The sequence below is a fragment of the Saccharomonospora glauca K62 genome (assembly GCF_000243395.2).
Taxonomy (GTDB): domain Bacteria; phylum Actinomycetota; class Actinomycetes; order Mycobacteriales; family Pseudonocardiaceae; genus Saccharomonospora; species Saccharomonospora glauca.
On sequence record NZ_CM001484.1, the window covers coordinates 996,964 to 1,052,980 of the forward strand.

Here is a 56,017-nt window from a genome sequence, read left to right on the forward strand (position 1 = left end):
CACCTCGTTCAGCTCGCGGTTGATCGTGCGGAGCTGGGCGATGCCACCGCCGTTGAGCAGCAGGGACAGCGCGCCGAAGACCTCCTCCACCTCCACGTGCCGGTTGGTGCGGGACACGGGGATGAGCGCGCCGTCGGTGAGCGGGGCCCACGGTTCGTCCTCGGGATGCCGGGGAGCCTCCAGTTCCACGAACTTCTCGCCGAGCAGGCTGGACTGACGGAGGTTGGCCAGCGTGTCGGCGGGCAGCTCCACGTCACCGTTGATGAGCAGGACGACTTCCGCCTGCCAGTCGTCGGTGTCGGCCAGTTCGATGGACTCGACCCTGCCGACGGCCACGTCGTTGACCTTCACGGCGGCGTGCGGCACGAGGTCCAGCACGTCGTCGAAGTGCGCCGTGACCCGGTAGGGGTGGTCGCCGACGTCGGCGCCACCGGGCAGGGGAAGGTCGTGGGCCCCGTCGAAGTCCGCTACTGCGCAACCGGTGGCCAGCAGGCACGCCGTGACGGCCACGGCGGTGAACGTGGTTCGTCTCGTCACCGCGAACCTCCGGGCTCTTCCAGGTATTCCAGCGGGGTGACCCGGCCTTGCAGCGTTCCGCTTCGCGGGTCGAAGGCGTTGTAGGCGTTCTCGGCGGCGGCCGGGGCGATGTCGAGCGCCTCGGCCAGCGAGGCACGGCGCTCGACCACGAGCTGGGTGATGTCGGCGAGGTCGTCCACACTCGACTTGAACGCGGCGCGGTTGTCGGCCACGAACTCCTGGAGGTCCGCGAGCGCGTCGCCGAGCAGGTTCAGCGCCGCGGAGAGCTCCTCCTTGTCGGCGGCCAGGGTCTCGGTCACGCTCGCGAGCTGTTCGGTGGCCTCGCGCACCCGCGTGTCGTTGCCCGCGAGCATCGCGGTGAACACCGACAGCGAGTCGATGGTGGCGAAGAGGTCGTCGTCGGACTCGGCGAGCGTGCGGGCCAGCTCACCGAAGTCGCGCACGGTCCGGGAGAACGACTCCCCGTTGCCGTCGAGTACCCCGGCGCCCGTGTCGAGGAGGTCGGACAGGGCTCCGTCGGCGTTGGCCCCGTCGGGGCCGAGCGCGGTGGCGAGGTCGTCGAGGCTGGTGTACAGCTCGTCGAGTTCCACGGGGACGGCGGTGCGGGAGCTGGGGATCACGGCGCCGTCGGCGATCCGGGGCCCGCCGTGGGCGAGATCGGAGAGCTGCACGTACCGGTCGGCGACGACGCTCGGCGAGACGATGAGCGCGCGCGTGTCCTTCGCGACCGGCGCGTCGGCGTCCACGGTCATCGTCAGCCGCACGCGTGTCGGTTCGGGGGTCACCGACACGACCTCGCCGACGCGCACGCCGAGCACCTTCACGTCCGAGCCGGGATACACGCCCACGGCGCGGTCGAAGTACGCCGTCACGGTCTTGTCGCCGTGGTCGCCGAACACCCACCACAGCGCTCCGGCCGTCGCGACGGCGGCCACGAGGAGAACCGTGGCGATCCGTGTGGTGCGGGTCCACCTCGGCACGTCGGTCACCTCCGATCCGGGGGTTCGCAGGGATGGCGGTTCTCCGGCACGAGCCCGCACAGGTAGACGTCGAGCCAGCGGCCGCTGCCCGCGGCGTTGTTGACGACCCGGAAGTACGGTCCGGCGAGTTCGAGCGCGCGGTCGAGGTCGTCGCGGTGCCGCTGGAGGATCTCGGTCACCTCGGTCAGCGCGTCCAACGTGGGGGCGAGCTGCTCGGTGTTGTCGGCGACGAGCCCGGAGACCTGCTCGGCGAGGTCGCGCGCGCCGGTGAGGAGCTGGTGGATGGCGTCACGTCGGCGGTCGAGTTCGGTGAGCAGCAGGTTGCCGTCGTCGATGAGCCGGTCGAACTCGTCGCTGGAGTCGGCGAGCGTGTCCGCCACGGTGTGCGCGTTGGAGAGGAGCTCGGCGAGCTCCTCGTCGCGTGAGGCGATCGTCCGCGACAACGCGGAGAGGCCGTCGAGCGCGTTGCGGACGTGTTCCTCGGCGCCGTCGAAGGTCTCCCCGAGGGTGCGGAAGCTCTCGGCGAGCTGTTCGGTGTCGATGGCGCCCGCCGTCGCCGCGAGTTGCTCGAAGGCGGCCGTGACGTCGTATGGCGTGGTGGTGCGACTCAACGGGATGGGCTCGTCGGGGTCCAGCACGGTGTCGCCCGTCGGGTGCAGGGCGAGATACTTCTGCCCCAACAACGTCTTGATCTTGATTTCCGCCGTCGTGCGGTTGCCGATCCAGGCGTCGGAGACGCGGAAGGAGACGAGGACGCGGTCCTCGGCGAGTTCCACGTCGGTGACTTCGCCGACCTTGATCCCGGCCACGCGGACCTCGTTGGACGGCACGAGCCCGGCGGCCTCGGCGAACTCGGCCTGATAGGTGGTCCCGCCGCCGATCAGTGGCAGGTTCTCGTAGTTGACCGCCGCCACGGTGGCTCCCACCAGCACCGCCGTGCCCACGATGCCGAGAGTCAACGGGTTGCGTTCGCGGAAGGACTTCATCGGTGGCACCTCGCGGGGAGGACTCCGTCGTTGATCTGCGTCGGAGGGTCGGTGAGCAACACCGCGTCGCAGAGATAGAAGTTGAGGAACGAGCCGTAGGAGGCGATGCGGCCGATCTCGGTGAACTTCTCCGGTGTCGTGACCAGGAAGCGTTCCACATCGTCGGAGGAGGACACGAGCGTCTCCGACACCTCGCGCAACCCCGCGATGCTTTCCTTGAGCGGCTGCCGTGCCGTCTCGAACAGCCCCGCCGTGGCCGTGGTGAGTGCCGCCATGCCCTCGACGGACTCGCCGATGGCCTCGCGGTCGTCCGCCAGTCCGGTCACCAGCTCCTGAAGTGTCGACACCAGGGTGGTCAGGGCGTCGCCCTCGTTGTTGATCGTGTCGAGCACCGAGTTCAGGTTCGTGATCACCTCACCGATCACCCGGTCGCGCTCGGCGAGCGTGGCGGTGAGCGATCCCGTGTGGGCGAGCAGGCTCTCCACGGTGCCGCTCTCGCCCTGCAGCACCTGGATGATCTCGCCGGAGAGCTGGTTGACCTCCTCGGGGTCCAGGGCGGAGAACAGTGGTTGGAAACCGTGGAACAGCTCGGTGAGGTCCAGCGCGGGGCGGGTGCGCTCCAGCGGGATCTCCGCTCCCGGCTCCAGGTAGTCGGTGCTCGGCTGCTCACCCCGCTCCAACGCGATGTAGCGTTGCCCGATCATGTTGCGGTAGCGGATGATCGCCATGGTGTCGGCGGGCAGCCTGCGTGAGGAGTCCACGGAGAAGTGCACGCGGGCGAGGTGCTGATCGATGATCTCCAGCTCGTCCACCTGACCGACCCGGACGCCGGCGATCCGTACGTCATCTCCGGGGTTGAGCGAGGTGACGTCGGTGAACCTCGCGCTGTAGGAGGTGCGTTCGGACACCCCGACGTTCGAGATGGACAGGGCGAGCAGCGCCGTGGCCACCGTGGTGACGAGCACGAACGCGAGGCCCTTGAGCAGCGGCGCGAGGAGTTTTCTCACTTCAGCGTCACCTCCGTGCCCCGGTAGACGGGGCCGACGAGGACACTGCTCCAGTCGGGCACCTCGTCGGCCCCGACGCCGAGTTCCCCGGCGAGCAGGGTGGACAGCAGTTGGCGTTCCTGCGGCGAGTTCGGCAGTCCCAGGTCGGTCCCGTTCTCGTGGTCGGGCACCAGCGCGCCCGTTCCGGCCCGCGGCGGGGCCGGGGACATGCCTTCGCGGGGCGTGACACCGCTGGGATAGCACCGAGGTCCCGAGTCGGCGGTGTAGACCGGGTCGTCGGCACCCGGCCGGTAGGCGCCTCGCGATTCGGTGACCAGACGACCCTCCATCCGCAGTCCCGGCTCGTTCGTGCCCGCGCCGAGGACCGCGTCCATGGCCGGCTTCAACTCGTCGAGCGCGCGCAGCGTGCACGCGAAACTTGGGGAGTAGCGCGCGGCCACTTCCAGCGGGGCCCGGCTCTCCGCCGAGAGCCGAATGAGGTTGTCGGCGTTGGAGCGCAGGAACGTGGTGACATCGCCCGACGTCGTGGTCACCTGCGCGTAGAGCTGCCGAAGCTGGGGACCCTGCTCCTCCACGGTGCCGAGCGTCACGGCGGTGTCGGTGAGTGCGTCGAGCAGATCGGGCGAGATGTCGCCGTAGAGCTGGGCCACCTCGCCGAGGTCGCGGATGTTGTCGTGCAACTCCGGCAGGTTCGGGTTGAACTCCTCAAGGTAGTTCGCCGCCCGCACCAGTGTGTCGCCGACGAGTTCGCCGCGGCCGTCCAACGCCGTGGCCACCGCGCTGAGCGTGCTGGCGAGCTTCTGCGGCTGCACGGCCTTCAGAACGGGCAACAACTCGTCGAACGCCCGCTCCAGCTCGATCGCGTTCTCCGACCGGTCCTGGTCGATCACGTCGCCGTCGGATAGCGGAGCAGCCGTCGAGTTGTCGGGAATGGAGAGTTGCACGTATCGCTCGCCGAACAGGGTCTTCGGCACGAGCAGCGCGGTCACGTCCTTGGGGAGTCGGGAGACGGTGTCGGGGTCGAGTGCCAGTTCGACCTCGGCCCCACCGGGTACGGCCTTGATCGAGCGCACCTCGCCGACGAGGACGCCCCGCGCCTTGACGTCGGAGTTCTCGCGCAGTTGGTTCCCCACCCGGTCGGTGCGCAAGGTCACCGTCACCGAGTCGGTGAACTGCTTGTCGTAGATGCGCACCGACAGGTCCACCAACAACACGAGAACGAGGCAGAAGGCCAGTCCGGTCAGGCGGACACCGAGCTTGCGCAGTCGTGTGTTCCTCATCCCGCCACCCGTACGGTCGTCGTCGCGCCCCAGATCGCGAGGCTGGCGAAGAAGTCGATCAGAGCCACCGCGACGATCGCGGTGCGGACCGCGCGTCCGACGGCGACGCCCACGCCGGCGGGGCCGCCTCGCGCGTGGAAGCCGTAGTAGCAGTGGGTGAGCACCACCACCACGCTGAACAACAACACCTTCCCGAACGACCAGAGCACGTCCTCCGGCGGCAGGAACAGGCCGAAGTAGTGGTCGTAGGTGCCTTCGGACTGGCCGTAGAACCACACGGTGATCTGGCGGGAGGCGACGTAGGAGGTCAGCAGTCCTATCGCGTACAGCGGGATGATGGCGCAGAACCCGGCGATGATGCGTGTCGTCACGAGGTAGGGCACGCTCGGCACGCCCATGACCTCCAGCGCGTCGACCTCCTCGGAGATCCGCATGGCGCCGAGTTGGGCCGTGAATCCGCACCCCACCGTGGCCGACAGCGCGAGCCCCGCCACGAGCGGGGCGATCTCACGGGTGTTGAAGTACGCGGAGATGAAGCCCGCGAACGCCGCCGTGCCCACTTGATTCAGCGCCGTGTAGCCCTGCAGTCCGACGACCACGCCGGTGAACATCGTCATCCCGACCATCACGCCGACCGTGCCGCCGATCACCGCGAGCGCGCCGCTGCCGAAGCTCACCTCCGCGAGCAGGCGCACGATCTCCCGTGGATAACGCCGTAGCGCGCGCGGAACCCATGCCAGGGCGCGCAGGCTGAACAGCACCGACTCACCGAGGGTGTCCAGGAACGACAGTCGGCGGTCGAGGCTCGCCGCCGCGCGTTGTCCGACAGGTGTGGTGGTCACGGCCTCACATCCCCTTCGGAGGCACGAGCTGGAGGTACACGGTGGTCAGGACGAAGTTCACGCAGAACAGCAGCAGGAACGTGATGACCACGGACTGGTTCACCGCGTCCCCGACTCCCTTCGGGCCCGGCGCGGGGTTGAGGCCCCGGTACGCGGCCACGACACCGGCGACGAAGCCGAAGACGAGCGCCTTGATCTCACTGATCCAGAGGTCGGGGAGCTGGGCGAGCGCCGAGAAGCTCGCGAGGTAGGCGCCGGGAGTGCCGTCCTGCATGACGACGTTGAAGAAGTAACCGCCGCACACCCCGACGACGCTCACCATGCCGTTGAGGAACACGGCCACGGCCATCGCGGCGAGTACCCGCGGTACCACGAGCCGCTGCACGGGGGAGACCCCCAGCACCTCCATGGCGTCGATCTCCTCGCGGATGGTGCGCGAACCGAGGTCCGCGCACATCGCGGAGCCGCCCGCTCCCGCGATGAGCAGTGCCGTGACGATGGGGCTGGCCTGCTGGATGATGGCGAGCACGCTGGCCGCGCCGGTGAACGACTGCGCCCCGATCTGGGTGGTCAGTGAGCCGACGTGCAGTGCGATCACTCCGCCGAACGGGATGGCCACGAGCGCCGTCGGCAGGATCGACACGCTGGCGATGAACCAGAACTGCTGCACGAACTCCCGGAACTGGAACGGTCGGCGGGGGAGGCAGCGGAGAACGTCGAGCGCCAAGGCGTACATCCTGCCGGTCTGCCGCAGCGCGGCCGCGCCGGGAAACGAACGCTCGACTTCGTTGTCGACGGCCACTCGCGCTCCTTCGTTCGGCGAAAACCCGGTTCCATTTTCTCGGTGGAACCTCTGTTTCAATTTTCTTTCCCCGTCCTCGTTGGGGGTTCGCTGACAATAACGCCGCCCGGTTCGGCTGGTTACGCGCCAGTTTTTGAGCGTTGATGACAATTTTTCGAACAGTTTTCGTCCGATGGTGCGCGCTCGCGTATCCGTCGGTCGGGTCGATCCGTTGATTGGCCTGCTCGAACAAAGGAGAGGAGGGATTTTCTGTAGGTCGTGACAACCGTTGCGCCGAAAGAGCGAGGAGTGTTCGGGAAACGTTGATGTTTCTTGTTCGTTTCCTGGTCAGCGGTTACCGTACTGGCTGGTAGGTTCGCCTTCCGGCTCCTACCGGCAAGCATCGTCGGCCGATGTTCGCGGGTCAGGATCGATTGTTCCCGCGTCGCTTGCTTCCACCCGTTCGTCTGTCCACCTGGGAAAGGAATCGCTATGCGTAGGCGCGTCATGAGCATCGTCGCTACCAGCGCCGCGGCGACGTTCGCCCTCGGTCTCACAGCCATGTCCGCATCGGCTCAGCAGCAGGAGTGGATCGTGGACCCGGGTGGTGACTACACCGCTGAGTCCGCGACGACGGTGTTGACCAACACGGCTAACGGCGTGACGCTCGACTGCACGGACTCCGACGCCACCGGCTTCCTTGACGGCAGCGCGAGCGGTTCGCCCGCGCAGTTGGGGACGATCGACGACATCTCCTGGGGGAGCTGTTCCGGCCCGCTCGGACTCACGTTCGAGGTCATTCCGCAGAACCTGCCGTGGTCGATCAACGGTGAGTCCTACGCGGACGGTGTCACCACCGGCTACATCGGTGGTGTCGTGGCGAGCCTGAGCGGCCCCGGTTGCGAAGCGACGGTCGAGGGCGAGGCGCCCGGTACGTACGACAACGCCACCGACACGCTCGCCCCGCACCCGATCGAGGGCTCCCCGCACACGTTGACGGTGACGTCCGTCGACTCGCTCGCGAACTGCTTCGGCCTGATCAGCACGGGTGACGTGGTCACGTTCGAGGGCGCGTACGTGGTCACGCCGGGCCAGGACGTCACGCTCCAGTGACGCCCGTTCCCCCCAACCGGGGCTGAGCGTCCGGTTCGGTCGGACCCGATCCGGCCGGACCGGCGCGCCGTGCCGTCCGTCACGAGCGGACCGGACAGAAGTGAGAAGAGAGGACATGGGACGGAAAGGGAGCAGGGGAGGACGCCTCGCCGCATTCGGCGCGGCGGTGTTGGTGGGAGCACTCGGGGCACCGGCCGCCTCGGGGGGACAATCCACCGGCGACACCCCGTCGCAGCGAGAGTCGGCGGAGTTGCTGTACCACTGCGAGACCGAGTCGGGACAGCGCGACGTGCGGGCCCGGATGGCGCTTTCGCTTCCCGAGACGGCCTCGGGGGAGATCGGCGTGACCCTCCGGGCGACCTTGGGGGAGCAGGTGGTCTCCGAACTCGCCGCCGACGGCGTCGTCGAGGTGACCGGTGTCATGTCGGCGACCGTGCTCGTGCGGAAGACCGACGCCACCGACGCCACGGACGAGCCCGTCCTGCTGTCCGACCTCGCCGTCCCGACGACCCCGCTGCCGACCGACGGCCCGTTGCCTCTCACCGGAACCGGAGCGGTACGGCAGCTCACCACGGACGGCCCCGGCGAGTACCGGGTGTCGGCCGATCGTTTCAACCTCCTGCTCGGCTGGCGTCCTTCCGAGCCCGATCCCGGCGACGGCTCGGACAACGGTACGCGCCCCGATCCGGGGGAGTCCGACCCCGACGAGGAGACCCCGTCGGACACCGCTCCACCGCCCACCACGGACGCCGGCGGAGGCGCGGCACCCGCGGGTCGGCAGCAGTCGCCGCCCGCCCGTGCGTTCGACTGCGTCCCCGCCGAGGGACAGGACACGACGATCACCACGCTCGTCAGGACCGACGACGGCACCACCGAGCCGGTCCCCGACGCGGACGGGCCCCGGCGCCCCGCCGGTGACCGCGCCGGTGAGCGGGTCGGCACGAACGCCGAGCAGGCGGACATCCCGGAGGACTGTGTCGACTTCGCGGACCTGAACAACGCGTGGTGTGCCTACCTGGGCGGTTACACGAACGTCAACCGCATGGACGCCGCCATGCGGATCGACCCCGGAATCGTCAATCTCGCACTGCCGATCATCGGCCCGTGCAACGACGGTTCGGAGTGGTACTGGTACTGCCAGACGGCGAGGGCCGAACTGAGGCACAACGGCAAGAAACAGTTCCCGCCGACCCGGAACTCCTTCCACGCCTTCGACTTCATGCCCAACGAGGCCACGATCGAACTGACCCAGATCGGCGACATGGAGATCGACGTGAGGTCGCAGGTCGTCTCGCCCTACGACGGGTCGGTGGTCGCGCACGCGACGTTGTCCGTGCGGGTCTACGACGTCACCGTGAACGGCGTCGAGCTGGACGTCGGACCGAACTGCCGCACGGAGGAACCGATCACGGTGGAGTTGAAGGCCGACTACCCCGGCGACTACTCCCCCGCTACGGGGGGATTCCTGGACGGTTACTCGAAGATTCCGCCCTTCTCCGGCTGTGGTGTCGACTCCAACCTCGACCCGCTGATCACCGGACTGATCTCGGGCGAGGGCAACTACGTGAAGATGACGCAGGGACAGATCTGCGACATCCGGACCGGACAGTACTGCCCGCCGGTTCCTCCCGAACTACAACGCTGACCCGGCATTACCCCGACCAATTGCGAAGGAGGAACGTGTGATGAGACGTGCGAGAACGAGCGGTGGCAGACGTCGCAGATTGCTGACCGGCGCCCTCGCCACCGTCACCGCGGTGGTGACCGCGGGCGCCGTCGCGTCGGCCGCTCCGGCAGTGGCCGACGAGGTCGAGTCCACACTGGCCGGGAACTGGGCGCCGTTCGATCGGTGTCCGGTCGACGACCCGTCGATGCTCGCCGCCGACGGGGCCGAGCTGGCCGCGTTGTGCCTGGCGTCGTCGTCGGCGTCCGGGACGATGACCATCGGCGAGAAGACCGTGCCGACGTCCGTGACGGACTTGCAGCTCGGGCTGCTCGGTGACGGCGTGAGCTACACCTCCGTGGCGCCGGAGGGAGCGGGCATCCTGGCCGAGCCCGTGACCGTCCCCGGTGGACTGTTGAACCTCATGTGTCCCAGCGACATTCCCGTCCTCACGTCGTTGTGCGAGAAGGCGGCCGACAGCAAGCTCAACCGGGTGGTCGCCACGGTCGAACCCGCCGGGGTCCCCACGGACTTCAACCTCACCGCCGGGCTCGGTGTGGGGCAACCCATCCTGACCCTGCCCGTGAAGATCCGGCTCGACAACCCGCTCCTCGGCAACCACTGCTACATCGGCTCGGAGGAGGAGCCGATTCTGCTGCGTCCCAGGAACGCCTCACAGCCGTCGCTCACCCTCACTCGCTACGCCCCCGACGGCACCACCCAGGCGGGCGGGCCGATGAGCAACATCGAACTGTCCGGCGCCGACCAGATCGACGACTCCTTCACGGTTCCCAAGGCCAACGGGTGCGGCCTGTTCGGCATCCTCGACTGGGCCGTCAACGCCCAGCTCGGCCTGCCCTCCCCCGAGGGAGCCAACAGTCTGGTGCTCCACGACGCCGTGACCACGACCGGCGGTTTCTACAACCCCGCCTCGTTCGCTCCCGACCAGGGCCGCCTGCTGTCCGAGTACTGGCACGCAGCCAACCAGTGAGCCTCGTCCACCGGCCGCTCCGCCTCTCGATCGAGCTCAGGCGGGGTGGCCGGTGGCGAACAGCATCGTCGGGATCTCGTTCTCGGCAAGCCCCAGCAGCGTGCCGACGGCGGCGTCGTCGAACCCGGCCACCGCGCACCCGGCGAGCCCCAGCGCCGTGGCCACCAGGTACAGGTTCTGCACGGCCACACCCGAGTCGACGTGCAGGGTCCGGTAGTGCCGCAGCGGGTACTTGTCGAACGCGACGTCGAGCCGCGCGGTGATCGCCACGCTGGCGGCGGGCTGCCACACGAACTCCTCCTGGAGGTACGCGCGTTCGAGCCCCGGACCCGGATCGGTGTCGGTGAGCTGCACGAGCGCGTGCGACGTGGGCTCGTAGCGGTACACGCCGTGGTCGAGCCCCTCGACCCGGCGAACCACCGCGTACGCGCGCAGGATGTCGAGCCCGCCCGCGCTCGGCGCCATGCTCAGCGGGTACTGCTCCACGCCGTAGGCGGGCACGAACCGCTGCACGCCCATCGAGAACCGCAGCAGCGCGCTCAGCACCGAGAGCGCGAGAGGATCGTCGGAGAAGCTGTACGACGAGTGCCGTCTCGCGAGCGTCGCCACCAGCCCGGCCTTGGGCGGATGCACATCCGGCAGCGGGATGTGCCGTGCCATCGGCAGCGGTTCCGCCGGCACGGGCAACTGTGCGTTCAGCAGGCGATGCACCGCCAGCGCACGTTCGGTGGTTTCCCGACCACTCACGACGGCTCCCGTCGCTTCCCTTCGTCACCGACCACGGCGGCATCGTAACCCGTTCGAGGGTATTGGCGTGGCACCTTGGTCACACTCGGCTGGTGATCCGGACCAATTCGCCACCGTGTCCGCGACGACATGGCGTTCGTCACTCCGAAGGAGCGAGCCAGTCGTCGTCGGAGGCCAGCACCGTGAGCTTCTGGGTGGCTCGCGTCAACGCCACGTACAGCACGCGCCTCCCCGTCAGCGACTCCGTGATCAGCTCGGTGGGCTCCACCAGCACGACGGCGTCGTACTCGAGTCCCTTCGAGTCGAGACTGCCCACCACCTTGAGCCGCTCGTCACCGTGACCCGCGACCCAGCGCCGCACCTCGGGCACCCGGTCCATGGCGCAGATTACGCCGACCGTGCCCTCCACGGCCTCCAGAAGCTCCTTGGCCGCCACCTGCGTGGCCGTCTCCCGACTGTCGGGGTCCACCCGGCGGATCTCCGGCGTGACACCCGTGGCACGCACCGCGCGCGGCAACTCGTCGGGCTTCGCGTGACCCGACACCACCCGCGCGGCGAGCTCGAAGATCTCGGACGAGTTCCGGTAGTTCGTGCGCAGCGTGTAGCGCCTCCGGGGCGCACGCGGGCCGAACGCCTGGTCGCGTGCGTTCGCCGCCTCCTCCGGGTCCGGCCAGGAGCTCTGCACGGGGTCGCCCACCACCGTCCAGCTCGCGTACTTCCCGCGCCGACCGACCATGCGCCACTGCATGGGGGAGAGGTCCTGCGCCTCGTCCACGACGATGTGGGCGTACTCGTCGTAGTGGTCCGGCCTCCGCTGCCCCTCGTGGGGTTGCTCCGGTTCGGGCTCCCGCTTGCGCCTGCGCTTCGGAGGCGGGCCGAGGAGGACCCGCAGCTCGTCGAGCAGGGGGATGTCCTCCACCGTCCACTCGCGATCACGGTCGCGCAGCGACTCGGCCAGCAGTGTGATCTCCTCGGGGCTGAGCACGTTGCGGGCGACGCGTGCGAGCCGGCGTTCGTCGCCCAGCCAGCGCAGCACCTGCGCCGGGTACAGCACCGGCCACCACACCACGAGGAAGCGGTGGAAGTCGATCCGTTCGCCGAGATCGGTGATCAGTCGGGCGCGATCGAACTCCCGGCCGTCGGCGCGGGCGTAGGACTCGGCCTTGTCCGCCAACGCCTCCAGCAACGTCTCGGCGGCCCGGACCCGCGAGCGGTTCGGCGGCGCCCCGTTGGCGTGCACCTTGCGCCGGACCCGGTTGAGCTCCTTCGAGTCCAGCTTGATGACCTCGCCGCGGTAGACGATCTTCATCTCCGTGGGGGCATCGGGCGGGGTCTCGCGCAGGGCCTTCGAGAGCACCTTCCGCATCCGCAGCGAGCCCTTGATGGCCGCCAGCGGCGCGGGGTCGTGCTCGGTGGCGTCGAGCCCGTCCAACACCTGTCCGAGCGACCGCAGCTCGACGTTGGTCTCGCCCATCGACGGCAGCACGCGGGAGATGTAGTTGGTGAAGATCCCGGACGGCCCGACCACGAGCACGCCCGAGCCGCCGAGCCTGCGCCGGTACCGGTACAGCAGGTACGCGGCCCGGTGCAGTGCCACCGCCGTCTTGCCGGTGCCGGGGCCGCCGATGATTTCGGTCACGCCGCGCCACGGGGCACGGATGACCTCGTCCTGTTCCTTCTGGATGGTGGCGACGATGTCGCGCATCATCTCGCCCCGTGCCCGGCCGAGCGCCGCCATCAGCGCGCCCTGCCCGACCACGTTCATGTCGTCGGGCACCGCCTCGGGCATCAGGACGTCGTCGTCGATGTCGAGCACCGACTGGCCCGAGCACCGGATCACCCTGCGGCGCACCACGTTCATCGGTTCCTCGGCCGTCGCCTGGTAGAACGCGGCGGCCGCCGGAGCCCGCCAGTCGGTGACGAGGTTGTTGAACTCCGCGTCGCGGATTCCGAGCCTGCCCACGTGGACGGTCTCCGAGTCGACGTGGTCCAGGCGTCCGAACACGAGACCCTCGTACTCCGCGTCCAACGTCTGGAGCGTCTGATTGGCATGGAAGACCATCATGTCGCGCTCGTACAGCATCGATGCCTGCTCGAAGACGGCCTCACGCTGCGCTCCACGACCCAACTCGTAGCCACGAGCGCGCATGGCCTCGGCCTGCGCGCGCAACTCCGCGAGCCGGGCGTACACCCGGTCCACGTGAGTCTGTTCGATGGCGATCTCGGCCCGTCTGACCCGGGACTCCGACACTCGCGCTCCTCGCACCTGTCGCCTCGGAAAGGGGGAAGAACGACTTTACGCGATCGCCTTCCCGGCATGACCGCGTCCCGTCTCCTTGGACGGGTGCGAGCATGGGGCGGTGACGAGGATTGTGGCCGGACGAGCGAGAGGGCGCATCCTGCGGGTGCCGCCGAAGGGAACGAGGCCCACGACGGAGCTGGTACGCGAGGCGTTGTTCAGCGCTTTGGAGGCCGCGGACGAACTCACCGACGTGCGGGTGCTGGACCTGTACTCGGGGTCGGGAGCGCTGGGGCTGGAGGCGCTGTCCCGCGGCGCGCGGGAAGCCGTGTTCGTGGAGGCCGACCGCACCGCCGCCGACATCCTGCGCGGCAACATCGCGAAGGTCGGTCTCGGCGGCGTGGTGCGGCAGGGCAAGGTCGAGACCGTGGTGTCCCAGCCCGCCGGGCAACCGTTCGACCTGGTGCTCGCCGATCCCCCGTACGCGGTGGACGCGGAGACGCTCGGGGTGGTGCTGACCCAGTTGGTCGACAACGGCTGGCTGGCCGAAGGCGCGCTCGTGGTGGTGGAGCGCCGGGTGAAGGACGGGCCGCCGAAGTGGCCGGCGGCGTTGCGGGTGCTGCGGACCCGCACCTACGGCGACAACGGACTCTTCCGCGCCGAGTACGCGTCGGAGTGAACGGGCGAGCCGTTCGTCACATCTTGCGCAACGGGCCGTCGCAGTTGGTAGCGTCCGCGCCATGCGGCGAGCGGTCTGTCCCGGTTCCTACGACCCAGCGACCAACGGGCACCTCGACATCATCGAACGCGCCGCCGCGCTGTTCGACGAGGTCGTCGTGGCCGTGCTCATCAATCCGAAGAAGCAGGGTCTGTTCACCATCGAGGAGCGCCTGGAAATGTTGCGCGAGACCACGCGCGACCTGCCCAACGTGCGGGTGGACTCGTGGCGCGGTCTGCTGGTCGACTACTGCCGCGAGCACGACATCGTCGCCGTCGCCAAGGGGCTGCGCTCGGTGAGTGACTTCGACTACGAGCTGCAGATGGCGCAGATGAACCGTGAGCTGTCCGGGGTGGAGACGCTGTTGATGTCCAACAACCCGGCGTACAGCTTCCTGTCGAGTTCGTTGGTCAAGGAGGTCGCCACCTACGGCGGCGACGTCAGCGACATGGTGCCCGCGGTGGTCCACGAACGCCTCAAGGAAAAGCTCGCCCAACGGAGCTGACCCCGGCGTGTCCGCAGCCTGTGCACGCGTGTCCGCAGGCTGCGCGCGGGTGTTCGCACTTCCCGTACGCCCGCGGGGTCCGGAGCTGCGAACACACGTGCACAACTTGCGGACACGCGTGCACAACTTGCGGACACGGTAACGGGTGGGACACGCCTGGTGCTGTGGTTACCACCGATCCGGCGTCGGACGCGGCAGACTGATGACGTCGCGTGGAACCGATGCCGCGAGGGAGTTGCCGTGTACCGGGTTTTCGAGGCGCTCGACGAGCTCGTCACGATCGTGGAGGAGGCCCGTGGGGTCCCGATGACGTCGAGTTGCGTCGTTCCGCGTGGTGACGTGCTCGAACTCCTCGACGACATCCGGGACGCGCTGCCCGCCGAGGTCGACGACGCGCAGGACGTGCTCGACCGCCGCGACGAGATCATCCGCACGGCGCAGGAGCAGGCGGAGGAGACGGTGAGCTCGGCCAGTGCCGAGGCCGACCGCCTGATGACCGAGGCGCGGGAAGAGGCCGAACGCATCATCACCGAGGCGCGGGAGGAGGCCGAGCGCACCATCGCCGCCGGTGAGGCGGAGTACGCCGAGGTCACCGAGCGGGCCCGTGCCGAGGCCGACCGCATGGTGCAGGCCGGCCGCGACGCCTACGAACGCGCGGTCGACGACGGCAAGCGCGAGCAGGCCAGGCTGGTGTCGCAGACCGAGGTCGTGCAGGCCGCCCACAACGAGGCGGCCCGGATCGTGGACGAGGCGCACGAGGAGGCCGACCGGCAACGGGCCGATTGCGACGCGTACGTCGACAACAAGCTCGCCGAGTTCTCCGAGCTGCTCGCCACCACGCTGCGGACGGTGGACTCGGGGCGCAACCACCTGCGCGGGTCGCTGCACTCCGTGACGCGCGCGCCCAGTTACGACTACCAAGCCCAGTAGGAGGCCCGCTCGCGTACGCTGGTGGGCAAGGCCGTCCGACCGAGTGCGAGCCGGACCCGCTCGGGACGCGGTGTGCGTCCCGGCTCGGCCTTCCCAGTCCAACGACCGCGATCGCGCGAGAAAGCTTCGATGTCTGAAGAGAGCTCCAGCCCCGAGCGCGCCAACGCGCGCAATCCGTGGCTGTTCGACACCCATGAGCTGAGCCGTCGGCCCGGTTCGAGCCTGCCGCTGCGGCGTGAGCTGCCGGTCGAGACGGCGCTGGGCGTCCCCGACGTCGTCGAGGTGCCCTCGGGTTCGACGGTGACCGTGGACCTGTTGGCGGAGTCCGTGGTCGAAGGCGTACTCGTGAGCGGCACCGCGTCCGCGCGGACCGAGGGCCAGTGCTCGCGTTGCCTGGACCCGGTCTCCGGCGACGTCGAGGTGAACGTCACCGAGCTGTTCGCCTACCCGGAGTCCACCACCGACGAGACCACCGAGGAAGACGAGGTCAGCCGGATCGTCGACGACTGGATCGACCTGGAGCCGATGGTCCGTGACGCCGTCGTCCTCGCCCTGCCGCTCGCGCCGTTGTGCAGCGAGGACTGCGCGGGACTGTGCTCGGGCTGCGGTGTGAAGTGGGCCGATCTCGAGCCCGGTCACGGGCATGAGACCATAGACCCTCGGTGGGCCGCGCTGGTGCAGCGCCTGGAGGAGACTCCGGGTGGCGGCACGGCTGACGGCTCCAACCGGTAAGCGTGCCGGGCACCAGTCCGGCGTAATTTGCGAAGACCGCTCGCACACCGCGAGCAGACCTGTGTGAGGAGACCCAGCCGTGGCTGTCCCCAAGCGGAAGATGTCGCGTTCCAACACTCGCTCGCGCCGCTCGCAGTGGAAGGCGAGCCCGGTGCAGCTGGTGGCTTGCCAGAACCGCGCCTGCCGGCAGTTGAAGCCGCAGCACGTCGCTTGCCCGCACTGTGGCCAGTACGCCGGTCGTCAGGTTGTCGAGCCGGCGTAAGGTCGTTCGGAATGGGGGGTAAGTCGCCAAGCGGACCGGCAGCCGATCCCGCATCCCTTCTCGAAGCGCTCGGTGTCGAGCTCGACAGCGAGTTGCTGACTCTTGCTCTGACCCACCGTTCGTACGCCTACGAGAACGGGGGGCTCCCGCCGAACGAGCGGCTGGAGTTCCTCGGTGACGCGGTGCTCAGTCTGGTGGTCACCGACCACCTGTACCGCCAGCACCCGGATCTGCCCGAGGGGCAGTTGGCGAAGTTGCGGGCCAGTGTCGTGAACATGCACGCGCTGGCCGGGGTGGCGAGGAGCCTCGGTGAGGGCGGGCTCGGCGCTCACCTGCTGCTCGGTAAGGGGGAGGAACTCACCGGCGGCAGGGACAAGGCCAGCATCCTCGCGGACGGCCTGGAGGCCGTGATCGGTGCCGTCTATCTCGCACACGGCGTCGAGACCGCGCGGGAGTTGGTGCATCGGCTGTTCGGCACCCTGCTCGACGAGGCGCCGCGTCGGGGAGCGGGCCTGGACTGGAAGACCAGCCTCCAGGAACTCACCGCGTCAGCCGGCCTCGGGGTGCCCGAGTACAAGGTCGCGGACACCGGCCCCGACCACCGCAAGGAGTTCAGCGCGGTGGTCCTCGTGGGCGGTCGCGACCTGGGGCACGGCGAGGGCACCACCAAGAAGGAGGCCGAGCAGAAGGCCGCAGAGGCGGCCTGGCGGGCTCTCGACGCGGAGCTTTCGTCCGACGACGAGGACCAAGCCGAGGAGCGGGCGGAGTAGCGGCAGGTGCCCGAGTTACCCGAGGTCGAGGTCGTCAGATCCGGCCTCGAAACCCATGTGGTCGGGCGCACGGTGGCCTCGGTCGAGGTCCTGCACCCGAGGGCGATCCGGCGTCATGTGCCCGGTGAGGCCGACTTCGTCGGTCGGCTCACCGGTGCCAAGATCACGGCCACGCGGCGCCGGGGCAAGTACCTGTGGTTCGACCTGGCCGACGGTACCGCCGTGCTCGCCCACCTGGGGATGAGCGGGCAGATGCTCGTGCAGCCGCGGGACGCGGTGGACGAGAAACACCTGCGGGTCCGGTTCCGGTTCGCCGACGACGGGCCGGAGCTGAGGTTCGTGGACCAGCGCACGTTCGGCGGCCTGTCGCTGTCGGACCTGGTGGAGATCGACGGCACGGTGGTGCCCTCGGCCGTGGCTCACATCGCGCGCGACCCGATGGACCCGCTGTTCGACGTCGTCGCCGTCTCCCGCGCCCTGCGAGCCCGGCGTACCGAGGTCAAGCGCGCGTTGCTCGACCAGACCCTGGTCTCCGGGATCGGCAACATCTACGCCGACGAGGCGTTGTGGCGGGTGGGGCTGCACTGGTCGCGTCCCACGGATCGTCTCACCGCGGCGCAGGCACGTGACGTGCTCACCGCGGCGGCCGACGTGATGGCCGAGGCGTTGCGGGTGGGGGGCACGTCCTTCGATTCGCTCTACGTCAACGTCAACGGCGAGTCGGGTTACTTCTCCCGGTCGCTCGACGCCTACGGGCGGGAGGGCGAACCCTGCCGTCGGTGTGGTTCGCCGATCGTGCGCGAGGCGTTCGCCAATCGCTCGTCGTTCAGTTGTCCGCGTTGCCAGCCGAGGCCGCGAATCCGCCGTCGTTAGGTCGACCGGGCGGGTGATCCCGGTCCCGACGTTTGTCGAAGTGCCGTCGTAGTCGGCGGCGGTCCATCTCGATCGATTTTCTCGTGCACGGCCTGGAGCATTTTTGCGCACACTACTGCGCCATGCGTGGTAGTGTTCACCGCGCAAGGAGGGAGGGCCGGTGGAGACGAGTCAACTGCTGAAGGGCGTGCTCGACCTCGCGGTTCTGGCGGTGCTTCGACGCGGTGACGGCTACGGCTACGACGTGCTGAGACGTCTGCGTCGGGTGGGACTGGAGGACGTCGGCGACGCCTCGGTGTACGGAACGTTGCGACGGCTGTACAAGGCAGGGCTGCTCACCACGTACGTGGTGGCCAGTGAGGAAGGCCCTCACCGCAAGTACTACGGGCTCAACGAGTCGGGACGCGCGCGGCTTGTGGAGTCGGAGAAGACCTGGCGCGGTTTCGCGGCCACGATGGAGCGCCTGTTGGGAGAGGATCTATGAGCGCACACACTCACCCCGTCGTACGCGCCTACCTGGCTCGGGTGCGGACGGCGCTGTCGGACCTGCCCGCTGCGGAGGTCGAGGAGATCGTCGAGGACGTCAGGCCGCATCTGACGGAGATCGTGGAGAGACTGGGGGAGCGGGCCAGCGTCGATGCCGTGGCCGAGGAGCTCGGCGCTCCGGAAAGCTACGCCGCCGAGCTTCGCACGGCGGGGGAGTATCCGCCCGCGCCGAGCACGAAGGGGTTCGTCGAGAAGTCACGTCCGATGCTCGCCCGTGCGGCGTTGGCGGGGCTGCTCGCGGCCACGATCTGTGCTGCCGCGTCGGGGCTGAGGATGGGGGTCAACTGGGCCGACGACAAGGCGCTGCCGTTGCTGTTGTTCACCGTCGTGCTGGCGGCGGGTTCGGCCGGTTACCTGATTCTCCAGGGCTCGCACGACGTGTGGGCCCTGCCCGAGGTCCGCAAGTTCGTGGAACGGACCGGGCTGCGAGGCGCGGGGTCGCGGGGGAAGAACCCGCTCCAGGTGATCAGTCCGGTGTGGTGGGTGGTCGCGGCGGTGTTGCTGGGGATGTTCGCCTTCGCTGCGGCCTCGAGCCCCCTCGTGGTGGTGACGTTCCTGGTGCTGGCCGGGCTCATGCTGTGGGCCGGACCCATGTCCGCGCGGGAGCGGCGCTGGGGAGCCCTGGTGCTGCCGCTGTCGGCGCTGGTGGTGGGAGGAGTCGTCGGTACGGGAGGCTCCATCGTGCAGCGGATCAACCAACCGGACTGGGCTTACGACGACCCCTACGCCTACACGTCCTGGAATCTCGACGAAGGAGCGGAGTCCGAGCTGTACTACGGTTCGCGAACGTTGGAGAACCTGTACGTGTTCGACGCCGAGGGCCAGCCTCTCACCGACGTCTACGTCTATGCCGAGGACGGAAGCCCGGTGCTGCTGCCGCGGTACGGGTGTGACCCGAACACGGGGGAGAAGATCCACACCGGGCGGGACAACCAGTTCCCGCGTCCGCGCATCGAGCAGGGTGGCTGGGACGAGCACGGCACCGTCAACGGCTACAACGTCGACCGGCCGTTCTGCGAGGAGGTCGAGGGAGTGCCGTTCACGGTGGCCGTTCCCAGCGGCAAGTGACCTCGCCTTTTAAAACCCTCGTCCACTCGACATCGCGAGTTGGGCCAGCAGGTCGCGTCCGGCCTCGGCGTTGCGCGGCTGGCACAGGACGTCGTAGCGGGTGGCCACCAGTTGGCTGTGGGAGATGAAGTCACGGCGCCCACGTGTGGCGGCGTAGCCCGCGGCGGCGAACGCCATGCCGAAGGCGACACCGGAGAGCAGACCGATCAGGATGGGGGTGAGTCCGGCGCCGGGGGTGAAGAGGCTGAGCAGCAGGCCGACGAAAAGACCGAACCAGGCGCCGGACATCGCTCCGCTACCCAGGACCTTTCCCCAGGTCAGGCGCGCGGCGACGCGTTCGACCAGCAACGGGTCGACGCCCACGATGGTGACGTCCTGCACCGGGAAGTTCTTGTCGGCGAGGTGGTCGACGGCACGCTGCGCCTCCGCGTAGGTGGCGTACGAGCCGATCGGCCAGCCCGTGGGCATGGTCGGCAGCTGCGACGCCTGGGGCGTCGGGGAGAACGCCGTCTGGGAGAACGCCTGGGTCATTGCTTGCTCACCTCTGGGGAGACACTGCTGTGCTCTACACCTGACTCAACGCTACGGGATGGGGAATGAGTGCCCGAAGGGTCCCAATTCACAGCTCGTTCTCAGGTGAGCGCGGTCACGCGGAGGCCAGTCCCGGCTGGACGCCGGTGGTGCCGTGCATGCCGGTGATGCCGCTCGGTGACCCCGCATGCAGCCACTTGCCGAAGTGGCGTACGGAAAACAGCTCGTCGAGCACCATGTAGGCGGCGCCGACCAGACCGCCTTCCTCGCCGAGCCGGGCCTTCTCGATGCGCAGCTCCCGAGTGGACAGTGGGAGCGAGCGACGGTAGATCGTCTCGCGGATCGTGGCGAGGAACAGGTCCCCGGCGCCCGCGATCTTGCCGCCGAGCAGGATCGTGGACGGGTTGTAGAAGTTCACCATCGTGGCGAGCATGGCCCCGATGCGCCTGCCCGCGTTGACCAGCAGCTGCACGGCGTGGTGATCGCCGGCGCCCGCCGCCGCGGTGACGTCGGTGGCCGTGATCGTTCCCTTGGCTCCGAGGACGGCGGCGAGTGCCGGGCTCTCTCCGGAGCGGGCCAGTCGTTCGCCGTCCCTGGCCAGTGCGGCGCCTCCGGCGACGGCTTCGAGACAGCCGGTCTTGCCGCAGCGGCACACCACGGAACTGTCGTCGGAGACGGCGGCGTGACCGATGTCGCCCGCGCAGCCCTGAGCCCCGCGGTGGAGGCGACCCCCGTGGCTGATGCCCGCGCCGATGCCCGTGCCGATCTTGACGTAGAGCAGGTCGCCGAGGTCGTTGAGCTGGCCGGGGGCCCGGAGCTCGCCGAGGCACAACAGGTTGACCTCGTTGTCCACCCACACCGGGGCGTTGTAACGAGCGGAGAGGCGTTCCCGCACCGGATAGTTGTTCCAGCCCGGCATGATGGGCGGCTCCGAGGGGCGGGCGGTGGCGAACTCCACCGGGCCGGGCAGGCCGAGACCGACACCCCACACGTCCGACGGGACTCCGCCGGCGTCGACCAGCAGCGCGTCGAGGGTGGCCTCGACCTCCGCCAGCACGGGCTCGGGTCCCTGCGCGATGTCGCAGTCCCGGCGCTTCATGACGAGCACCGTGCCCATGAGATCGGTGACGCCCGCGATGAATCCGGTGGCACCGAGTTCGGCGGTGAGGATGCGACCCGCGTCCTTGCGGAACCGCAACGTTCGTGCCTGGCGGCCGCCCGTGGAGGGGTTGAGATCGCCTTCTTCCAGCAGGCCCGCCTCCAGCAGCGTGGTGGTGCGTTGGGTGATGGCGGTCCGCCCGAGCCCGGTCTTCTGGCTCAGCGCGGGTCGCGTGTCGGCCACCCCGCTGCGTACGAGGTCGAGCAGGCGTGTGTAGCTCTCCAGCAGCTCGGGACTGGGCTCATCCACCGCGGACCCCCTTATGTCTAAGTCCTCTCATCATATATCTGAAACCGATCAACTTCTGTTTGTTTCAGACATTAGAGGGTAGATCGAAAGCTTAAGGGGGACGCGCGTTCTCCTCACGGGAGTAGTAGGGGACGGTGCGACGAGCCCGATTACGTCTTCCGGGTTATGCGTTCTGCTGCGCTGAGTGATCAGGAAGTGGGCGTGGCCGTTTCCGACACGGTGGGAGACGTGCTGCCCGGAGCCGTGTCCGTCCGGCTCGAACTGTAGGCCGAGGAAGGCCCGGCCGACACCGACGAGCCGCCGGTCGACGGGGAGGGCGAGCTGCTCGGTGGCTGTGGGCTCTCGCTGCCGTCGTCGTCACCGTCGTCGTTGCCGCCGTCGCCCCCGTCGTCACCGCCGTTATCGCTGCCGCCGTCGTCACCGTCGTCGTTGTCGTCGCCGTTCCCACCGTCGCCGTTGCCCGGCGACTCCGGAGGCTGGGGGCCGGGCTGAGTGTCGGTCGGCTGTGTAGACGGCTGCTGGCCGCTGCCGTCGTCGCCGTCGCCGGGTGCGCCGTGTGTCGGCTCCTGCCGCGGTGGGGTGTGGACGGTCGTACGTCGGTTGCCGTCCTCGTCGGTGGTGATGATCGTGGTCGGCGAGCTGGAGGAGGAGGGCATCTCGCCGGTGATCGCCACGCCGTTGATCACGACGGTGGCCTCGGCGGGCACGGCCTGGCCCGGCACGAGCTCCCTCTGCACGTCGCTTCCCGTGGAGCGGCCCGTCTGCGTGGTTCGCGTGTCTTCGGTGAGCTCGGGCTGCATGATCTGCGCGACCGCCGCGAACGCCGTGCACAGCGCGAGGCCGCTGGCGGCGAGCGCGAGGTAGCCGCCGCGGTGCAACCGTCCCGCGGACTCGCGGGGCGGCGCGGCCTGGTCGCGTGGTGGCTGCCCTGGCGAGGTGGTCATGCGACTCCTTCGGAGATGCTTCAAGCCCCCGAGAACGTTCGCGCGGCACAGTATCACCGGGTCAGCGCGGGTCGCGAACGCACTCACCCGTGCGAGGCGGCCGATCGTCGCCGGTCGCGCTGCGCGACGATAGCGGTGTGACTGACGAGACTGAGACGACACGTCTGACGGCGTGGGTGCACGGCATGGTGCAGGGAGTCGGTTTTCGCTGGTGGACCAGGAGTCGGGCGCTGGAGTTCGGCCTCGTGGGCCGCGCCACCAATCTCCCGGACGGGCGGGTGGAGGTCGTGGCCGAGGGGCCACGGGACGCGTGCGAGCGCCTGCTGGGGGCGCTTCGCTCCGGAGAAACACCCGGTCGGGTGGACCACGTGGCGGAGCTGTGGTCCGAGCCGCGAGGCGGTCTGGTCGGTTTCGTCGAACGCTGATTTCCGAGGTCACCGGCGCCGTGATCGGTCGGTCGTCGGCGTGCCACGCCGGTGACCGCCTACCACGGCCGCGCGTCGGACGCCGGTAGCATCATCCGATCGGACAGTGTCGGCACTGCCCGTGGACGCCGGACGAGAACAGTCGGTACGGGAAAGGTCTACGCCGCGTGCATTTGAAAAGCTTGACGCTCAAGGGCTTCAAGTCCTTCGCGTCGGCGACCACTCTGCGGTTCGAACCCGGTATCACGTGTGTCGTCGGCCCCAATGGTTCGGGCAAGTCGAACGTGCTGGACGCGCTGCGGTGGGTCATGGGCACGCAGGGCGCCAAGGACCTGCGCGGCGGCAAGATGGAGGACGTCATCTTCGCCGGTACCGCGGGGCGACCTCCGCTCGGCCGTGCCGAGGTGACGCTCACCATCGACAACAGCGACGGTGCGCTGCCCATCGAGTACACCGAGGTGTCGATCACGCGCCGCATGTTCCGTGACGGCGCGAGCGAGTACGAGATCAACGGCAGCACGTGCCGGCTGCTCGACATCCAGGAGCTGCTGTCCGACTCCGGCATCGGCCGTGAGATGCACGTGATCGTGGGGCAGGGACAGCTCTCGGAGATCCTCCAGGCCAAGCCCGAGGAGCGCCGGGCCTTCATCGAGGAGGCCGCGGGTGTGCTCAAACACCGCAAGCGCAAGGAGAAGGCGCTTCGCAAGCTCACCGCGATGCAGGCGAACCTTGACCGCCTCAACGACCTCACCGCGGAGCTGCGCCGCCAGCTCAAACCGCTCGGCAAGCAGGCCGAGATCGCCCGCAGGGCCCAGGTGATCCAGGCGGAGTTGCGGGACGCGAAGCTGCGGCTCTACGCCGACGACCTGGTGACGCAGCGCCGCGAGATCGCCAAGGACGAGGCCGACGAGAGGGCCGCGCGGGCCCGCCGCGCCGAGGTGGAGCGGACGCTGGAGTTCGTCACATCGGAGCAGACCGAGCTGGAGGAGACGCTCGCCGAGGACGCGCCGAAGCTGACCGCCGCGCAGGACACCTGGTACAAGCTGTCGGCCTTGGCCGAGCGGCTTCGCGGCACCGTGCGCCTGGCGGCCGAGCGCAAGCGACATCTGTCGGCCGACGTGGACACCGGTGGCACGGGACGCGATCCGGAGGAGCTGCTGGCCGAGGCCGAGCGCGTCGCCGAGCGGGAGGCCGAACTCACGGAGGCGGTGTCGGAGGCCCGCGCCGTGCTCGACGAGGTGGTGGAGCGCCGCGAGCACCTCGAACAGGTGGTGCAGGCGGCCGAACACGCGCATCTGGCCGCCGTGCGGGCCATCGCCGACCGTCGTGAGGGGATCGCCAAGCTGTCGGGGCAGGTGGAGGCCCTGCGCAGCAAGAGCAACGCCACCGCCGAGGAGATCGAACGTCTCAGCAGCGGTATCTCCGACGCCGTGGCCCGTGCCGAGGCCGCCGCGGAGAGCGTGGAGGAGGCCCGCGCCGAGGGCGGTGTCGAGGACTCCGACGACGAGGTGCTCCGAGACCGCCACGAACGCGCCGTCGAGGCCCATAAGGCCGCGAAGGCCAGGGTCGAGGAACTCGTCAAGGCGGAACGCGCCGCCGAGCGCGACATCGCGTCGGAGAAGGCGCGGGTCGACGCGCTGTCGATGGGATTGAGACGCAAGGACGGCGCGGGAGCGCTGCTCGGGGCCGCCGACGACCTTCCGGGCCTGCTGGGCTCGGTGGCCGCGTTGCTCACGGTGGAGCCCGGTTACGAGGTGGCTCTCGCCGCCGCGCTCGGGCCCGTGGCCGATGCCGTGGCCGTGGCGGAGGGCGACAACGCGGTCGCCGCGCTGCGTTATCTCAAGGACAACGACGCCGGGCGCGCCGGCCTGTTGGTGGGCGCGGCGACGACGGACGAGGACCGGGCGGACCTGCCCCCGCTGCCCGCCGGGGCGCGGTGGGCGCGTGAGGTGGTCTCCGCTCCGGAGGCACTGCGCCCGGCCGTCGACCACGCGTTGCGCCGGGTCGCCGTGGTGTCGTCGCTCGACGACGCCCGCGCGCTCGTGGCCGAGCACCCGGACGTCACGGCCGTGACCGGGGACGGTGACGTGCTCGGCGCGCACTGGGCGATGGGTGGTTCGGCCCGCGACGAGAGCGTCATCGAGGTGCAGGCGGCGGTTGACGAGGCACGGGAGCGTCTCGCCGCGGCCGAACGCGCGCTGGAGCGCACGGCCGCGGAACTCGAAGGAGCCCGTGCCGAGCAGCAGGACCGCCGTGCCGAACTCGAACGTGCCAAGGAGGCGTTGAACGAGGCCAAGGTGCGCCGGGCTCGGTCGGCGGAGCGGCTGTCGAGCCTGGAGAAGGCCGCCCGTTCCGCGCGGGCGGAGGTCGAACGCCTCACCGCCCAGCGCGAGAAGGTGGAGCGCACGCGCGAGGACGTCCTTTCGCAACTGGCGGAGCTGGAGGAACGCCTCGCGGTGGTCGCCGAGCAGCCGGTGGACACCGACATCGACACGAGCGAACGCGACGAGGCCGCCGAGGCCCTGGCCGAGGTGCGGCAGGAGGAGATGGAGGCCCGGCTCGCCCTCCGCACGGCCGAGGAACGCGCCAGGAGCATCGCGGGAAAGGCCGATTCGCTGAGGCGCGCGGCCGAGGCCGAACGCCAGGCGCGGGAGCGGGCCGAGAAGGCCCGTCGCGCGCGGGAACGGGGCGCGGCGATCGCGGCCGCCGTCGTGGAGGGCGGCGAGACCGCGCTCGCCCGCATCGAGACGTCGTTGCAGCGTGCCGCCGCCGAACGCGACGCCATCCAGGCCCGCCGGGAACACACCGAGCAGGCGTTGAACCAGGTGCGTAACCGGGTGCGGGAACTGACGGTGGAGCTGGAGAAGCTCACCGACGCGGTGCACCGGGACGAGGTGGCGCGGGCCGAGCAACGCCTGCGGCTGGAGCAGCTCGAAGCCCGGATCGCGGAGGAGTTCGGCATCGGCCTCGACGACCTCGTGGCCGAGTACGGGCCGGACGTGCCCGTGCCGCCCGGCCCCGCCGAGGTGGCCGAGTACGAGGCCGCGAAGGAACGCGGTGAGACGGTGATGGAGCCCCAGCCCATCCCGTACGACCGGGATACGCAGGCGCGCCGGGCCAAGCGCGCCGAGCGCGACCTCGCCCAGCTCGGCAAGGTCAACCCGCTGGCCCTGGAGGAGTTCGCCGCGCTGGAGGAACGCTACAAGTTCCTGTCCACCCAGCTCGAAGACCTCAAGGAGACCCGCAAGGACCTGCTCACCGTCGTCAAGGAGGTCGACGACAAGATCCTGGAGGTCTTCACCGAGGCGTTCCACGACGTGGCCCGCGAGTTCGAGACCGTGTTCTCCGTGTTGTTCCCCGGCGGTGAGGGACGCATGGTGCTCACCGAGCCGGGTGACATGCTCACCACGGGCGTCGACGTGGAGGCGCGTCCGCCGGGCAAGAAGGTCAAGCGACTGTCGCTGCTCTCCGGTGGGGAGAAGTCGCTGGTGGCGGTGGCGATGCTGGTGGCGATCTTCCGGGCGCGGCCCTCGCCGTTCTACGTCATGGACGAGGTCGAGGCGGCGCTCGACGACACCAACATGCGCAGGCTCATCGGGCTGCTGGAGGAGCTGCGGGAGAGTTCGCAGCTCATCATCATCACCCACCAGAAGCCCACGATGGAGATCGCCGACGCGCTGTACGGCGTGAGCATGCAGGGCGACGGCATCACCAAGGTGATCTCGCAGCGGTTGCGCTCGCCCGACGCCGTGGAGCAGTCGGCGTAGCGGGTTCCCGCCGACAAGTCCCGCCTTTTCACTCGAACGGGTTCGGTACGGCGGCTCGATCTGCGACGATGCCCCGCATGATCGAACAGACGGAGCACGGTTGGCCGACGGGCGACCCGCGCCGCTTCTTCGACGCCCCGATCGATCCGGAGCACTTGAGAGCCAGCAGTCCGAACGTCTACCGGCGGGCATGGTGGCTCGCGATCGGCGTCGTGGTCGGTGGTGGCCTGGTCGCGCTCGGAATCTGGGCGATCGCCACCGGTATGGACTCCTCCGAGACGTCGTGGCCCTCGATGGTGGCGGGCGTGGTGGCCGTGCTGGCGGGACTCGGGCTGTTCCTGCGCGGCCTCCTGGTGGGCAACGCCGCCAAGCCGTACCGGGGAGGGCAGCTCGTGCCCGGCATGGTGGTGGAGCATGCCGACGCCGACGTGCAGCTCCTCGTTCTTGCCGACACCTCGCGTGATCCCGCGGCGCCGCCCGCGTTCGCTTACCGGCTGGTGAGCTTCACCGCGCGGGAGGGCACGCGGTTCGTGCCGGGGCAGCCGGTGCCGTGCGTGGCACACGGCTTCGTGGCACCGCCGTGGAGCAGGCGTTGGTGGAGTTTCGACGCCTCGCCCGTCGAGTGGGCTTCGCCGAACGCCGAGGTCGTCGACGCGGCGGGGAAGGCGATCCCCCGCGAGGAATGGGACCTGTTGCTGGCCGGAGCACGGCGAGTGGCCGACATCCGCCGGCGAATCTCCCGGATCGGCCGGGTCGCCGACGAGGACCTCACGGAGTCGTTGCGGCATCCGCCCACGCGGCTGGGGGTGCCCGTGGAGTGGCAGCCGGACGGCCGGGCGCGGTTCGTGGGGTCGGTCGGCCACACGACGTCGACGACATGAGAACGGCCGGGCGCCCGTTCCTCGGCGCCCGGCCGTCGCTCAAGCGACCGGGGTGATCAGGCCGCTTCCTTCACCTGATCCGGCTCGTCGGTCTCCGGGGCCGGGTGGCGCAGCGAGAGCAGACCGCCGACCACGAGCGTCACCACGACGCCGAGCGGCACGTACCACGGGAACGCCAGCCCGGCTTCCGTGCCGTCGACGGTGAAGGTGATACCGAGGACGAACACGGCCGCCACGACGATCGTGGCCACGAACGCGATGATCGCGTCGGTCTGGCGCGCCCGCTTGACGAGAATGCCGAGGGCGAACGCACCGAGCAGCGCGCCGTAGGTGTAGCTGGCGATGCTCAGGCCGACCTCGACCACCGGCTGGTCGGTGCTCGTGAACATCGACGCGAACACCACGAACACGACCGCCCAGATCAGCGTCCACAGCTTGGCCTGCTTCAGCACGACGGAGTCGGGCAGCTCCTTCTTCGTCACCCGCTGGTAGATGTCGCTGACGGTGGAGGTCGACAGCGAGTTCAGCGACGAGGAGATCGTGCTCATGGCCGCGGCCAGGATGCCCGCGATCAGCAGACCGGACAGCCCGCTGGGCAGCTGCTCGACGATGAACTTCGGGAACAGCTCGTCGTTGTTCGACAACCCGAGCGAGTCCGGGGCGGCGCCGTCGTAGAACGACCAGAGCATCGCGCCCACCAGCAGGAACAGCGCGAACTGGAAGAACACCACCACACCGCTGGCGATCACGGCCTTTTGACTGTCGCGCACGTTCTTGCAGGCCAGCAGACGCTGCACCATGAGTTGGTCGGAGCCGTGCGAGGCCATCGCGAACAGCGCGCCGCCCACGACGGCGGTGACGAACGCGTACTGGTTGGTGATGATGTTCGACGAGAAGTCGAAGAACTGGAACTTGCCCTCGTCGGCCAGCGAGCCGAACCAGCCGTCGGGGAGCTTGCCCGCGAGGAAGAACACGGCGGCCACCGCGCCGAGGACGTAGATGCCCATCTGGATGGCGTCCACCCAGATGACCGCCTTGATCCCGCCCAGGTAGGTGTAGACGACGGCGACCAGGGCGATGGCGGCGATGATCACCCAGTAGGACACGTCGAGGCCGAGCGCGGAGAGCACCATCTTGACCGGGATCGCGGTCGCGAACAGCCGCACGCCGTCGGCGAGCAGGCGGGTGACCAGGAAGGTGATCGACGCGGTGCCCTGCATCCTCTTGCCGAACCGTGTGCCGAGGAGACCGTAGGCGCTGACGAGGTCACCGGCGTAGTACCGCGGCAGCAGCACGAAGGCCACCAGGATGCGACCGATGAGGTAACCGATCGCGAGCTGGAGGTACGTGATGTTCCCCAGATAGGCCACGGTCGGCACGCTGATCACCGTCAGCGTGGACGTCTCGGTGGCGACGACGGAGAACGTCACCGCCCACCACGGCACCTGTCGGCTGCCGACGAAGTAGTCGGTCGAGGATTTCTGCTTACCGCCGAGCAGAATGCCCAGCAGCGGCGACCCGACCAGGAATATCGCGATGATCGCGAGGTCCAGTGCGCGCATGGCTGTCTCCTACGGTGTGTCGGGGGTGGCGACCCGCAGGCGGGTCGGGGGATGCGGGTGTGGCGCGGGGAGCGTCAACGGACCTGCCCCCGGCGTGATCGCGCCGAGGAGGCGCGGTCCCGCCGAGCCCGTCGCGCTCGGCACGTTGGCGGGAATTCCGTTCCAGGTCAGCCAGCCGAGCAGCGCGGTGAGGTAGGCCTCCTTGGCGTCGGAGGGCAGACCGTCGTCGTCGCTGGGCACCACGGTGATCCGGGTCCGCAGCGCGGTCACGAGAGCGGGATTGCGCAGACCGCCGCCGGAAGCCACGACGGTGCCGATGCCGTGGCGTTCGCACTCCGCGGCCACCGTCGCCGCCGTCAGTTCGGTCAGCGTGGCGAGTAGGTCGGGGCCGTCGATCGGGCCCAGCCCCTCGGTGGCCTGCCGGAGGTAGGCGGCGTGGAAGTACTCCTTGCCGGTCGACTTCGGGGGTTCGCTCGAATAGTACGGATCGGCCAGCAATCGCGACAGCAGGTCCTGCCTCACAGTTCCGCGGAGGGCGAGCGCGCCGTCGACGTCGCTGTGCTGGGCGCCTCCGGTCACCTCGGCGGCGGCGATGTCCAGCAGCGCGTTGCCCGGCCCGGTGTCGTAGGCGAGCACCGATCCGTCCGGGCGCACCACGGTGAGGTTCGCGATGCCGCCGATGTTGAGGGCGCCCACGGGCCTGCCCTCACGTTCCGCGGTCGCGCGCAACCACAGCGCGTCGAGCATGCTCGCCAGCGGCGCGCCGTGTCCGCCCGCGGCGACGTCGCGCACCCGCAGGTCCGCCACGACGGGGAGTCCGGTGCGTTCGGCGATCCAGGCGGGCTGGCCGAGTTGCAGCGTGCCTCGTGCCTTGCCTTGTTCGACCCAGTGGAACACGGTCTGGCCGAGTGAGGCGACGAGATCGGCGCGGCCGTCCGCGATCTCGGTGACGGCCGTCGCGGCGGCGTCGGCGAACGCCCGGCCCACGAGCGTGTCCAACTTGGTGAGTTGTTCGGCGCTGCACTCGGCGGGGGGCAACGCGGCGAGGATGTCACGTCGCAGTTGCTCCGGGTAACGCAATTCGCGATGACCGAGCGGGGTCAGGGTGAGTTCGTCACCGTCGCGTCGGAAGGAGGCGACCGCAACGTCGATCCCGTCCACCGACGTTCCGGAGAGGAGCCCTACGACGCGGAGCTCGGGCTTGCTTTCTACCACGCTGGTGGTCTAGTCCAGGGCGGCCTCGGGCGCAAGACGTTTGGTGAAGGATTGTCCAAAAAGATGTCACGACGGTTGTGTTTTGACTAACGCACGGTCCACCGTCCGTGACGGTTCGCAGGCTAGGTGACCGTTGCGCGATCGGGCGATGACAGCGAGTGGTCCCCGGGATCGCGGCACCTCGGTGCGATCGGTTCTCGTGTGGGAGGAAGCGCTGGTGCGCGAGGTTCACCGGTTCCGGGGGCGCACTGCTGGCGAGGCGGTCGAATGGGAGGATGGCAAGCGTGTCGAACACCTGGTTGTGGATCATCGTCATCGCGGCCGTCGTGCTCCTGGTCGCACTGGTGGCCGGGCTGACGATCGCACGCAAGCGCCGCATCAGTCTCGAACGCCGCGAGGAAGTGGAACGTCCCAAGGGCGGCGGTTATCAGGCCGGTGGTGGCATCGCGCTGGCGCCGGGTGGTGAAGGGAAACCGGCCTCGCCCGAGCCACCTCCGCATCCGGTGTCCGAACGCACCGAGACCGACGGCGAACCGGGGGTGGGTGAGGACGCCGCCGTGCCCAGGGACGCACCGCGGCGTGACATCGTCGACGTGACCCTGCCCGAGGAACGGACCCGCGAGGCCGTTCCCGAGCCGCGCCGGGAGCCCGAGGGCTCCACGGTGGAAGCGCCCACGGCCGAACCCGAGGCGCCCGCGGCCGAGTCCGAGACGGACACCGTGGCCGAGCCCGAGACGGAGGCGCCGGCGCGGGAGCCCGAGACCGTCGAGCCCGAGACCGCGCCCGCCCCACCGGAACCCGAGCCCGCTCCGGAGCCGGTCACCGAGGCTCCGCCCGAGCCAAAGGAGGAGGTCGCGCCCGCGACCGGACGGATCGAGCGGCTGCGCGGCAGACTGGCCAAGTCGCGGTCCGCACTCGGCCAGAGTCTGCTGGGCCTGCTCGGCGCCGGTGACCTCGACGAGGACTCGTGGCAGGACGTCGAGGACACGTTGCTGATCGCCGACCTCGGCGCGGCCACCACCACCGAGATCGTGGAGACCCTGCGCACCGAGCTGTCCGCCAGGGGAGTGCGCACCTCGGAGCAGGCTCGTGCGCTGCTGAGGGAGGTTCTCGTGAACGCCCTCGGCCCGGATTCCGACCGTGCGGTGCGTGCGCTCCCGCACACCGTCGACGGCACGAAGCAGCCCGCCGTCGTCCTGGTCGCGGGCGTCAACGGCACCGGCAAGACCACCACCACGGGCAAGCTCGCCCGTGTGCTCGTCGCCCAGAACCACAAGGTGCTGCTGGGCGCGGCCGACACGTTCCGCGCCGCCGCCGCCGACCAGCTTCAGACGTGGTCGGAGCGGGTCGGGGCCGAGGTGGTCCGTGGCAAGGAGGGGGCCGACCCCGCGTCGGTGGCTTTCGACGCCGTCAAGCGCGGGATCGACAGCGGCGTGGACGCCGTGCTCATCGACACCGCCGGACGGTTGCACACCAAGACCGGCCTGATGGACGAGTTGGGCAAGGTCAAGCGCGTGGTGGAGAAGCAGGCCAAGGTGGACGAGGTCCTCCTCGTCCTCGACGCCACGACGGGACAGAACGGTCTCGCGCAGGCACGGGTGTTCTCCGAGGTCGTGGACGTCACCGGCATCGTGCTCACCAAGCTGGACGGCACCGCCAAGGGCGGCATCGTGTTCCAGGTGCAGCGGGAGCTGGGTGTTCCGGTGAAGCTGGTCGGCCTCGGCGAAGGGCCCGACGACCTCGCCCCCTTCGAACCGGAGGCGTTCGTCGACGCGTTGCTGGCGTAGTCGACCAACGACGAAGGCCCAACAAGGAAGGCCCAACAAGGAAGGCCACCGTCCACGTCACGCGGGCGGTGGCCTTCGTGGTGTTCTCGTCAGTTCACGCAGCGTGGTTCGCCGGGGCCGTGCTCACCGGAGTCTCCGCCGTCGCTGTGACCGTCGAGGAAGGAGCCGACGAACTCCCGGACCTCCGCCTCGTCGACACCGATCACGGCGCCCAGCTCCGGCACCATCGCGGTGGGGTCGTCGATGGGGATTGTCGCGGTCGCGAACGTGGGGCGCTTCCACGTGGAGAACTGCTCGGCCAGAGCGAGCACGTCCAGCTTCGGGTCGGTGAGGACGTGTCCGTCGAGTGTCTCGGCGATCTCGGGAAGGCTCACGCGAGCGTCGCCGACCGAGGCGAACAGCGACTCGGCGAAGGCCTGCAACCGGACCACGCGGTCGAGGTCCCCTTCGGGAAGACCGCGCCGTTGCCGCAGGAACGCCAGGGCCTGGTCGCCGGAGAGGGTCTGCTTGCCCGCTTCCAGGTCCGCGCCCGAGAACGGGTCGTGCTGGGTCTCGTTCACGCACACCTCGACGCCGCCGACCGCCGTGGTCACCGGGCCGACGACGGAGGTGTCCACCAGCAGGTAGTGGTCGGCGGTCGTGCCGGTGAGTTCCTCGATCGTGTCCACCAGCGTCGTCGCGCCCCGGTGGTCGGCCTCCTCGTCGCCGCGTCCCTCGTCGAGCGCGGCCTCGCGACCGAGCTGGTAGGCCTCGCTCAGACGAGCCTGCCCGTGGCCGGGGACCTCGACCAGCGTGTCCCTCGGCAGGGAGACCACGGACGCGCCGTCGGAGCGCACGCGCGCCAGCAGGACCGCGTCGGCCCACCCGTCGTCGTCCATGCCCGCGATCACCAGGGTGCTGTTGTCGATCGACTGGGCGGCCGCCGGAGCGGCGGGTTGCTCGACCGGGTCACCGCCCAGCAGCTGGGGCGTGACAACCACGGCGGCGATCGCGACGGCGGCCACGGCGGCCGCCGTGAGCGCGGCGGGGACGCGTTTGAAGGCGGGTCGACCGGCTCGCCGGAGCAGCTGGGCTCTTAGCGGAGCGGAGTCGACGGCCCGGTTCGCCTCGTGGGCGAGGGCCTCTCGGATCAAGGACTCGGTGCGGTCGTCGGTCATGCCAGAACCTCCTTCACGGCCCCGGTGGGAGCGGTCGCGCGCAGGACGGACAGGGCGCGCGAGATGTGGCTGCGGACGGTGCCCTCGCTGCAGCCGAGGGCACCGGCGATTTCGGCGTGGGTGAGGTTTTCGTAGTAGCGCAGGACGAGCGCGGCGCGTTGCTTGCGCGGAAGCGTCGCGATCCGGGCACGCATGGCGTCCCGCTCGGCGTAGTACGTGGCGTGGTCCGCCACCGGAGCCGACAGTGCCTCCAGCGCTTCGTGGGTGGTCGAGACGTGCCGGGCGGCGCGCCGACGTCGCCACGACAGGTACTCGTTGGTCACCATGCGCCGCACGTAGGCGTCCGGTGCGTCGAGGGAGGAGATGCGATCCCAGCGTCTCTGCGCGCGCAGCAGGACGTCCTGGACGACGTCCTCCGCCAGGTGCGGATCACAGGTCAACGCCGTGGCGTAGCGCAACAGGCGTTCGAGCCGCTGCTGTACGAAATCCTCGAAGCGACGGGGTATCGCTTCGTTCCGGGTCGGATCAGTCACGCCTTAGCAACGTCACGGTGCCCCCACCGCGTTGAGTCGCCGGAGAAATTCGTCTTCGTCACTCGACGGGTTGCCGGGTGGCGAGCTGTTCCGACAGCCGTTGGGCCGTGCGCTGCACGGCGGGAGCGATGCCGCGGACCGCTTCGTCGGTCAGCCGTCCCTCGGGGCCCGACACCGACACGGCCGTGGGGGTGGGGGCGTCGGGGACGGCCACGGCAATGCAACGCACCCCCAGCTCCTGTTCGCTGGAGTCGAGTGCGTAGCCCTGCTCGGTGATGTCGGCGAGGTGACGGAGGAAGGCGTCGACGTCGGTGTGCGTGTGCTCGGTGTAGGCGGGCATGCCGGTGCGCTCCAGCAGGGCCCGCGCGTCGGCGGGGTCGAGGGTCGCCAGCATCGCCTTGCCGACTCCGGTGCCGTGGGGCAGCAGTCTGCGTCCGACCTCGGTGAACATCCGCATGGAATGCCGCTGGGTGGCGACCTGCGCGACGTAGACGACCTCGTCGCGTTCGAGGACGGCCAGGTTGGCGGTCTCGCCGACCTCGTCGACGAGTTCGGCCAGCAGCGGTCTCGCCCAGGTCCCGAACTGCAGGCTCGCGTTCTCGCCGAGTCGGATGAGCCGCGCGCCCAGGGCGTAGCGACGGTTGGTGTTCTGCCGTACGTATCCGAGCGTGACGAGGGTGCGGATCAGTCGGTGGATCGTGGGCATGGGTAGTCCCGACGAGGCCGCCAGCTCCGACAGGCTCGCCTCTCCACCGGTGTCCGCGAGCCGCTCCAGCAGTTCGAACGCGCGCTGGAGCGACTGCACGCCGCCGTTACCCGATCTGGCGGTCGCCACCGGATGTCTCCTCTCGCATTGAGGTTCCGCAATGTAGAAACTATAGTCCGAGATACAGAAAATCTTGACCGTGGTGACTGTTCTGCAGTTCGCGTGTCCTCACGTTTGGGGTGTTCGATGTCTGATGTGCGCGTGCTCGGCGCCGCTGTCGAGCGTGGCGATGAAATCCTGACGGACGAGGCGTTGGAGTTCCTCGCCGGGCTTCACTCCTCCTTCGCTGCCACGCGGGACGAGTTGCTCGCCGCCAGGGTGCGACGTCGCGAGGAGGCCAAGCGGACGGGCAGGCTCGACTTCCTGCCGGAGACCCGTCATATCCGTGAGTCGGAGTGGAAGGTCGCGGAGGCGCCGCCCGCGTTGCGCGACCGCCGGGTGGAGATCACCGGTCCCACCGACCGCAAGATGACCATCAACGCGCTGAACTCCGGTGCCAAGGTGTGGCTGGCCGACCTGGAGGACGCCAACACGCCGCACTGGAACAACGTCATCTCGGGTCAGGTCAACCTGTACGACGCCGTCCGTAAGACGATCGAGTTCAAGACCGAGAAGAAGCACTACAAACTGCGCGACGACGTCGAGCACGCCACGATCGTCGTCCGTCCCCGAGGCTGGCACCTCGACGAGCGCAACCTGGAGTTCGACGGACGCAAGGCCGTCGGCGCGCTCGTGGACTTCGGTCTGTACTTCTTCCACAACGCCAAGGAACTACTGAACCGCGGCGTGGGGCCCTACTTCTACCTGCCCAAGATGGAAAGCCACCTCGAGGCGCGGTTGTGGAACGACGTGTTCACCTACGCCGAGAAGACCCTCGGCATCGAGCACGGCACCATCCGGGCCACCGTGCTGATCGAGACCATCCCGGCCGCCTTCGAGATGGAAGAGATCCTCTACGAGCTGCGCGAGCACGCCTCGGGGCTCAACGCGGGCCGCTGGGACTACCTGTTCAGCGTCATCAAGTACTTCCGGGACGCCGGCGAGAAGTTCATCCTCCCCGACCGCAACAGCGTGACCATGACCGCGCCGTTCATGCGCGCCTACACCGAGCTGTTGGTGCGGACCTGCCACAAGCGTGGCGCGTTCGCGATCGGAGGCATGGCCGCGTTCATCCCGAGCAAGGACCCCGAGGTGAACGAGAAGGCGTTCGCCAAGGTGCGCGACGACAAGGCTCGCGAGGCCGGTGACGGCTTCGACGGCTCGTGGGTGGCGCACCCCGGCATGGTCGAGCTGTGCAAGGAGGAGTTCGACAAGGTGCTCGGCGACAAGCCGAACCAGCTCGACCGCCTCCGCGAGGACGTCTCGGTGACGGCCGACCAGCTCCTCGACGTCGCCGCCACCGAGGGTCGTGCCACCAAGGAGGGTCTGCGCGGTGCCGTGGACGTCGGGGTGCGCTACATCGCCTCGTGGTTGGGCGGCAACGGCGCGGCGGCGATCCACAACCTCATGGAGGACGCGGCCACCGCCGAGATCTCGCGGTCGCAGGTGTGGCAGTGGGTGCGCAACGAGGTGGAGCTCGACACCGGCGAGAAGGTCACCGCCGATCTCGTGCGCACGGTGCTCGAGGAGGTGCGGGGTGAACTCGCCGACGTGATCCCCGCCGACTTGCTGGCCCAGTCGGTGGAGTTGTTCGAGGAAGTGGCGCTCGCGGAGCAGTTCGCGGACTTCCTCACGCTGCCCGCGTACGAGCGGATCCGGTGAACCGAACCGTGCCCCGGCCGCTTCCGTCCGAGGAGTGGCCGGGGCACGGCCTTCTCGTTTCGTGTGTGATCTACCTCTAATTTGAGTGGTGACCGGTGGTGGCCGCGGTCGCAGTGTCCTTCCGGAATGCCAAGATCATTTCTTATGACCGGATTGAGAAAGTTCCACAGGACAGTGTGGACACGGAACTTGATCGCTCTCGCCACTGGTTGCGCTCTCGCGCTCGTTGCCGGATGTAGTTCCTCGACGGAGGACGCGTCGAGTGCCGAGTCCTCCTCGTCGGCCTCCGCTCTCCCGTCCGAGCCGTCCGACTCTCCCAGGTCCTTCGGTAACGGTTCCTCGGACGAGCTGCCGATTCCGATCGATTTCGAGTGGCCGGACGGGTGGCAGGAAACCTCGCCCGAGGAGCTCGGTGTCACGGGGGTCGCTCACGCGGCCACGTATCCGGAGCTCGACGACGGCACCGGGTTCTCGCCCACGATCCTGGTTTACGGCAGGGTCATCGACGAGGAGACCTCTCTGACGGAGATTGCCGAGCAGATGCTCGAAGAGCTCCGTGACGGCATGGGCGCCGAGGTGGAGGTGCTGGAGAGCGAGCCGGTGGACGACGAGGACGAGTTCTCCGGGCTGGTGCAGGTGCTGGACGTTTCCCTGCCGCAGCGGGACGTTCTGGAGATGTACATCTCCATCTCCGTTCCGGACTTTGAAAACTCCGACCGTGTGTCGCTGCTGGAGTTCACGTTGTCTGCCGCTCCCGAGGACTTCGAAGAAGTCGCGGAGAGCTTCCAGGAGTTCGTCGCCAAGGTAGAACCCAAGGAATAGGTCGGAGCTCCCGCCCGCGTTCGCGTCGCTCGCCCGGCGTCGCTGTGGCCGGTGTCCAATCCGGGCGAGTACGGAAGGCGAAGGCGTCCATGATGTCCCGCCGGAATGGCATGATCGCCTTTCATGGCCGCATCGGAAAAATCTCGTGGGACGTCATGGACGCGAAACCTGAGCTCGTTCGTCGTCGGTTGTGCTCTCGTGGGGGTCGTCGGGTGTAGTTCCTCGACGGAGGGCACGCCGATCGCCGCGGGCTCCGAGGCCTCCGCTCCGGCGTCTCCTTCGCCGACCGTCCCGGTGCGGCCGGAGGACGGGAACACGGGGCGGTCCCCGGAGCCCGAGCCGTCGCGGGGGCCCGGGGACGGTTCCGCGGGCGCGTTGCCGGTCCCGGTCGGCTTCGACCTGCCGGACGGCTGGCAGGAGGTGCCACCCGAGGAGTTCGGGGCGGCGGGAGCGGCTCTCACGGCGATCTATCCGGAACTCTCCGGCGGTGGGTTGACGCCCACGATCGTGGTCACCGGCACGGTCGTCGACAAGGGAATCTCCCTGACGAAGGTCGCCGAGCGGGCGTTCGAGGAGCTGCGTACCACCAGGAACGCCGAGGTGGAAGTCGAGGAAAGCGACATGAGGGAGGAGGGGGAGATCTCCGCGCTCACGCAGGTGCTGAACGTCTCCCTGCCGCAGGGAAAGATCAAGCAGATGTACGTCTGCCTCACCATGCCGAACGCCGAGGACCCGGAACGTGCGGCGCTGCTGGAGTTCTCGTTGACCACACTTCCGCAGGACTTCCCCAAGGTCGTGGATGACTTCCGGGAGTTCGTCACCTCGATGCACGTCGAGGAGTAGGGCGGAGCTCTCCGTGCCCAGGTGTTCGCCCCGCCGGCGTGTCGTGGCGTCGCCGAGTGTCGGCTTTGTCTCCTCGATGTCCGATTGTTCGAGGTTGGACCGGGTGGTCCATCCGCCGCTCATCCTCACGGATCCGTGACGATTGGTTCCTCCATACGTGGGATCATTACTCCATTCAGGTGAAAGATAGGGATCTTGCGGGTATAGGGGTTGCAAGATCCACACCCTGTAGGGCGTGACTGTTGGGTTTGGCTTCGAAGCGATCCCCGACGAGTTGCGGCAGGCCGCGGACAAGATCGACGACGTCCTCGGAAGAGTTCTCCAGCTGCCGTGGCGGGGACCGACGGGTGACTATGGACATTCCGGAGTCCAGCAGTGCTGGGCGGAATTCGTCGAGAACGCCAAGCGTGAGGTGGAGTCCCTTCGCGACAAAGCCGTTGAGCACGGTGAGTCGTTGAGGCGAGCGGCGCTTGCGTATCTCGAACAGGAGACGGAGAGCCACTCGAACATCGCGGGCCTCGGTGATCTGATCGACGGTGGGGGACTCGACCCGAGCATGCTCAGGACCGGGGGAATCGGGCTCGGGTCGATCACGGGGGGACAGACCAGGTCCGGTTCCGGCGGACCCACCGGAACGATCTCCGACGCCCTCACCGGAAACGACACCGGAGGTGCGGGGTGAGGCAACGGACGCGCTCCCACGGTGTTGATGTCAAGACGGCCGGCTTCGCTGAACTGGGGGTGCGGCCCTGATGGCCGAACTGGGGCAGACAACCAATCCGAAGGACCTGATTCCGGGTGAACCCGAGACGATCATCGAGGACCTGCGGGAGCTCACCAAGAACATCGAGGCGATCGGACTGACCGGCGACGGTCTCGGCACTGTCGATCCCGCGGGGTGGACCGGCGAAGCCGCCTCAACCTTCCGCGACGTCTTCTCCGCCGAACCTCCCAAGTGGTTCCGGGCTCTGGAACAGACCAGCCAGGGCGGTGAGGCTCTCGCCGACTACGCCGACATCCTGGTCTGGGCCCAGGGGGAGGCGCAGCGGGCGATCGAGATGTACACCGAGGCGCAGGCGGCCTCGCGCGCCGCCGCGGCTCAGTACGACGCGCAAGTGCAGCAGGCGGCGGCGACGGGCGCGCCGATCGCGCCGTTCAACGATCCCGGCGCGTCGGTGGCGAACGAAGCTCGGGCCATTCTGGACAACGCCCGCAACGAGCTGAGCCTGGCCGGGGACCTGGTGGCCCGAAAGCTCGGCTTCGAGCCCGACGGTCAGGGCGGTTACAAGCGCAACCTCGGGTCCAAGGAATGGGGAAGCGAGCGGCGCGAGAAGACGCGGGTGTGGGACCCCGAGACCGGGCAGTGGGTCGAACGGGATCCCGGCGGTTGGCAGCGTCACGGTCCCGGAGGTAGCTGGTCGGGCAAGTGGGGCTCCCAGTCCGACGGGATGCTCCGCGACAAGATCAAGGAGGTCCTCGGTCAGCTAGGGATCGAGATCCCCGAGAAAAAGTTGGAAGGGTCGGCGAACGTCGACGTGCTCGGCGGCAAGCTCGACGGCGAGTTCTCCTCGGGCGACTGGTCGGGCAAGGGCAGTCTCGAAGGCTCGCTCCTCGGCGCGGGCGCCGAAGGCAATTTCTCCACGTCCGTCCTCGGTGTCAACGTGGGCGGCAGTGCCGAGGCGTACCTCGCGAAGGGCGGCGCCGAAGGGGAGCTGAGCTACGGCGACTACGGCAAGCTCTCGGGCAAGGCCCAGGGCATCATCGGAGTCGAGGCCTCGGGCAACGTTTCGGTGGGCTTCGACGGGGTTCAAGCGAACCTCGGCGCCTTCGCCGGCGGGAAGGTCGACGCCGATCTCAGTGCCGAGGCGGGTGGCATCACCGTCGGGGTCCACGGGGAAGCACGGTACGGAGCCGGTGCGGACGCGAGTGCGCAGTTCGGCATGGGTGACGACGGCAAGTTCCACATTGGTGTGTCGGCAGGTCTCGCGTTGGGGCTCGGCGCCAAGGGAGGGTTCGATGTCGCGATCGATCCGGGCGAGTTCGCTGGTACCGTGGTCGACGTCGGCAGCGGCATCATGAACGCCGCGTCCAATGTCGGTAATGGAATCGCTAACGCCCTCGGCTTCTGAGCCGGGTCTGGAGACAGCGTGGTAGCAACCCTTCCCTTTCCGATCGAATTCTCGCTTCCCGAGGGATGGCGGTCGGTGAATCCCGACTCGATCGGCGCGGACGGTCCGGGGTTCGTGGCGCTGCACACCGCCACGAGTGGACCCTTCACGGCCAACATCACGATCTCGGGGGAAGTTCGCGATTCCAGCGTGTCGCTGGAGCAGATCGCCGACGAGACCGTCGCACGGCTTCGTCAGACGGACCCGAACGTCGAGGTGGGGAAGCGGGAGCACACCGGCTCGCCCGCGAGCCCCGGCTTCACCCAGGCGCTCCGGTTCCGGCCGGTGATCGAGGGAAGCCCGAGAGAGGTCTACCAGCTTCAGGCGCTGTTGGGAGCCCCGGACCGGCGTGATCCCGGCAGGCGCGCGGTGCTGCACGTCGCGATGACTGCGTTGCCCGAGCAGTTCGCCCAGCTCATGGGCGACTTCGGGAAGTTCCTCTCGACCATTCGGTTCGAGGGGTCGACGGCGTGAGTGTCGGCGTCGTCGTCGCCATCGCCGTCGGTGGCAGCGTCGTGTTCCTCGGCGGGCTGGCGTGGCTGATCGTCAGGCTGAACCGGATGGCCGGACCGAAAGCCGGAGATCGCCGACAGCTCGCCGAGGAACTGTCGCGCCGAGGTTGGAAGTACGCCGAACGCGACGACAGCGTCGTCGACGTCTACAACGAGCTGTACCGGAAGTACACACATCCTTTCGTGCTGGACCCCCTGGTGGGCCCACCACGGGCGACCTCGGCCAAGGACGTCGTCACCGGGGTGCATCGCGGCAGACCGTTCCTGGCGGCGGTGTTGGACACGTATCACCGTGGCGAGTATCTGGCCCAGCGCTGCGTGTGGGTGCGGACACCGGCGCCTCGTCCCGCTCTCACCGTTAGCCGGATGGCGGCCGCCGCCAGTCGGATCAACGACGCCATCGGAACCGGTGACTTCAAGACGGGGAACCCGGAATTCGATGAGAAATTCGACGTGCGCGGTCAGGACCCGAATTTCACCGCTGCCGTCATGACTCCGGAGCTGGTGGCCCTGCTTCTTTCGGAGCGGGGACAATTCAGTGGGTTCATGTTGCTGGGCGACCAGCTCGACGTGTTCGATCCGATCGGCGACCATTGCGACCCGAACCAGCTCGTCGCGGCTCTCGACCTGAGGTGCGACATTCTCGATCGCGTTCCGGCCTCGGTCTGGTCGTGACGACGAGGTGAGGGGGTGGCTCCTTCGCTTCCGCGGAGGGCGGCTACCTTGGTCATCGGTACGGTCCGGCCCCCGGCGGCCGCGACGTGGAGGTGTCCGTGGCAAGAGGGAATTCGAGCCCGGTCCTTCGCGGTGCTGACCGAAATGACGGTCCTGTCCTCGATTTGAGGAAGTGTCCGAAATTGCTCGAAGTCGACGGCGGTTCGCCCCCGGATCGGGACGGCCGCATCGGCTATCGAATGAAATGACGTCGCACGACAACGGTTGTTCCCGGACTGACGTCCGAATCGACGAGCAGCCGATGTCGTCCGCACGAGGAATGTCGGGGAATGAGTACGAGAGTGTCGACGTTGCCGGCGCCGGTGAGATTCACCTTGCCGGACGGCTGGGTCGCGGTGCCCCCGCGAGAGGTCAAGGCTGACAATGCCGCGTTCGTGGCGGTGTATCCGGAAATGAAGGGGGTGTTCACCCCGAACATCACCGTGACCGGTCACGTCCGGCCGCATTACGCGTCGTTGGAACAGGTGGCGGAGCAGGCGCTGGCGGAGCTGCGGTCGGGCGCGTCCGATGTGCAGGTGGGGGAGCGAAGCGAGATAGGGAACGCGAGCCACCCCGGTTTCGTGCGGGCGGTTCGGTTCGCGTTGCCTTACGGCGGAAAACCGCTGTACATCGTGCAGCGCCAAGCCTTCTTCCGAATGCGTCATCCACGAAGTTCCGCCCATATGGCGGTCCTGCAGGTGGCGTTGACGGCGTTGCCCGAACAGTTCGTGAACCTGCTCGACGAGTTCCACGACTTTCTTTCGACGATCCGACCGGAAGTGGTGCAATGAGTGGTTACGCAGCGCAGCTCATGCGTCGTATCGAGGCGCTGGACACGGCGGCGGCCGACAACCGCCGTCGGGCCGAGGCCTACAAGCAGACGGAGGAGGAGCTCAAGAACGTCCGCGCGAGCGTGACGTCGCCCGACGGAGTCGTGACCGTGGTGGCGGGACCCGGAGGCTCGATCACGTCCGTCACGTTCTCCGACCGCGTTCGCGAGCTCAGCCCGGCGACGTTGTCCACGACGGTTCAGCAGACCATCGCGGCTGCCGTCGCCGCCGCGGCGCGCCGGCAGGCGGAGGTCGTCCGGCGAGGGCTGGGCAGCACGGACCTGTTGGACCGGGTCATCGAGTCGGACGAGCGGTTGTTCGGGGACCAGCGTCCCCCCGAGTCCGCGGAGCCCCACGCCCAGCAGGCGCCGTCGAGCGCTCAGCCACTTCCGAAGGCTCAGGCGTCCCCGAGGAGGGCGGCTCCCTCCTCCGCCGACGACGAGGCGTTCTTCCAGGACTTCGGCGTCTTCTCGTCGAGGCGGTGACGTGTTCCCCGGCCGGCCGGGGCGTCGGTACGGGCCGTCCCCGGCCGGCCGAAACGCGATTACCCTGTCGATGTGGACGTGGTGATCGACCTCAACAGTGATCTGGGCGAGGGCTTCGGAGCGTGGCCGCTCGGGGACGACGAGGCGTTGCTGGACGTGGTCACCAGCGCCAACGTCGCGTGTGGTTTCCACGCGGGCGACCCGAGCGTGCTGCGCCGTGTCACCGAACGGGCCGCCGAACGCGGCGTGGCGATCGGTGCTCAGGTCGGTTACCGCGATCTGGCCGGGTTCGGTCGCCGCTTCATCGACATGGACCCCCACGATCTGGCCAACGACGTCATCTACCAGATCGGGGCGCTCGACGGGTTCGCCCGGATCGCCGGCTCGGCCGTGCGCTACGTCAAGCCTCACGGCGCGCTCTACAACGCCGTGGTGTCGCACGCGGAACAGGCGGCCGCCGTGGTGGACGCGGTCCGGCGTTACGACCCCACTCTTCCGATCCTGGGGCTGCCGGGCTCGGAGCTCGTCCGCCGGGCCGAGGAGGCGGGGCTGACCGTCGTGCTGGAGTCCTTCGCCGACCGCGCCTACACCCCGGAGGGCACGCTGGTGTCGCGTCGCGAGCCGCATGCTGTGGTTCGGGATCCCGACGAGGTGGTGGAGCGCAGCGTGCGCATGGCGTTGGAGGGAGCCGTGCGGGCGGTGGACGGCAGTGTGTTGACGCTGCGTCCCCAGTCGTTGTGCGTTCACGGCGACACCCCCGGTGCCGTCGACCTCGCGCGCCGGGTTCGCAAGGCGCTCACCGACGCCGGGGTGTCGGTGAGGTCCTTCGTCGAGACCGACTGAGGGAGCGGCTCAGCTCGACGCGAACGAAAGCCGTCGTCCCGTGAGTTGCCCCGCCCGGATGCGCAGGTACCGGTCGCGCTGGCCCGGCGCCCACGGCCGGTTGCGGAAGTCCGTGACCCGTACCAGCGTGTTGACGTCGGTGATGACCGTGGCGGTGCCGAGCAGGACGACGCTCCACCCGGTGTGGCTCGCGTGGTCGATGCTGTCGACCTCGAACGCCACGACCGTGTCCGCCACCCGGCGCGCCCATGAGTCCCCCGACGTTCTGATGATCACGTCGCGGCCGTCGAGGACGTAGTTCACCGGGCGGATAGCGGGCAGCGCCTTCTCGGTGAAGACGAGCCGCCCGACGGGTTCGGTTTTGAGCAGCTCAAGGCATTCCACCTCGCTGAGCTCCCGCATCTCGGCGGGAGTGGTGATCGCCTTCGCGGACCGTGGCTGTGTCACCGGTTGCATCCCTCGTGTCGTCGCCTGCCCCCGGCTCGTCGCGGTTCGCACCCGCCGGGTCTCGACATCGACTCTGCGTCACGACCCACCGCCCTGAGCAGGGCACAAAGACCCGTCTGCGGTGACCCAACGACACGAGGCCGGCATCTAGGGGCCGAGGAGCAGTCGCAACCGGTGCTCCCGCTCGGCCGGGGTCTGGCGGGGGCAGCTCGCGCATTTCGAGTCCCGCGTGGCGGGGGCTTCGTAGATCAGGCAGCACGACGAACGCCGCAGCACCAGCCGATCACCCATCGTGGCGAACCGGGGGCGCGGGGACCCGTTCCACACGCACCCCGGTAGCTCGCGGGCCGCGCTTTCCATATGGTCGGAGAGTTCGCGGGCCAGCCGAGGCGCCGTGTTCGCGTCGCCGGTGGTGGACGCCGCCCACAGCAGGCGGTTGGCGATCGAGTCCACTCCCACGGCCCACAACGCGCGTGGGGAGGCGCCGCTGGCCCGCGCGAACGCGGTGACAGCGGAGTCGAGGGCCCGGACGAGTGCCGCGCCGAGAGCGGCCGGATCCGCCCCGAGGGCGCGGGTCGAGTGCGCGTCGAGGAACCGCCCGTCGGCGGTGACGTCGAACGTCACGGCGTCCAGGGCGGGGTCGCGCGCCACTCCCGTGTGCACCCAGGGTTCGAGGGCGGGTGCGACGAGCACCGACGACGCCGAGTACCACCGAATGGTACCCAGCACCGCGGGCGCGGCTCGGCCGTGCAGTCGTCGCGCCCGGTCGAGGTCCTCCGTCACCCACGCGGGGTCCGCGAGCGCCGTCGCGGGCAGTTCCACAACCCTCACCCCCGCTTCTCGTAGACCGACACCGTGAACGACAGTGTCACCCGGACCGCCTCGGCGACGGCGGCCAGCCGGTCGCCGAGCCCGTTCCGGTGCAGGTGATGGGCATTGGGCCCCATGAGTACGGCGTTGCGTACGTCGTCGGGCGAGAGCGTGACGTGGTCGGTGACGTCCGTGCGTTCGACGAGCGTGAAACCTGCGGCGAGCGCGGCGTCGAGGCGTTCGGACTTGTCGGCGCCGACGTCGAGCAGCGACAGCGACTCGGCGAGTTCGGCGAGGTGACCCGGCCCCGGACCGGCCACGAGCAGCCTGCCCTCCGGGACGAGCACGCGGCGGAACTCGTCCGCGTTACGGGGCGCGAAGACGTTGAGCACCGTCTCGGCCACGCCCTCGCCCACCGGCCACGGCCGCCACAGGTTCCACACCGCCGCGCCCAACCTCGGATGGGCACGGGCGGCCCGCTTCAGCGCCGGGGCGGACACGTCGAGGGCGAGTCCGGTGGCCTGCGGTAGCGCGTCCAGGACGTGGGCGAGGTAGTAGCCCGTGCCCGCGCCCGCGTCGACCACCATCCGCCCCCTCGCGCGCGCCGCGAGTGCCGCGGCCAGGGACTCGTAGAAGCCCTTGCCCAGGAAGGCGACTCGCGCCGCCACCATCTCGGCCGTGTCGGCGGTGCCCTTCGGAACCTTGGCGTGCAGGAGGTTGACGTAGCCCTGTCGGGCCAGGTCGAACGCGTGCCCCCGAGGGCAGCGCAGCGTACGAGCCTCCCGAGCCACCCGGTCGCCGCACACCGAACACCGCAACGCCGCCACGACGGGGTCGGGCGGGGCGGGGAGCGTAGGGGAGTGGTTCGCGGGCATGGCCCTATTCGACCACGCCGCCTCGACGTGGGCTGAAACGTAGCCGTTACGGAGCGCACGGCCCAGTTCACTTGTCCGCAACACCGGAAGCGATTTGTCGCAACATGCCGCTTCGATGCTCATGCCGAACCGCGGGTTGCGCACGGGCGCACGAGTGCGAGGAGGCGACGTGGAAGGGAATACGGCCTGGTTGCTCACCAGCGCCGCACTGGTGTTTCTGATGACGCCGGGACTGGCGTTCTTCTACGGAGGCATGGTGCGCGCGAAGAGCGTGCTCAACATGCTGATGATGTGCTTCGGGGCGCTGGGGCTCGTCGGGGTGTTGTGGATGGTCTACGGCTACTCCACCGCGTACGGCACCGACATCGCGGGGCTGGTCGGCAACCCGTTCGACCACCTCGGGCTGGCCGGGTTGATGACGCCCGAGGGAGATCCGACGGAGAGCACGGTCGACGTCGCGTTCCAGGCGATGTTCGCCATCATCACCACCGCGCTGATCGCGGGCGCGGTGGCCGACCGCATGCGGTTCGGCGCCTGGCTGCTGTACGCGGGGGCGTGGGTGACGCTCGTGTACTTCCCCGTGGCGCACTGGGTGTGGGGCGACGGCGGGTGGATCGGCGAACTCGGCGCGCTGGACTTCGCCGGTGGCACTGCCGTGCACATCAACGCCGGAGCCGCCGCGCTCGGACTGGTGCTCGTGCTGGGCAAGCGGGTCGGCTGGCCGTCGGAGCCGATGAAGCCGCACAACCTCCCGTTCGTGATGCTCGGCGCGGGGCTGCTGTGGTTCGGCTGGTTCGGGTTCAACGCCGGGTCGGCGTACGCCGCGGACGGGGTCGCCGGGATCGCCTTCGTGAACACGGTGACCGCCACGTGTGTCGCCATGCTGGGGTGGCTGCTCGTCGAGCGGCTGCGGGACGGCAAGGCCACGAGCCTCGGGGCGGCGTCGGGCGTGGTGGCCGGCCTGGTCGCGATCACTCCCGCGTGCGCCTACGTGGACACCTGGGGCGCGTTGGTGATCGGTGTGGTCGCGGGAGCGCTGTGCTCGCTGGCGGTCGGCCTCAAGTACCGGTTGGGCTTCGACGACTCGCTCGACGTCGTGGGTGTGCACCTCGTCGGCGGTCTGGTCGGCACCGTGCTGCTCGGCTTCGTGGCGACGTCCTCCGTGGTCGGTGAGGACGGCTCCGACGGGTTGTTCTACGGCGGCGGTGCGGGGCTGCTGGGTGTCCAGGTGCTCAGCGCCGTGGCGGTGATGGCCTACTCCGCGCTGATCTCGGTGCTGCTGGGGCTGTTCGTCAAGGCCGTCACGGGCGGCCGGGTCAGTGCCGAGACGGAGGTCGCGGGCATCGACGAGGCGGAGCACGCCGAGTCGGCGTACGACTTCGCCGGCGCCCGAGGCGGGAGGGCCGCGTCGGGCGAGACGGGCACGCCGCCGATGGAGGCTCCGAAACCAGTGCCCGCCGGGAAGTTCGAGGAGAGCGCGTCATGAAGTTGATCACCGCGATCGTGAAACCGTACACGCTGGACGACGTGCGCACGGCGCTCGAACAGCTCGGCGTGCTGGGCATGACCGTCAGCGAGGTCCAGGGCTACGGACGTCAGAAGGGGCACACGGAGGTCTACCGCGGGGCCGAGTACGCCGTCGACTTTGTGGCCAAGACCCGGATCGAGGTGGTCACCGACGACGTCATGGCGGACAAGGTGGTGGACGCCGTCGTGGCCGCGGCCCACACCGGTCGGATCGGGGACGGCAAGGTGTGGGTGACTCCGGTCGAGACGGTGGTCCGGGTCCGCACGGGCGAACGCGGCGCGGACGCGCTGTAGCCGCGGTCATGGCCGAACCGGGTCTCGTGGAGGTGGCGAACCGTCTGATCGACGTACGCGGGACCACCGCGGCGGAGGTGCGGGCCATGCTGGTCGAGCTATACGACTTCTGGCTCCGCCGTGCCGCCGGGGAGTCCGGTGTGGACGGCGAATCGGTCGGGGTCGCGCTGGCGGCGGTCGGTGGCCTGGGCCGCCGCGAGTTGGTGCCGTTCGCCGACCTCGACCTGGTACTGCTCCACGACGGACGTCCGGAGGCGGACCGGATCGCCGAGGCCGTGTGGTACCCGCTGTGGGACTCCGGGATCCCGATCGATCACGTGGTGCGTACTCCGGACCAGGCGCTGGAGGTCGCGGCCGAGGACGTGCGCACCGCGATCGGCTTGCTCGACCTCCGTCCGCTCGCGGGGGACGAATCGCTCGTCGCGCGCGTGCGGACGGAGGCACGGGAGCAGTGGCGGCGGCTGGCTCGGCGCGTCGTACCCGAGTTGCTCGCGGCGACGCGGGCCCGGTGGGAACGCAGCGGGGAGATCGCGCAGTCCGCGCGCCCGGACGTCAAGTACGGCCGGGGTGGACTGCGGGATCTGGCCGTGTTGGACGCGCTCGCGGTGGCGCAGCTCACCGATCGGCCGAACCGGGAGGTGAACTCGGCCCGCGAACTCCTCCTGGACGTCCGTACCGAACTACGCAGGCTGCTGCGCCGCGCGCGGGATGTGCTCGAACCGCCCGAGGCGACGGCCGTCGCCACGCGGCTGGGGTTCGACGACCGGTTCGCGCTCGCGCGGGCGTTGTCGGGTGGGACACGGGCCGTCGCGTACGCGCTCGACGTCGCGTTCCGTGCCGCGAAGCAGCCACCGAGCATCCGGCGCCGCCCCACGCGGGTGCCTCTCGACGACGGTGTGGTGCTGCACGGCTCCGAGGTCGCCCTCGCCCGGCGGGCTCACCCGACCCGCGACCCCTTCCTGGTGTTGCGGGTGGCCGCCGCTTCGGCGGTCACGGGAGCCCCCATCGCGCAGGGCACCCTCGCGGTGCTGGCCGCGTCGGCGCCCGAACCGCGTCCGCCGTGGCCCGACGGTGCTCGTGACACGTTGCTGCGCCTGCTCGGCGCCGGTGAGGGAGTCGTAGCGGCGGTCGAGGCACTCGACCGCGCGGGGCTGTGGGGCAGGTTGTTCCCGGAGTGGGGCGCGGTGCGGGACCTGGCGCCGAGGGAGCCCCTGCACTCGTGGACGGTCGACGCCCATCTCCTGCGCACGTGTGTGGAGGCTGCCCGGCTCAGCACCTCGGTCTCCCGGCCCGATCTGCTCCTGCTCGCCGCCTTCCTGCACGACATCGGCAAGGGACGCGACACCGACCACTCCGAGTTGGGGGCGCGGCTCGCCGAACGGGTCGCCGAGAGGCTCGGCGTGACCGGGCGGGACGGGACGGTGCTGGTGGGCGCCGTACGACACCACCTGTTGCTGATCCACACCGCTCTCCGGCGCGACATCACCGAGCGCGCGACCGTCGAGCGCGTCGCCACCACTCTCGGGGGCGACGCGGTGCTGCTGGAGGTGCTGCGCGCGTTGACCGAGGCCGACGCGCGGGCCACCGGTCCGGGAGTCTGGACGCCGTGGCGGGCTCGGCTCGTGGACGAGCTGGTGTCTCGTTGCCGGGCCCTCATGCGGGGTGAGGAGCCCACCCTGCCCCCTCGGGAACTCACGGGAGCGCAGCGGGAACTCGCGGTCGAGGCGATTCGTACGACCACCGGCCGCACGCGGGTCGATCCCGGCTCCGGCGACGGCCCCGAGCTGCCGCTCACCGTCGAGTTCGCCGCGCCTTCCGGCCGGGCGCTCTTCGCGCCCGCGATGGGAGTGTTGGCGGCGAACTCGCTGCGAGTGCTGTCGGCGGTGGTGCGGGGGCACCTCGGGGCCACGGTGGGGGTGTTCACCGTCACGCCCGTCTTCGGTGATCCTCCCGAGCCGGCGCTGTTGCGGGACCAGTTCGCCCGCGCCGTGACTCGTAGCCTTCACCTCGGCGCCCGGCTCGCCGAAAAGGAACGGGCCTACGCCTCGCGGACCCGAGTCGTGCCGCAGGTCGATCCCGTGGTCCTGTGGTTCGACGACGAGGTCTCGGGTCGCGAGGTCGTCATGGAACTGCGCGCGGTGAGCAGGATCGGCCTGCTGTACCGGGTCGCGTGCGTGCTGGAGTCGAGGGATGTGCGGGTGCGCTGGGCGCGGATCGCCGAACTCGGCGCGGGGGTCGTCGCCTCCTTCGCGGTGGCGCCCGGTCGCGGAACGCCGGACACCGCATGGCGGACGGAGGTCACCGAGGCCGTGCTGAACGCCGCGGGCCCCACGCCCGTCGGGGCTGTCGGTAGCCCCCGCCCCCCGCGAGGCGGGGAACCGGATCGGATTGCGTAGGACTACTCACCGATTACTCGGTGTCTTCACGCTGCCTCCACCGGGACGAACCGGGCAAGCTGTGAGGCAACTCGGTGAGGTGCCGAAGGCCGATCCGGGCGTTCGCCAGTTCTGGGGGTCTGGCGAACGCCATGACGCAGCCGGACCCGGCGAGTGCCTCGCCGAGGGAAGCCCGCCCGGGACGGAGAGGGACGCACAGGGGGGAGCGTCCGCCCGGGCGGGCCGAGAAGTCGAGGTGCCGGAGTCGTCTACCCTTGGAAGTCGCGGTCGGGCCCTGGGCACGTGGCCCGGACCGGACAACCACGACCTGCTGGAGCGTGCACCTCGTGTTCGACACACTCTCCGATCGGCTCACGTCGGTCCTGCAGAACCTGCGCGGAAAGGGCAAGCTCTCCGACGCCGACATCGACGCGACCGCGCGGGAGATCCGCATCGCGTTGCTGGAGGCGGACGTCGCGCTACCCGTGGTCCGGGAGTTCATCAAGCAGGTCAAGGACAGGGCTAAGGGCGCGGAGGTCTCGCAGGCGCTGAACCCGGCCCAACAGGTCATCAAGATCGTCAACGAGGAACTCATCGGCATCCTCGGCGGCGAGACCCGCAGGCTCAACCTCGCCAAGAACCCGCCCTCGGTGATCATGCTGGCGGGTCTTCAGGGTTCCGGTAAGACGACCCTGGCGGGCAAGCTCGCGCTGTGGTTGAAGAAGCAGGGGCACACCCCGCTGCTCGTGGCCTGTGACCTGCAGCGGCCGAACGCCGTGACCCAGCTCCAGGTCGTCGGTGAGCGCGCGGGTGTCACCACGTTCGCGCCCGAGCCCGGCAACGGGGTGGGCGACCCGGTGGACGTCGCGCGGCGGTCGATCGAGGAGGCCCGCCGGGCCCAGCACGACGTGGTCATCGTCGACACGGCCGGTCGGCTCGGTGTCGACGAGGAGCTCATGCGGCAGGCCGCCGACATCCGGGACGCCGTGACACCCGACGAGACGCTGTTCGTCGTCGACGCCATGATCGGTCAGGACGCGGTGACCACGGCGGAGGCGTTCCGTGACGGCGTCGGCTTCTCCGGCGTGGTGCTCACCAAGCTGGACGGCGACGCCCGCGGTGGTGCGGCGCTGTCGGTGCGGCACGTCACCGGCAAACCGATCCTGTTCGCCTCCAACGGCGAGAAACTCGAGGACTTCGACGTCTTCCACCCCGACCGGATGGCCAGCCGCATCCTCGGGATGGGCGACGTGCTCACCCTGATCGAGCAGGCCGAGCAGGCGTTCGACCAGGAGAAGGCGGAGCGGGCCGCGGCCAAGCTGGGCACCGGCGAGCTCACGCTGGAGGACTTCCTGGAGCAGATGCAGGCCGTGCGGCGCATGGGCCCGATCGGCAACCTGCTCGGCATGCTGCCCGGCGCGGGGCAGATGAAGGAGCAGCTCGCGCAGGTCGATGACTCCCATCTCGACCGTCTTCAGGCGATCATCCGGGGCATGACGCCCGCCGAGCGGGCCAACCCCAAGATCATCAACGCCTCGCGCAGGCAGCGTATCGCCAAGGGGTCGGGCGTCACGGTGCGCGAGGTCAACGACCTGGTGAACCGCTTCTTCGAAGCACGCAAGATGATGCAGCAGATGGCGGGCCGGTTCGGCTTCGGCCTCGGCGGCAGCGCGACGAAGAAGCGCAAGGGCAAGAAGGGCAAGAAGGGCAAGAACAAGGGGCCCACACCGCCCAAGATGAAGGGCGGCTTCCCCGGTGGCCTGCCCGGTGGGTTCCCGCAGGGCGGCGGTATGCCCGACCTGTCCCAGCTCGGTGGCGGGCTGAACGAGCTGCCGCCGGGGTTCGACCCGTCGAAGCTGAAGCTGCCGAAGAAGAAGTAGGCCGTGGCCGTGTACCACATTCGCGGGGTCGTGCTCCCCGACGGCGAGGAGCGCGACGTCTGGATCAAGGACGGGCGGATCACCTTCGAGCCGGTCGAGGAGGCCCGCACGCTCGACGGCGCCTTCGTGGTCCCCGGTCTGGTGGACGCGCACTGTCACCCCGGAATCGGGGAGAACGGTCCCACCACGCTGGAGGAGGCGTGTGCGCAGGCGATCCGGGATCGTGACGCGGGCACGCTGCTGATCAGGGACTGCGGCCTGCCGATCGACGCGCGCCCGCTCCAGAGCCGGGCCGACCTGCCCCGCATCATCCGCAGCGGACGTCACCTCGCCCTGCCGAAGCGCTACCTCCGTGGCTACGCGATCGAACTCTCCCACCCCGACGAACTGCCCGCCGCCGTGGCGGCCCAGGCCGAGGACGGCGACGGCTGGGTCAAGCTCGTCGGTGACTGGATCGACCGGTCGGTGGGCGATCTCGCGCCGTTGTGGCCCGACGACGTGCTCGCCGAGGCCGTGCGGGTCGCTCACGAGGCTGGGGCGCGGGTGACGGCGCACGTCTTCGGGGAGGCCGCCCTGCCGGGGCTGATCGCCGCGGGCATCGACTGCCTCGAACACGGCACGGGCCTGTCCTCCGACCAGCTCGCCGAGCTCGCCCGCAAGGGCATCGCCCTCGTACCGACCCTCATCAACATCGACAACTTCCCCGCCATCGCCGACAGCGCGGTGCGCTACCCCACCTACGCCGCCCACATGCGGGCGCTCCACGCGGGGGTCACCGACATGGTGGGTGCCGCCGTCGACGCCGGCGTGGCGATCTACGCCGGTTCCGACGCGGGCGGCATGGTGGAGCACGGCAGGCTCGTCGACGAGATCGAGGCCCTCCACAAGGCCGGGCTGTCGAAGGAACGAGCGCTGGCCTCGGCGTCGTGGGCGGCGAGGGACTGGCTCGGTGTCGAGGGCATCGTCGAAGGCGCCTCCGCCGACCTGCTCGTGTTCGACTCGGACCCGCGAGAGGACCTGGCGGTACTACGCCGTCCGCGCCACATCGTCCTCCGGGGGGTTTTGATCAACTGACGCCCTCGGCCGTTCCGCCGTAGTGTTTTGACCACACAGTGATCGGCGTCCGCGGTCCGGGAGGTGCAGTGGAGGACGAGGGGGCGACGTCGGCCCGTGACGGGCTGGTGCTGGGAGCACATTGGGCGCTGGTCGCCTTCATCGTCTCCCTCGGCGCTTACTACGTGCTGTCACTTCTGCTGTCCGGACTCGCCTTCCACGGGCGGATCGGGCTGTCCGACCTCGGTCCGCTCGTCCTGCTGGCCTTCCTCCCCAACCTCTTCTTGGGCCTGGGGCCGGTCCTCGCTTCGCGCCGCTGGGGCAGGGGAGTGCGGATCGACTTCGGGCTGCGGCCCACCGGTCGGGACGTGCGCGTCGGGTTGGCCTGCGGAGGGTTCTCGCTGCTCGCGGCCTACGTGCTGAACCTGGTGCTGCTCCAGGTCTACGGGGGCGACTACCTGTCCGACTCCACCACGGAGGTGCTGCGGAGCATGACGTCCAGCTTCGGCTGGCTCGTGTTCGCGGCGCTCGTCGTGGTGGTGGCCGCGCCCCTGACCGAGGAGCTGTTGTTCCGAGGAGCCCTGTGGAGCGGTCTGGCGCACCATCGGGTGTCGCCCTGGGTGATCCTCGTGTTGACGGCGCTGATCTTCGCGCAGGTGCACGGGGAGCCGGAACGCACGTTGGCCCTGCTGGGGCAAGGCATCGCCATCGGTACGGCGAGGCTCCTCACCGGAAGGGTGAGCGCGAGCATCATCGCGCACGCCACCAACAACCTTCCGCCCGCGTTGCTGCTGTTCGGCGGCTCGTGATCCATCTTCGACCCAGTAGGCTCGAAGAAAAGATCATGAAAAACGGAGGGGATCGGGTGAGGTCATCGGACTCGCAGGACCCCGCGGGCGAGGAGGTCGGTGCCGACGCGCCCGAACCGAGCGGGCGCCCCGCGTTCCACCGGCCCACCCATCGCTGGGGTTTCGGGGCGTTCCTGTTCGTGGAGGCCGTGCTGCTGGCGACGGCGGCGTTCGTCGGCGTCTTCCTCGGCGGCGGAACCCCGGAGTCCGTTCCCGTGCGTGACGTGCTCATCGGCACGATGACCCCCACGATGCTCGCCGCGCTGTCCGCCCTGGTTATCACCAAGGTGCGGGGCAACGGTCCGTTGGCCGACCTGTGTCTCGCGTGGCGCTGGGACGACGTGAAGGTCGGTCTCAAGTTCGGCGCCCTCGGCCTGGTGTGCACGGTGGTGGGCGTGCTGGTCTGGACCCGATTGGTGGGGGAGGACAACGCCACATCGGCCATCGGCGCGCTGATCGAGGACAAACCGATGTCGGTGTCGGCGGCCGTGGCCATGTTCGTCTATCTGTGGCTGCTCGGCCCGGTCTGCGAGGAGATCATCTACCGCGGGCTGCTGTGGGGCGCGGCCGAACGACTGGGCTGGGGCTCGGAGCGGTGGGGGCGGTTCGCGGCGTTCGTGTTGTCGACGGCCGTGTTCGCCGTGAGCCACCTCGAACCGCTGCGTACGTCGCTTCTGATCGTCATCGCCATCCCCATCGGGCTGGCCAGGCTGGTCACCGGGCGGCTGCTCGGCAGCATCGTCGCCCACCAGATGAACAACTTCCTCCCCGCACTGGCGATACTGCTGACCTCACTCGGCGTGGTCACGTCCTGAAGGGGCGCTTCGGGGGCGGATCGCGTGGCGGGACGTGCCCGAGGAGGTGCCGTCGGGCGAGCTCCGGGGCGGCCCGTGGTCGGTGCCCCGCCCCGTGGCCGGGGTGCTCACGCTCCCCGGCACCAACCGAGTTCGCCCGTTCTGGCAAAATGGGGGCTTGCCCGCTCCGGTTCGGGCCCTCTCACCGTGCCGGGGCGACCACCTACTTGCGGGCACCTGGATCCGGCTCCCCACTCGGATCGTGTCCCGACCCGAGTACGAGAAGACGACAGGAGTACCCACACCCGTGGCTGTCAAGATCAAGCTGCAGCGCCTCGGCAAGATTCGCGCGCCCTACTACCGCATTGTGGTCGCGGACGCCCGCACCCGTCGTGACGGCAGGGCCATCGAGACCATCGGGAAGTACCACCCGAAGCAGGAGCCGAGCTTCATCGAGGTGGACTCCGAGCGGGCTCAGTACTGGCTGAAGGTCGGCGCTCAGCCCACGGAGCCCGTGCAGCGCATCCTCGAGATCACCGGCGACTGGCAGAAGTTCAAGGGTCTGCCCGGCGCCGAGGGCAAGCTCCGTAAGCCCGAGCCGAAGCCCTCGAAGGAGGAGCTGTTCAACGCCGCGCTCGCCGCTGCCAACGAGGAGCCCAGCGTCGAGGCCACCACGCCGAAGAAGAAGGGCGGCAAGAAGGCCGACAAGGCCGAGGGGTCCGAGGCCGGCGACTCGGCTGAGAAGAAGGACTCGGCTGAGAAGAAGGCTGACGAGGCGTGAGCTTTCTCGCCGATTCGCTCGAACACCTGGTGCGCGGCATCGTCGATCACCCCGACGACGTCCAGGTCGAGCTGATCACCACCCGTCGAGGTAGGACGTTGGAGGTCCACGTGCACCCCGACGACCTCGGCAAGGTGATCGGCCGCGGAGGCCGTACGGCCACCGCGCTGCGCACCGTGATGGGATCCGTCGGTGGTCGTGGCGTCCGCGTGGACGTCATCGACACCGACCGCTGACCGCGCAGAGGCAGCGAGCGTGCAGGTCGTAGTGGGTCGGGTGGTCAAACCGCACGGCATTCGCGGTGAACTCGCCGTCGACGTGCGCACCGACTCGCCCGAGGAACGTTTCGTACCGGGTGCGGTTCTGACCGCCCGAGCCCGGAACGGCGCCACCCGCACGCTCACCGTGGCAGCCGTCCGCCCCCACGGCGGGCGGCTGCTCGTGCGGTTCGACGAGGTGCCCGATCGCACGGCGGCGGAGGAGGCCAGGGGCCTCACCCTGTTGGTCGACGCCGATGACCTGCCGCCGATTGACGATCCGGACGAGTTCTACGACCACGAGCTGGAAGGCCTGCGCGCCGAGCTGGTCGACGGCACCGTCGTCGGCACGGTTCGCGAGGTGGTGCATTCCCCCGGCGGGGAGCTGCTCGCCGTCGACGTCGAGACCTCCGGGACTCGGCGGGAGGTCCTCGTGCCGTTCGTGGCCGCGATCGTGCCGCATGTGGACGTCGCCGAGGGTCGGATCGTGCTCGATCCGCCCGAGGGCCTGCTCGACGGGTGAGTCCGCCGTTCACGCGACGAGGATGAGAA

Annotated in this window: 56 protein-coding genes (1 of these 56 cut by a window edge); 36 read left to right on the forward strand and 20 right to left on the reverse strand. The window is 69.3% G+C overall.

What is annotated here, in order from left to right; genetic code table 11:
- The 7 genes in view from SACGLDRAFT_RS04770 to SACGLDRAFT_RS04800 are tightly spaced (at most 5 nt apart) and all read right to left on the reverse strand, a layout consistent with a single transcriptional unit that may run on beyond the window.
- Nucleotides 1-537: the 5' portion of an MCE family protein gene (locus tag SACGLDRAFT_RS04770; protein ID WP_005462230.1), read on the reverse strand. The gene continues 528 nt to the left of window position 1, outside the view; only the first 537 of its 1,065 coding nucleotides appear in the window; it begins with the start codon at nt 535-537; its stop codon lies off the left edge, out of view.
- Nucleotides 534-1,517, reverse strand: a complete 984-nt coding sequence (locus tag SACGLDRAFT_RS04775) for an MCE family protein (RefSeq protein WP_005462231.1) — start codon at nt 1,515-1,517, stop codon at nt 534-536. The genes SACGLDRAFT_RS04770 and SACGLDRAFT_RS04775 overlap by 4 nt, the downstream gene beginning before the upstream one ends.
- 5 nt (nt 1,518-1,522) lie before the next feature.
- Nucleotides 1,523-2,503: an MCE family protein gene (locus SACGLDRAFT_RS04780; RefSeq protein ID WP_005462232.1), complete on the reverse strand. Its 981-nt coding sequence runs from the start codon at nt 2,501-2,503 to the stop codon at nt 1,523-1,525.
- Complete coding sequence (locus tag SACGLDRAFT_RS04785) at nt 2,500-3,510, reverse strand: MCE family protein (protein ID WP_005462233.1); 1,011 nt, start codon at nt 3,508-3,510, stop codon at nt 2,500-2,502. Before SACGLDRAFT_RS04785 ends, SACGLDRAFT_RS04780 begins: the two co-directional genes overlap by 4 nt.
- Entirely contained in the window at nt 3,507-4,790 is a 1,284-nt protein-coding gene (locus SACGLDRAFT_RS04790) for an MCE family protein (RefSeq protein ID WP_005462234.1), read from the reverse strand. Before SACGLDRAFT_RS04790 ends, SACGLDRAFT_RS04785 begins: the two co-directional genes overlap by 4 nt.
- Nucleotides 4,787-5,632 carry an MlaE family ABC transporter permease gene (locus SACGLDRAFT_RS04795; RefSeq protein WP_005462235.1) on the reverse strand — a complete coding sequence of 282 codons (846 nt, stop codon included), beginning with the start codon at nt 5,630-5,632 and terminating at the stop codon, nt 4,787-4,789. The genes SACGLDRAFT_RS04790 and SACGLDRAFT_RS04795 overlap by 4 nt, the downstream gene beginning before the upstream one ends.
- Nucleotides 5,633-5,636: 4 nt before the next feature.
- Nucleotides 5,637-6,368, reverse strand: a complete 732-nt coding sequence (locus tag SACGLDRAFT_RS04800; RefSeq protein WP_232284128.1) for an MlaE family ABC transporter permease — start codon at nt 6,366-6,368, stop codon at nt 5,637-5,639.
- 537 nt (nt 6,369-6,905) lie between these two features.
- Between SACGLDRAFT_RS04800 and SACGLDRAFT_RS04805 the strand changes: the two genes are divergently transcribed.
- The 3 genes from SACGLDRAFT_RS04805 to SACGLDRAFT_RS04815 all read left to right on the forward strand — a co-directional run bounded on the left by SACGLDRAFT_RS04805 (nt 6,906) and on the right by SACGLDRAFT_RS04815 (nt 10,180).
- The gene (locus tag SACGLDRAFT_RS04805; RefSeq protein WP_005462237.1) at nt 6,906-7,526 is read left to right on the forward strand and encodes a hypothetical protein; all 621 of its coding nucleotides are present in this window, start codon (nt 6,906-6,908) and stop codon (nt 7,524-7,526) included.
- Between the two features lie 115 nt (nt 7,527-7,641).
- Nucleotides 7,642-9,171 carry a DUF6801 domain-containing protein gene (locus SACGLDRAFT_RS04810; RefSeq protein WP_005462238.1) on the forward strand — a complete coding sequence of 510 codons (1,530 nt, stop codon included), beginning with the start codon at nt 7,642-7,644 and terminating at the stop codon, nt 9,169-9,171.
- Between the two features lie 40 nt (nt 9,172-9,211).
- Nucleotides 9,212-10,180 (forward strand): hypothetical protein, encoded by a 969-nt coding sequence (locus SACGLDRAFT_RS04815; protein ID WP_005462239.1) that lies wholly within the window; start codon nt 9,212-9,214, stop codon nt 10,178-10,180.
- A 36-nt stretch (nt 10,181-10,216) separates the two neighbouring features.
- Here SACGLDRAFT_RS04815 and SACGLDRAFT_RS04820 read toward each other — a convergent pair whose 3' ends face one another.
- A complete protein-coding gene (locus SACGLDRAFT_RS04820) occupies nt 10,217-10,927 on the reverse strand; it encodes a SagB family peptide dehydrogenase (protein WP_005462240.1) in 711 nt (236 codons plus the stop codon).
- Between the two features lie 139 nt (nt 10,928-11,066).
- Nucleotides 11,067-13,178 carry a HelD family protein gene (locus tag SACGLDRAFT_RS04825; RefSeq protein ID WP_005462241.1) on the reverse strand — a complete coding sequence of 704 codons (2,112 nt, stop codon included), beginning with the start codon at nt 13,176-13,178 and terminating at the stop codon, nt 11,067-11,069.
- A gap of 109 nt (nt 13,179-13,287) precedes the next feature.
- On the opposite strand from SACGLDRAFT_RS04825, the gene rsmD reads away from it, so the two are divergent.
- From rsmD to SACGLDRAFT_RS04865, 9 genes are all read left to right on the forward strand, one after another.
- A complete protein-coding gene (rsmD, locus tag SACGLDRAFT_RS04830; RefSeq protein ID WP_005462242.1) occupies nt 13,288-13,845 on the forward strand; it encodes a 16S rRNA (guanine(966)-N(2))-methyltransferase RsmD in 558 nt (185 codons plus the stop codon).
- A gap of 61 nt (nt 13,846-13,906) precedes the next feature.
- Nucleotides 13,907-14,389, forward strand: a complete 483-nt coding sequence (gene coaD, locus SACGLDRAFT_RS04835) for a pantetheine-phosphate adenylyltransferase (protein WP_005462243.1) — start codon at nt 13,907-13,909, stop codon at nt 14,387-14,389.
- 240 nt (nt 14,390-14,629) lie between these two features.
- Nucleotides 14,630-15,319 (forward strand): ATP synthase F0 subunit B, encoded by a 690-nt coding sequence (locus SACGLDRAFT_RS04840; protein ID WP_005462244.1) that lies wholly within the window; start codon nt 14,630-14,632, stop codon nt 15,317-15,319.
- Nucleotides 15,320-15,448: 129 nt separating this feature from the next.
- Entirely contained in the window at nt 15,449-16,051 is a 603-nt protein-coding gene (locus SACGLDRAFT_RS04845) for a YceD family protein (protein WP_005462245.1), read from the forward strand.
- A 79-nt stretch (nt 16,052-16,130) separates the two neighbouring features.
- Nucleotides 16,131-16,313: a 50S ribosomal protein L32 gene (gene rpmF / locus SACGLDRAFT_RS21775; protein WP_005454330.1), complete on the forward strand. Its 183-nt coding sequence runs from the start codon at nt 16,131-16,133 to the stop codon at nt 16,311-16,313.
- An 11-nt stretch (nt 16,314-16,324) separates the two neighbouring features.
- Nucleotides 16,325-17,083 (forward strand): ribonuclease III, encoded by a 759-nt coding sequence (gene rnc, locus SACGLDRAFT_RS04850; protein ID WP_005462246.1) that lies wholly within the window; start codon nt 16,325-16,327, stop codon nt 17,081-17,083.
- Nucleotides 17,084-17,089: 6 nt separating this feature from the next.
- Complete coding sequence (mutM, locus tag SACGLDRAFT_RS04855; RefSeq protein WP_005462247.1) at nt 17,090-17,956, forward strand: bifunctional DNA-formamidopyrimidine glycosylase/DNA-(apurinic or apyrimidinic site) lyase; 867 nt, start codon at nt 17,090-17,092, stop codon at nt 17,954-17,956.
- A gap of 160 nt (nt 17,957-18,116) precedes the next feature.
- A complete protein-coding gene (locus SACGLDRAFT_RS04860; RefSeq protein WP_005462248.1) occupies nt 18,117-18,440 on the forward strand; it encodes a PadR family transcriptional regulator in 324 nt (107 codons plus the stop codon).
- Nucleotides 18,437-19,570, forward strand: a complete 1,134-nt coding sequence (locus tag SACGLDRAFT_RS04865; RefSeq protein ID WP_005462250.1) for a DUF1700 domain-containing protein — start codon at nt 18,437-18,439, stop codon at nt 19,568-19,570. Before SACGLDRAFT_RS04860 ends, SACGLDRAFT_RS04865 begins: the two co-directional genes overlap by 4 nt.
- Nucleotides 19,571-19,579: 9 nt before the next feature.
- Here SACGLDRAFT_RS04865 and SACGLDRAFT_RS04870 read toward each other — a convergent pair whose 3' ends face one another.
- From SACGLDRAFT_RS04870 to SACGLDRAFT_RS04880, 3 genes are all read right to left on the reverse strand, one after another.
- Nucleotides 19,580-20,101, reverse strand: a complete 522-nt coding sequence (locus SACGLDRAFT_RS04870) for a general stress protein (RefSeq protein ID WP_005462251.1) — start codon at nt 20,099-20,101, stop codon at nt 19,580-19,582.
- A gap of 115 nt (nt 20,102-20,216) precedes the next feature.
- On the reverse strand, nt 20,217-21,509 hold the full coding sequence (locus SACGLDRAFT_RS04875; RefSeq protein ID WP_005462253.1) for an ROK family protein: 1,293 nt from the start codon (nt 21,507-21,509) through the stop codon (nt 20,217-20,219).
- Between the two features lie 188 nt (nt 21,510-21,697).
- A complete protein-coding gene (locus tag SACGLDRAFT_RS04880) occupies nt 21,698-22,453 on the reverse strand; it encodes a hypothetical protein (protein ID WP_005462254.1) in 756 nt (251 codons plus the stop codon).
- A 137-nt stretch (nt 22,454-22,590) separates the two neighbouring features.
- Here SACGLDRAFT_RS04880 and SACGLDRAFT_RS04885 point away from each other — a divergent pair, with 137 nt between their 5' ends.
- From SACGLDRAFT_RS04885 to SACGLDRAFT_RS04895, 3 genes are all read left to right on the forward strand, one after another.
- Entirely contained in the window at nt 22,591-22,878 is a 288-nt protein-coding gene (locus tag SACGLDRAFT_RS04885; protein WP_005462255.1) for an acylphosphatase, read from the forward strand.
- Nucleotides 22,879-23,045: 167 nt separating this feature from the next.
- Nucleotides 23,046-26,645, forward strand: coding sequence for a chromosome segregation protein SMC (gene smc, locus SACGLDRAFT_RS04890; RefSeq protein WP_005462257.1), 3,600 nt, complete (start codon nt 23,046-23,048; stop codon nt 26,643-26,645).
- Nucleotides 26,646-26,713: 68 nt separating this feature from the next.
- Complete coding sequence (locus tag SACGLDRAFT_RS04895) at nt 26,714-27,526, forward strand: DUF3239 domain-containing protein (RefSeq protein WP_005462258.1); 813 nt, start codon at nt 26,714-26,716, stop codon at nt 27,524-27,526.
- A 56-nt stretch (nt 27,527-27,582) separates the two neighbouring features.
- On the opposite strand, the gene SACGLDRAFT_RS04900 is transcribed toward SACGLDRAFT_RS04895, so the two are convergent.
- A complete protein-coding gene (locus tag SACGLDRAFT_RS04900; protein WP_005462259.1) occupies nt 27,583-29,088 on the reverse strand; it encodes a sodium:solute symporter in 1,506 nt (501 codons plus the stop codon).
- 9 nt (nt 29,089-29,097) lie between these two features.
- Nucleotides 29,098-30,303, reverse strand: coding sequence for an anhydro-N-acetylmuramic acid kinase (locus tag SACGLDRAFT_RS04905; RefSeq protein ID WP_005462260.1), 1,206 nt, complete (start codon nt 30,301-30,303; stop codon nt 29,098-29,100).
- A gap of 275 nt (nt 30,304-30,578) precedes the next feature.
- Between SACGLDRAFT_RS04905 and ftsY the strand changes: the two genes are divergently transcribed.
- Nucleotides 30,579-32,090, forward strand: coding sequence for a signal recognition particle-docking protein FtsY (gene ftsY, locus SACGLDRAFT_RS04910; protein WP_040918570.1), 1,512 nt, complete (start codon nt 30,579-30,581; stop codon nt 32,088-32,090).
- A gap of 89 nt (nt 32,091-32,179) precedes the next feature.
- On the opposite strand, the gene SACGLDRAFT_RS04915 is transcribed toward ftsY, so the two are convergent.
- From SACGLDRAFT_RS04915 to SACGLDRAFT_RS04925, 3 genes are read right to left on the reverse strand one after another with little or no spacing between them, the layout of a single operon-like run.
- Nucleotides 32,180-33,247 carry an LCP family protein gene (locus SACGLDRAFT_RS04915; RefSeq protein ID WP_005462262.1) on the reverse strand — a complete coding sequence of 356 codons (1,068 nt, stop codon included), beginning with the start codon at nt 33,245-33,247 and terminating at the stop codon, nt 32,180-32,182.
- Nucleotides 33,244-33,780, reverse strand: coding sequence for a SigE family RNA polymerase sigma factor (locus SACGLDRAFT_RS04920; protein ID WP_005462263.1), 537 nt, complete (start codon nt 33,778-33,780; stop codon nt 33,244-33,246). Before SACGLDRAFT_RS04920 ends, SACGLDRAFT_RS04915 begins: the two co-directional genes overlap by 4 nt.
- Before the next feature lie 58 nt (nt 33,781-33,838).
- The gene (locus SACGLDRAFT_RS04925; RefSeq protein WP_005462264.1) at nt 33,839-34,615 is read right to left on the reverse strand and encodes an IclR family transcriptional regulator; all 777 of its coding nucleotides are present in this window, start codon (nt 34,613-34,615) and stop codon (nt 33,839-33,841) included.
- Between the two features lie 117 nt (nt 34,616-34,732).
- On the opposite strand from SACGLDRAFT_RS04925, the gene aceB reads away from it, so the two are divergent.
- From aceB to SACGLDRAFT_RS04975, 10 genes are all read left to right on the forward strand, one after another.
- Entirely contained in the window at nt 34,733-36,307 is a 1,575-nt protein-coding gene (gene aceB / locus SACGLDRAFT_RS04930; RefSeq protein ID WP_005462265.1) for a malate synthase A, read from the forward strand.
- 189 nt (nt 36,308-36,496) lie between these two features.
- Complete coding sequence (locus SACGLDRAFT_RS21475) at nt 36,497-37,129, forward strand: hypothetical protein (RefSeq protein WP_005462266.1); 633 nt, start codon at nt 36,497-36,499, stop codon at nt 37,127-37,129.
- Nucleotides 37,130-37,504: 375 nt separating this feature from the next.
- Nucleotides 37,505-37,972: a hypothetical protein gene (locus SACGLDRAFT_RS04940; protein ID WP_157608763.1), complete on the forward strand. Its 468-nt coding sequence runs from the start codon at nt 37,505-37,507 to the stop codon at nt 37,970-37,972.
- A gap of 235 nt (nt 37,973-38,207) precedes the next feature.
- Nucleotides 38,208-38,654 carry a hypothetical protein gene (locus SACGLDRAFT_RS04945; protein ID WP_005462269.1) on the forward strand — a complete coding sequence of 149 codons (447 nt, stop codon included), beginning with the start codon at nt 38,208-38,210 and terminating at the stop codon, nt 38,652-38,654.
- Nucleotides 38,655-38,724: 70 nt separating this feature from the next.
- Nucleotides 38,725-40,101, forward strand: a complete 1,377-nt coding sequence (locus SACGLDRAFT_RS21480) for a putative T7SS-secreted protein (RefSeq protein ID WP_005462270.1) — start codon at nt 38,725-38,727, stop codon at nt 40,099-40,101.
- Between the two features lie 75 nt (nt 40,102-40,176).
- Nucleotides 40,177-40,614 (forward strand): hypothetical protein, encoded by a 438-nt coding sequence (locus SACGLDRAFT_RS04955; RefSeq protein ID WP_232284072.1) that lies wholly within the window; start codon nt 40,177-40,179, stop codon nt 40,612-40,614.
- Nucleotides 40,611-41,327, forward strand: coding sequence for a hypothetical protein (locus SACGLDRAFT_RS04960; protein WP_005462272.1), 717 nt, complete (start codon nt 40,611-40,613; stop codon nt 41,325-41,327). The genes SACGLDRAFT_RS04955 and SACGLDRAFT_RS04960 overlap by 4 nt, the downstream gene beginning before the upstream one ends.
- Before the next feature lie 329 nt (nt 41,328-41,656).
- Entirely contained in the window at nt 41,657-42,157 is a 501-nt protein-coding gene (locus SACGLDRAFT_RS04965; protein ID WP_005462273.1) for a DcrB/PsbP domain-containing protein, read from the forward strand.
- Nucleotides 42,154-42,681 (forward strand): YbaB/EbfC family nucleoid-associated protein, encoded by a 528-nt coding sequence (locus tag SACGLDRAFT_RS04970; RefSeq protein WP_005462274.1) that lies wholly within the window; start codon nt 42,154-42,156, stop codon nt 42,679-42,681. Before SACGLDRAFT_RS04965 ends, SACGLDRAFT_RS04970 begins: the two co-directional genes overlap by 4 nt.
- Before the next feature lie 72 nt (nt 42,682-42,753).
- Nucleotides 42,754-43,524: a LamB/YcsF family protein gene (locus SACGLDRAFT_RS04975; RefSeq protein ID WP_005462276.1), complete on the forward strand. Its 771-nt coding sequence runs from the start codon at nt 42,754-42,756 to the stop codon at nt 43,522-43,524.
- A gap of 9 nt (nt 43,525-43,533) precedes the next feature.
- Here SACGLDRAFT_RS04975 and SACGLDRAFT_RS04980 read toward each other — a convergent pair whose 3' ends face one another.
- From SACGLDRAFT_RS04980 to SACGLDRAFT_RS04990, 3 genes are all read right to left on the reverse strand, one after another.
- A complete protein-coding gene (locus SACGLDRAFT_RS04980) occupies nt 43,534-43,971 on the reverse strand; it encodes a pyridoxamine 5'-phosphate oxidase family protein (protein WP_005462279.1) in 438 nt (145 codons plus the stop codon).
- A 147-nt stretch (nt 43,972-44,118) separates the two neighbouring features.
- Nucleotides 44,119-44,793: a (2Fe-2S)-binding protein gene (locus SACGLDRAFT_RS04985; protein ID WP_040918573.1), complete on the reverse strand. Its 675-nt coding sequence runs from the start codon at nt 44,791-44,793 to the stop codon at nt 44,119-44,121.
- Between the two features lie 5 nt (nt 44,794-44,798).
- Complete coding sequence (locus SACGLDRAFT_RS04990) at nt 44,799-45,656, reverse strand: putative RNA methyltransferase (RefSeq protein ID WP_040918575.1); 858 nt, start codon at nt 45,654-45,656, stop codon at nt 44,799-44,801.
- Nucleotides 45,657-45,825: 169 nt separating this feature from the next.
- Here SACGLDRAFT_RS04990 and SACGLDRAFT_RS04995 point away from each other — a divergent pair, with 169 nt between their 5' ends.
- From SACGLDRAFT_RS04995 to rimM, 10 genes are all read left to right on the forward strand, one after another.
- Nucleotides 45,826-47,142, forward strand: coding sequence for an ammonium transporter (locus tag SACGLDRAFT_RS04995; RefSeq protein WP_005462286.1), 1,317 nt, complete (start codon nt 45,826-45,828; stop codon nt 47,140-47,142).
- Nucleotides 47,139-47,477: a P-II family nitrogen regulator gene (locus SACGLDRAFT_RS05000; RefSeq protein WP_005462287.1), complete on the forward strand. Its 339-nt coding sequence runs from the start codon at nt 47,139-47,141 to the stop codon at nt 47,475-47,477. The genes SACGLDRAFT_RS04995 and SACGLDRAFT_RS05000 overlap by 4 nt, the downstream gene beginning before the upstream one ends.
- An 8-nt stretch (nt 47,478-47,485) precedes the next feature.
- Nucleotides 47,486-49,873, forward strand: coding sequence for a [protein-PII] uridylyltransferase (locus SACGLDRAFT_RS05005; protein WP_005462289.1), 2,388 nt, complete (start codon nt 47,486-47,488; stop codon nt 49,871-49,873).
- A 326-nt stretch (nt 49,874-50,199) separates the two neighbouring features.
- Nucleotides 50,200-51,732 carry a signal recognition particle protein gene (ffh, locus tag SACGLDRAFT_RS05010; RefSeq protein WP_005462296.1) on the forward strand — a complete coding sequence of 511 codons (1,533 nt, stop codon included), beginning with the start codon at nt 50,200-50,202 and terminating at the stop codon, nt 51,730-51,732.
- A gap of 9 nt (nt 51,733-51,741) precedes the next feature.
- Nucleotides 51,742-52,806 carry an amidohydrolase family protein gene (locus SACGLDRAFT_RS05015; protein WP_005462298.1) on the forward strand — a complete coding sequence of 355 codons (1,065 nt, stop codon included), beginning with the start codon at nt 51,742-51,744 and terminating at the stop codon, nt 52,804-52,806.
- A 68-nt stretch (nt 52,807-52,874) separates the two neighbouring features.
- A complete protein-coding gene (locus SACGLDRAFT_RS05020; RefSeq protein WP_005462299.1) occupies nt 52,875-53,594 on the forward strand; it encodes a CPBP family intramembrane glutamic endopeptidase in 720 nt (239 codons plus the stop codon).
- 56 nt (nt 53,595-53,650) lie between these two features.
- Nucleotides 53,651-54,448 carry a CPBP family intramembrane glutamic endopeptidase gene (locus SACGLDRAFT_RS05025; RefSeq protein WP_005462300.1) on the forward strand — a complete coding sequence of 266 codons (798 nt, stop codon included), beginning with the start codon at nt 53,651-53,653 and terminating at the stop codon, nt 54,446-54,448.
- A 286-nt stretch (nt 54,449-54,734) separates the two neighbouring features.
- Nucleotides 54,735-55,208, forward strand: a complete 474-nt coding sequence (gene rpsP / locus SACGLDRAFT_RS05030; protein ID WP_005462301.1) for a 30S ribosomal protein S16 — start codon at nt 54,735-54,737, stop codon at nt 55,206-55,208.
- Nucleotides 55,205-55,444 carry an RNA-binding protein gene (locus tag SACGLDRAFT_RS05035; RefSeq protein WP_005462303.1) on the forward strand — a complete coding sequence of 80 codons (240 nt, stop codon included), beginning with the start codon at nt 55,205-55,207 and terminating at the stop codon, nt 55,442-55,444. The genes rpsP and SACGLDRAFT_RS05035 overlap by 4 nt, the downstream gene beginning before the upstream one ends.
- Before the next feature lie 19 nt (nt 55,445-55,463).
- Entirely contained in the window at nt 55,464-55,988 is a 525-nt protein-coding gene (rimM, locus tag SACGLDRAFT_RS05040; RefSeq protein WP_005462307.1) for a ribosome maturation factor RimM, read from the forward strand.
- The last annotated feature ends 29 nt before the right edge of the window (nt 55,989-56,017 follow it).

What these genes read in the sequence shown, in the direction of transcription:
- SACGLDRAFT_RS04780 (WP_005462232.1), bottom strand. Translation starts at nt 2,503, where the DNA reads ATGAAGTCCTTCCGCGAACGCAACCCGTTGACTCTCGGCATCGTGGGC.
- SACGLDRAFT_RS04790 (WP_005462234.1), bottom strand. Translation starts at nt 4,790, where the DNA reads ATGAGGAACACACGACTGCGCAAGCTCGGTGTCCGCCTGACCGGACTG.
- SACGLDRAFT_RS04800 (WP_232284128.1), bottom strand. Translation starts at nt 6,368, where the DNA reads ATGTACGCCTTGGCGCTCGACGTTCTCCGCTGCCTCCCCCGCCGACCG.
- SACGLDRAFT_RS04805 (WP_005462237.1), top strand. Translation starts at nt 6,906, where the DNA reads ATGCGTAGGCGCGTCATGAGCATCGTCGCTACCAGCGCCGCGGCGACG.
- SACGLDRAFT_RS04810 (WP_005462238.1), top strand. Translation starts at nt 7,642, where the DNA reads ATGGGACGGAAAGGGAGCAGGGGAGGACGCCTCGCCGCATTCGGCGCG.
- SACGLDRAFT_RS04815 (WP_005462239.1), top strand. Translation starts at nt 9,212, where the DNA reads ATGAGACGTGCGAGAACGAGCGGTGGCAGACGTCGCAGATTGCTGACC.
- coaD (WP_005462243.1), top strand. Translation starts at nt 13,907, where the DNA reads ATGCGGCGAGCGGTCTGTCCCGGTTCCTACGACCCAGCGACCAACGGG.
- SACGLDRAFT_RS04845 (WP_005462245.1), top strand. Translation starts at nt 15,449, where the DNA reads ATGTCTGAAGAGAGCTCCAGCCCCGAGCGCGCCAACGCGCGCAATCCG.
- rnc (WP_005462246.1), top strand. Translation starts at nt 16,325, where the DNA reads ATGGGGGGTAAGTCGCCAAGCGGACCGGCAGCCGATCCCGCATCCCTT.
- SACGLDRAFT_RS04865 (WP_005462250.1), top strand. Translation starts at nt 18,437, where the DNA reads ATGAGCGCACACACTCACCCCGTCGTACGCGCCTACCTGGCTCGGGTG.
- SACGLDRAFT_RS04870 (WP_005462251.1), bottom strand. Translation starts at nt 20,101, where the DNA reads ATGACCCAGGCGTTCTCCCAGACGGCGTTCTCCCCGACGCCCCAGGCG.
- SACGLDRAFT_RS04880 (WP_005462254.1), bottom strand. Translation starts at nt 22,453, where the DNA reads ATGACCACCTCGCCAGGGCAGCCACCACGCGACCAGGCCGCGCCGCCC.
- SACGLDRAFT_RS04895 (WP_005462258.1), top strand. Translation starts at nt 26,714, where the DNA reads ATGCCCCGCATGATCGAACAGACGGAGCACGGTTGGCCGACGGGCGAC.
- SACGLDRAFT_RS04900 (WP_005462259.1), bottom strand. Translation starts at nt 29,088, where the DNA reads ATGCGCGCACTGGACCTCGCGATCATCGCGATATTCCTGGTCGGGTCG.
- ftsY (WP_040918570.1), top strand. Translation starts at nt 30,579, where the DNA reads ATGGCAAGCGTGTCGAACACCTGGTTGTGGATCATCGTCATCGCGGCC.
- SACGLDRAFT_RS04915 (WP_005462262.1), bottom strand. Translation starts at nt 33,247, where the DNA reads ATGACCGACGACCGCACCGAGTCCTTGATCCGAGAGGCCCTCGCCCAC.
- aceB (WP_005462265.1), top strand. Translation starts at nt 34,733, where the DNA reads ATGTCTGATGTGCGCGTGCTCGGCGCCGCTGTCGAGCGTGGCGATGAA.
- SACGLDRAFT_RS21480 (WP_005462270.1), top strand. Translation starts at nt 38,725, where the DNA reads ATGGCCGAACTGGGGCAGACAACCAATCCGAAGGACCTGATTCCGGGT.
- SACGLDRAFT_RS04965 (WP_005462273.1), top strand. Translation starts at nt 41,657, where the DNA reads ATGAGTACGAGAGTGTCGACGTTGCCGGCGCCGGTGAGATTCACCTTG.
- SACGLDRAFT_RS04970 (WP_005462274.1), top strand. Translation starts at nt 42,154, where the DNA reads ATGAGTGGTTACGCAGCGCAGCTCATGCGTCGTATCGAGGCGCTGGAC.
- SACGLDRAFT_RS04990 (WP_040918575.1), bottom strand. Translation starts at nt 45,656, where the DNA reads ATGCCCGCGAACCACTCCCCTACGCTCCCCGCCCCGCCCGACCCCGTC.
- SACGLDRAFT_RS05000 (WP_005462287.1), top strand. Translation starts at nt 47,139, where the DNA reads ATGAAGTTGATCACCGCGATCGTGAAACCGTACACGCTGGACGACGTG.
- SACGLDRAFT_RS05005 (WP_005462289.1), top strand. Translation starts at nt 47,486, where the DNA reads ATGGCCGAACCGGGTCTCGTGGAGGTGGCGAACCGTCTGATCGACGTA.